Origin of the sequence: Porticoccus sp. W117, from assembly GCF_030341905.1 — a bacterium.
Taxonomy (GTDB): Bacteria; Pseudomonadota; Gammaproteobacteria; order Pseudomonadales; family Porticoccaceae; genus SCSIO-12696.
This window is the reverse complement of record NZ_JATAAF010000005.1, coordinates 115,344-172,379: the sequence shown is the minus strand read 5'-3', so window position 1 is coordinate 172,379 and position 57,036 is coordinate 115,344. Positions and strand designations below refer to the sequence as shown.

The following is a 57,036-nucleotide window of genomic DNA, read 5'->3' as shown; positions in this document are numbered from 1 at the left end:
AAACACCTGAGACCAGCAAAACTCAATCAACTTTCAGCAAATACCAGCAGCCGCTGACCGCTAAAATTCTTAGCACTGACCACTCCCTGCCCGATATTTGCCTTACCTTTTACAAAACCAACAAAGCCACTCCGTATGAACCTGACCGACCTGAAAACCAAACCCATTGGTGAACTCCTGAAAATTGCCGAAAGCATCGGCCTGGACAACCTGGCCCGCTCCCGCAAACAGGACATTATCTTTACCATCCTTAAACGCCACGCCAAATCTGGCGAAGACATTTACGGCGAAGGGGTGCTGGAAATCCTTCCAGACGGCTTTGGTTTTCTGCGTTCTGCAGACGGTTCTTACCTGGCGGGGCCGGACGACATCTATGTGTCTCCCAGTCAAATTCGCCGCTTTAACCTGCGCACTGGCGACTCTCTGGCGGGCAAAATTCGCCCTCCCAAAGATGGCGAACGCTACTTCGCCATGCTCAAGTTAGACACCATCAACTTCGACAAGCCGGAAAACGCCCGCAACAAGATTCTGTTTGAAAACCTCACGCCGCTGTTTCCGGACGAGCGCCTGAAGCTGGAAGCGGGTAATGGCAGTACCGAAGACTTAACCGGCCGTATCATCGACCTGGTTTCCCCCATCGGCAAAGGCCAGCGCGGCCTGATTGTGGCACCGCCCAAAGCCGGTAAAACCATCATGATGCAGAACATCGCCCAGTCGATTATCCGCAACAACCCGGAAGCGCACATTATGGTGCTGCTGATCGATGAACGTCCGGAAGAAGTAACCGAGATGGAGCGCACCGTGCGCGGCGAAGTGGTGGCCTCCACCTTCGACGAGCCACCTTCCCGTCACGTGCAAGTGGCCGAGATGGTCATCGAAAAAGCCAAACGCCTGGTGGAACACAAAAAAGACGTGGTGATTTTGCTGGACTCCATCACCCGTCTGGCCCGCGCCTACAACACCGTGCAACCTTCCTCCGGCAAAGTACTCACCGGTGGTGTTGATGCCCATGCCCTGGAAAAACCCAAGCGCTTCTTCGGCGCCGCCCGCAACATCGAACAGGGCGGCTCACTGACCATTATCGCTACTGCGTTGGTAGATACCGGCTCCAAAATGGACGAAGTGATCTACGAAGAATTTAAAGGCACCGGCAACCAGGAATTGCACCTGGATCGCAAGATCGCCGAAAAGCGCGTATTCCCGGCCATTAACGTGCGTCGCTCCGGCACCCGCCGTGAGGATCTGCTGATGAAGGAAGACGAACTGCAACGGGTATGGATACTGCGCAAACTGCTCCACGATATGGAAGATATTGCCGGTACGGAATTTTTGATCGATCGTTTAAAAGGCTTTAAAACCAACGACGAATTCTTCCTGGCGATGAAGAAAAAATAATACGCCCCTACCGTCATCCTATACGCCCCGCCTCTGTCATCCTGAGGAGCGTAGCGACGTGAGGATCTCACAACTCGCTTCGCCATCATTTAGTGTGGTGGCGACCAGCAGCCGGTGGTGCTTTCCCAGACACACCGTAAATACCTCCCTGTAGGCTCCTCTGCGGCATCCATGCCGCAGAAGGTCTGGAAAAGCACCACCGGCCGCTGATCTTCATATCAACCTGATGTGCACTACTGCCCAACTTCCCAAACCATGGGGTACAGAGGTTTTCAGACCTTTGGCCGCAGGGATAGCGGCCAAGGAGCGTACAGGGATGTATTCACAGCGTGTCTGGAAACCTCTGTACCTCATGGTGACACGCACCAAAGCAACAAAATCCAGACATAAAAAAACCGGCTCATCACAAGCCGGTTTTTTTATGCCTTCAGGGTATTGCCGATCAAACGCCAACCACTGTCACGTTAGCTGCCTGCAAACCCTTTTCCCCCTGCACCAGCTCAAAGCTGACTTCCTGGCCATCGTAAAGAGTCCGGCGTCCGGTACCGTTAATTTCCCGGAAGTGCACAAAAATATCCGCACTGCCCTCTTTCTCGATAAATCCATACCCCTTGGCATCGTTAAACCATTTGACGATGCCAGTTACTATCTCGGACATAATTACCTCTCTTTATTATTATCCACGCAAACTACCCATGCGCGCCGCTACTTTAGAATTGATGAGGCAGATTTTCAAGTCTCCTAATACCCTGTTTGTGCTACAGTCAGCGGCCTGTGAAACCGAGTTAGAGCACCTGTAAATGCCCTGCAAAGATTTGCGCGACTTTATCGACATGCTGGAGAAGCGCGGCGAGCTCAAGCGCATCACCAACCCCGTCGATCCCAATCTGGAAATGACCGAAATCGCCGACCGCACTCTGCGCGCTGGCGGCCCGGCACTGCTGTTTGAAAACCCGGTGGGTTATGACATACCCGTACTCGCCAACTTGTTCGGCACACCAGACCGAGTAGCTATGGGCATGGGCCAGGAGAACGTCACCGCATTGCGAGACGTAGGCAAACTGCTGGCGTTCTTAAAAGAACCAGAACCACCAAAGGGCTTTAAAGAACTCTGGGAAAAGCGTGGCACCTTTAAACAGGTGCTCAATATGCCCGCTAAAGTGGTCAGTAAAGCGCCCTGCCAAAAAGTAGTACTGGAAGGTGACGACGTCGATTTAGACAATATCCCCATTCAAACCTGCTGGCCTGGCGATGCAGGGCCACTGGTAACCTGGCCATTGGTGGTGACTCGCGGGCCGGAGAAGGAACGCCAGAACCTAGGCATCTACCGGATGCAGAAAATCGGTAAAAACAAACTGATTATGCGCTGGCTGGCCCACCGGGGCGGCGCTCTGGATTTTCGCGACTGGCAGCAAAAACACCCCGGCGAACCCTTTCCGGTCTCCATCGCATTGGGGGCTGACCCGGCCACCATTTTAGGCGCAGTCACACCGGTGCCGGACAGCCTTTCCGAATACGCTTTTGCCGGGTTGTTAAGAGGCGAAAAAACGGAAGTGGTGAAAAGCATCGGCAACGACCTGCAAGTGCCCGCCAGTGCCGAGTTTATTCTGGAAGGCCATCTGCACCCAGGAGAAATAGCCGACGAAGGCCCATTCGGCGACCACACCGGCTACTACAACGAAGTGGAGCGCTTTCCGGTATTTACCGTAGAGCGTATTACCCACCGAAGAGACCCTATCTACCACAGCACCTACACCGGACGACCGCCGGATGAACCCGCCATTTTGGGTGTGGCGCTGAACGAAGTATTTGTACCCATCCTGCAAAAACAATTCCCTGAAATTCAGGATTTTTACCTGCCCCCAGAAGGCTGCTCTTACCGCTTTGCGGTGGTCACCATCAAAAAACAATACTCCGGCCACGCCAAGCGAGTGATGATGGGCGTGTGGTCTTTTCTGCGTCAGTTTATGTACACCAAATTTGTTGTTGTCACCGACGACGACGTTAACGCCCGTGACTGGAACGACGTCATCTGGGCCATGACCACCCGTATGGATCCCAGCCGCGACACGGTAATGATCGACAACACGCCTATCGATTATTTGGATTTCGCTTCGCCGGTTTCCGGTCTGGGCTCAAAAATCGGCTTCGATGCCACCAATAAATGGCCCGGCGAAACCGACCGGGAATGGGGAGAGCCCATTGCCATGAGTGATGAGGTAAAACAGCGCGTGGATGAAATTTGGGACAGCTTGAACATTGACTAATCTATTCAATGACATTCCGGAAAACTTGCCCGAAGAAATTTTTAGCGAACTACTCTCAGGAAAAAACTTTCGTGTAGAACGAATTGTCTCTGACGGCCATCACTCGGAAAAGGACTTTTGGTACGACCAAGATGAACACGAATGGGTTTTGGTGATCCAGGGGGAAGCGGTCATTGAATTTGAAAGCCGTCGACAAACTTTAAAGCCCGGCGATTACTTGAACATTCCCGCTCACAGCAAACATCGAGTAGCAGCAACCAGCACTCAAGAGAAAACTATTTGGCTAGCCATTTTTTATCGCTAACTATTTACTCTGGATATGTTTCGAAAGTTGGCAAGCCATCCTCGCAAGACCACTCTACCCGAGAACCATAAAATATCCGCGCATCGACCTTCTCTGGCAGTGCTGTATCCAGAGTTCCTGCAGGCACCACAATAAAACCATGGTCGGGAAACTTGCGCGGCAATGGCGATCCGCAACAATTGCAAAAATCATTTCGAAAGCGCTCTGCATCAGGCACCCGATAACTATTGATATTCCCCTCACCAGAAAGCCAGCTTAAATCGCCACCGGAAATACGAACATTACTGGCGTGACCTGTACCACTACTTTTCCGACAACGCTGGCAGTGGCAGTGGTAAAACGCCAATTGCTCGCCTTCAATTCGGTAGCTGACTTGGCCGCACAAACAACTGCCTTGATATGTAGACATAAACACCTCTAAAGCAAATCGGATACAACCGGGATGATCGATAACACCAGAAGAGCTGCCATTGATACATTAAAGATCATTTGCTGCTTAGGCTTTTTCAGAAAACGCTTTAAAGCCGTACCAAAAAACAACCACACCGCCACACAGGGAAACGCCACCAGAAAAAACACCAACGCCACCAACAGTACTTGCCAAAGCATTGGCTCAGTTGCCAGCGTATAAGCAGCCACTGCGCTGGCTGCCATCATCCAGGCTTTAGGGTTTACCCATTGAAAAAGTGCTGCCTGCAAAAAGGTAAATGGCTTTGAACCCGCATTGCCTGAAGCAGCTGCCTTGGTGGTGGCTATTTTCCAGGATAGATAAAGCAGATAAATAATCCCGGCAATTTTGATCGCCTGATGCACAACCGGATAACGTTCAAAAACCACCCCCAGACCCAAACCGACCAGAACCACCATCACTGGAAAGCCAATACAGATTCCCAAAAAATGGGGCACACTTTTGCGAACACCGTAGTTCATTCCAGATGTCATAATCATGATGTTATTCGGCCCAGGTGTCACTGTTGACGAAAAGGCAAATACGAACAGGGCAATGATTAATTCCATTTTTCACTCAATTAAAATAATTCTTCAACACCGCCAGCCGTTTTGTACTCATGGTTTAACAACCACTGTTTGCGCTCCAAGCCGCCAGCATAGCCCGTGAGCTTTCCACTACTGCCAATAATGCGATGGCAGGGGACAATAATAGAGATAGGGTTCTGACCATTGGCGGCGCCCACAGCGCGGCTGGCGGTGGGCTTGCCAATAGTCTTGGCAATATCTCCATAGCTGGTGGTGTCACCAAACTCAACGCTCAACAGTTGGCGCCATACCTGGCGCTGAAAGTCGGTGCCCTGAGGGTTTAACGGCAAATCAAATACCTGTCGTTTGCCTGCAAAATATTCTTGCAGCTGCTTTACGGTTACGGCCAAAACATCGCTTTTGGGCTTACCGGTTAGCGGCTGATCGCGAAAACGCAGTTCCGTTAAACCTTCTTGATCGGCGCTGATACGAATATTGCCAATGGGAGATTCGATAATTGCTGTTTCCATAACTTTCGTCCTATTAATCTTCTTGATTTGGCAACGCAAGTCGCTGCCACATCTGCAGGCTGGCGTAACTGCGCCAGGGCGCCCAACTTTCTGGATTGGGCTCACCCTCAAGCATTGCCAGCCCCTTACGCACCCCCAAATCCGAACCCAACCATATATCCGGGTCGCCCAGGCGCATGGTGGCGTAATCCACCGTCCAGGGGCCAATACCTTTTATAGCCAGCCATTCCTGTGGTGACATTTCCGGGTTTTGGGCCAATGCCGAGGCAAAACGTTTCAACGTATCCCGGCGACTGCCGGGCATGGCGAGAAAATCCAGTATGGAATCAGCCACGGCCTGAGGCAACGGAAACATTCGTTCGCCACCAGGCAGGGTACCACCAAGATTATTCACCAATGCTGCCACCAGTTTTCTTGCCGCCGCCACACTTACCTGCTGCCCCAAAATGGCACGTACCCCCGCCTCAAATGCTGTCGCCATTCCCGGCAGGGGGATACCGGGCAAATAACCTTTAGACATTGCAGCGCAGCGGCACAGGTGCCGGTCGATAGCGGCACGATCTGCATCCAGATCGAGCAGGCGACGTATGGTGGCCACCGCCGCAGGTAAATCGGTTTCATCCTGCAACCACAGGGTGACATCAAAACCATTCTTTTCAGCGTTGTGCCGAGCGACAAACAAACCGCTGGCATTGGGTAAGTGAAGCGTGCGCTGGTAACTGTCGGGAGAGACTTCTTCCAATCCCTCGATGGCTCTCTGGCTTAAAAAACGTTGCAACCATGGCCAGTTATAAGGCGGTCGATAGCTGAGAAACAGCTGCGTTTTCTCGGTGGTTTCACCCACAGATTTGCCTGTGCGACGCACCTGCCCTGGCGCCAATGTGATCAGCTCTTTAAAGGCGGCATTAAAGCGCCGCACGCTGCCAAAACCGACGCTGGCAGCAATATCAGCGATGGGCAAACGGGTTTGGTGCAACAACTGTTTGGCCAGCATCAGGCGGCGAAAATTGCGGTAAGCCTGGGGTGACATTCCCAGCTCATCACGAAACAGCTGGCGCAGGTGGCGCTCACCCACCCCCAGGCGTTGGCAAAACTGCGCCAGCGATTGTTGCTGCCAGTGGCCGGCGTCAATCAGCTTTATCGCTCGCGTCAGTGTGGTGTGAGTGCCCTGCCAAGCCGGTGAGCCGGGGGCAGACTCCGGCCGACAACGCAGGCAGGGGCGATAGCCCTGTTGGCTGGCAGCCAATGCAGAAGGGAAGTAATCCACATTGGCTTCTTTTGGCGGAGAAGCCGGGCACACCGGGCGGCAATAGATGCCCGTGGTTTTTACGGCGATAAAAAACAGGCCGTCAAAACGGCTGTCCCGTGCCAATCGGGCCCGACGGCATGCATCGGGTTGCAAGTGAAAGCTGTTGCTCATGAAATGCAGTGTACGCCAACCTCACCGCAAAAATGGCCGTTTTCGGCAGTGTATAGCTTTACAGACTGGAAAACTCCAATGCGATAGCGGGCACAGTGACAACAGCGGCAAGTAACGCCAGTAGAACAAGGTTTCTCATATTGGCCTTCCTATAGAAGCTAAGGCATATAACTTACCGAACCCAACCTCATTTAAAACAGTTAATAATCTTTATGGAGGCAATAGTACCGAAGTGCGGAACCCGCGGAGGTTATTGGTGACAGCTCCATCAAGCTACTATTACAATGTCCGTCCATACAGAGCTAAAGTTTTTTGCGCACCGTCCGAAACTGACTGCGCAATTGTCTAAAACAGATAGCCATTGTTTTAGAACAAAACAAATAACAAACATAACGGTAGAACACTTTGCTCGGATGGAAAAACAAGGGGCGCCAATCGGCGACCAACGTGGGGGTTGAAATCCGGCCAGACGGCATTGCCGTCGCCCAAACTGGCGCTTCCCCTCAAGGAGACACCCAATTACTCGCCTGTGAATTTCTCCGTTGCGATGCGGATGCGGATCGCGCTGCGTTGTTGCGCGACAGTATCAGTTCCCTGGGTCTGAAAGGCGCCCGCTGCCACGCCGTATTGCCAGCAGACAGTTATCAGCTGCAATTAACCGAGGCACCACAGGTACCCGCTAACGAACTGCGCGATGCGGTGCGCTGGAAGATCCAGGATCAGCTTTCCATGCCGGTGGAAGAAGCGGTTATCGATGCCTTCCCCCTGCCTCAAAACACCGGCCGCAGCGACAGCGTATACGCGGTGGCCGCAGCCCGAGAACAAGTGGACGCCATCGCACAACTGGTGAGCGACGCCGGGTTAAAGCTGAAATCCGTCGATATTAACGAGCTGGCGTTGCGCAATCTGGCGAGCACCATCAACACCGGCGTACGCAGTATCGCCATCGCCCTGCTGTCGCCGGGCAAGGCCTGCGTTAACGTCTATGGCAACGACGCCCTGTATCTGTCACGGCAGTTTGATATCCCCTGGAAAGGCGGCTTGATGGATGACCTGCCCAGCGATTCCCTGGCTCTGGAATTACAGCGTTCCCTGGATTACTTCGAGCGCCAGATGCGCCAGCCACCACCGAAACAGATATACCTCTGTGGCGAGCACGTCAGCAGCGACAAGATCGACGATGACCTGAAAAACAGCCTGTCCACACCGCTGGCGGTACTCGATTTGGCGGACACCCTGCCCTTGCCCGCGGGCACTGAATGTGACCAACTGCCCTTGTGTGTGGCCGCTATTGGTGCCTCCCTGCGAAGCGAGGTGGCGGCATGAGCTACCAGCAAATTAACCTCTATCGCGGCGAGCAGCGCTCTGGCAAGGGCCTGGGGTTCAACCTCACCACCGTAGTTATTGCCGCTGGCATCCTGGCGCTGTTGCTGGTTGGTTTGGGGCTCAGCAAAAAAAGTGCTAACGCCAAACTGGCGCAGCAGCTGCAGAGCAGCCAGCAACAATTGCAGCAGTTACAAGAACAAAACAACAACCTGCAACAACAGCTGCTTGGCTCCGGGGAAGCAGGTCAGGAGCAGCAACTACAGCAGGCTCAACAGGAATTGTCACGACTGCAACAAGTGCGCGGGCTGATGCAGCAACAGCAGTCGTCCCGTCGATTCAGCTTTGCAGAGCAGCTTTCCGGTTTGGCTCAAAATCATGTCAGCGGCCTTTCCCTACAACAGATTCACCTGCTCAATGGCGGCCATTACCTGGCCCTGGGTGGCGAAACTCAACCGGCAGAAACGGTGCTGCAATATCTGCAAAAACTGCAGCAAGACGAGCGTTTTGAAAGCGCCCGCTTCGGCTCCCTGCAGCTGGAACGAGACAAGCAGCGCAGCGGCCTGGTGCAATTTCAACTCGGCGATATGCCCGAAGAGGTGGCGCCGTGAACGAACTGTCTGCCAAATTCGATGCCCTGCAACAGCGTGAGAAAATCCTCATTACCGCAATTATTATCGCGCTGGTGTATGCACTTGTTGAGTTCACACTGCTCAAGCCCGCCGATGACGAGCACAGCAAACTAACCGGGCAGCTAGACGCCAACAGCAAGTCCCTGGCCAACAACCAGGAACAACTGGCTCAGCTGCAGGCCAGCGCCGCGGGCAGCAATGGTAGCCAAGGCCCGCAATTGCAAGTGCTGCAACAGCAAATCGATGCACTGCGTGCTGAATTGGCCACCTTGGCTGGAGGCCTGGCAGATGCCCAACAATTGCCACGCATTCTCGAAGACGTGCTGGTAAAAACCGGCAAACTGTCACTGCTCAAATTACAGGCACTGCCGGTGGAGGAACTGCAACTGTCTGCCACCGACGGCAGCGGTGACCTGGTCAGTGCCGGGGTTTACAAACACGCGGTGTCACTGCAATTGCAGGGCCGTTATTTCGAGGTGGTGGACTATCTACAAGCCTTGGAACAGCTCCCTTGGGGGCTGCGCTGGGAGCACCTTAACTACCGCGCCGACAGCTACCCCAATGCCAAAGTGACTTTACAGGTTTATACCCTGACTACTGAGGAGGGCCTGTTTGGTGAGCAATAAGGCCATAAAGCAGTCATTGCGAGCGCAGCGAAGCAATCCAGAGTCTTTCACCGCGATAAAGCCTCTGGATCGCTTCGCTACGCTCGCGATGACAACATTCAAAGCCTGCGTCCTTGCCCTGACCTGCACCTCACTGCAAGCGGCAGATCGCGACCCGACACAGCCCATTGCCTACAAGCCACCGGCGGTGAGCAAACAACAGCATGGCGGCCTGAAACTGGACTCCCTGCTGATCGGCAAACAACGCCGTCACGCCACCATCAATGGCGTGCAAGTAAAAGAGGGCGATCGCATTGCCGGTGCCCGCATTGCTGCCATCACTTCTCAGGGCGTCACCATTGAGCGCGGCGGCAAAAAACAGCTGTTAACGCTGCACAGCGCCACCGTCAAAAACAAGCACACAAAACGCAGCCGCAACGGCGGCACTGAATGAGGCAAACCATGCTGAGACCCAATTGTCTGCCACTTACCTTTGCACTTGCGGCGCTGATGGCCGGTTGTGCGCCCAGCGTGCAGAAACCCTTGCCCGCGGAGACCCAGCTGGAACGCATCGCCGCTGAACTGCAAGCACCGCAGACTCCTGAAGAAGTCCCCAGCGCGGTCAGCGACCTGTTGCTCGGCAGTGACAGCACTGCCGTCAGCGCCTCGCAGGAGCGTTTTGATATCGCCGCCAACGACGTGCCTGCCGGGCGATTTTTCCTCAGCCTGATGGACGGCACCGACATCAATATCGTTACCGGCGACAACCTCAAGGGCAGCATCAGCCTGAACCTCAACGACGTCACCATTGAAGACGTGCTGGAAATCTGCCGGGAAATTTATGGCTACGACTATAAAATCAGCGGCAACACCTACCTGATTTCCCCGCGGGAGCTGAGCACCCAGATATTCCATATCAACTATCTGGACATCAAACGGGTGGGCCTGTCAGACACCACTGTTAGCGTCGGTCGCCTGGAAAGCGGCAGCAACAGCGGCAATAACCGCAATGGCGGCAACCGTAACAACGGCGGCGGCCAGGGCGACAGCGGCCTGCTCAGCCTGTTGTTGGCAGACCAGCAAGGTAACAGTCAAGGCGGTGCCAGTGGCAGCAGCCAGGGCGCCCGTATCCAGACACTCACCCGTTCCGATTTTTGGAGCGAACTGAAAGCCTTTATCACCTCTATGGTGGGCGGCGAAGTGGACGGCCGCCAGGTGATGATTTCGCCCCAGGCAGGCATGGTGGTCGTGAAAGCACTGCCCAATGAGCTGCACGATGTGCGCGAATTTCTGGAACGCTCGGAGCTGAGCGTACAGCGCCAGGTACAGCTGGAAGCCAAAATTATCGAGGTGCGCCTCAACGACGATTACAACGCCGGCATCAACTGGAACCAGATTGGCGGCAGCCTCTCTTACAGCTACAACAACAGCCGCACCAACCCGACTACCAGCGCCTTTAACTCGGTGTTCAATATCACCGACATCAACAGCTTTATCGATTTGCTGGGGGAGCAGGGCTCGGTGCAGGTGTTGTCCAGCCCCAAACAATCCACCGTCAACAACCAGAAGGCCGTACTGCGGGTGGGCTCTGACGAATACTTTGTCACCGGTATTTCCAGCGATACCACCACCAGTGCCTCGGCGGTTGTGAACACCCCGGATATCGAAATCACGCCGTTCTTCAGCGGCATAGCGTTGGACGTAACGCCGCAAATTTCAGCTGATGGCGACATTATCATGCACGTTCACCCGGTAATTACCGAAGTTCGCGACCTGGTAAAACCCATACAGCTGGGCGACCAGACCTTTAGCTTCCCCACCGCGTTCCGGGATATTCGCGAATCCGACACCATTGTGCGTGCCAAAAATGGCGAAGTGGTGGTACTGGGCGGCCTGATGCAGGAAGTGGAAGATTACGAGAAACGCCGCTATGCCGGTGCCGGTGATGTACCGGTGATCGGCGGCCTGTTTCGTGGCAAAACCGTCAAGGTGCGCAAATCGGAACTGGTGATTCTGATCAAACCCACCATTATCGACAGGGACACCACCCGCCGCGAAGTACAACGCAGCCGCGACCGCATTCGCGAACTGGGTAACGAGCAACGCAGGTTATTGAGAATTGATTGAGGACTGCCACATGCCGTCATCAAACACACCGTCATTGCGAGGGAGCGTAGCGACCGCGGCAATCTCATCCAGTTTGGCAGTGATTTTCTGGAGATTGCCGCGTCGCCTGCGGCTCCTCGCAATGACGAAGGAACAGAGGCACAGCCATGTATGAACGCTACTTCCAACTGCGCGAAAAGCCGTTCTCGCTGACCCCAGACACCCAGTTCTTTTTTAACCGCCAGAGCCATCGCGGTGTGCTCAACACTCTCACCGTCGCCCTGCAGCAGCGCGAGGGTTTTATCAAGGTCGTTGGCGAGGTGGGCACCGGCAAAACCCTGTTGTGTCGCAAATTGCTCGCGGGTCTGGGCGAAGGGTACCAGGCCGCCTACATTCCCAACCCCTACCTGACTCCAGAGGAACTGCGCTTTTTGCTGGCGGAGGAAATCGGCGCCGATGTCAACGCAGACATGCCAGGCCCGCAGGTACTTTCCAACATTACCCGTCGCCTGGTTGATCTGGCTGCCGATGACAAACAAGTGGTTATGGTGATCGACGAAGCTCAGGCCATGCCCAGGGACACCATTGAAGCACTGCGTCTGCTCAGCAATCTGGAAACGGAAAAGCGCAAGCTGTTGCAAGTGGTGTTGTTTGGCCAGCCAGAACTGGACAGCCTGCTCAACCGCAAAGACCTGCGTCAGCTGAAGCAACGCATTATCTTCTCGGAATACCTGACCCCGTTCGACAAAAAGGGCGTTCGCCACTACATCAACCACCGCCTCACCTCCGCCGGTCATCCGGGGGCCAAATTGTTTACCCGCTCCGCTATCGGCCTGCTCTACCGCGCCTCCGGCGGCGTGCCTCGGCCTATTAATGTGCTGGCCCACAAAGCGATGATTGCCTGCTACGGCCGCGGCGACCGCCGCATCACCAGCTACCACATTGCCCGCGCCATTCAGGACACCCCGGAAAGCAAACGCATTGGCAAACTGCTGGCCCTGCGCTGGCACCTGCTGTGGCCGCTGGTGGGAGCACTGTCGCTGGCGGGGACGTTGGTTTATGCGCAGGGGGGGGCTATTTGATGCTGGTTGCCAGCCGAGTACACCCAGCGCTGACTATAGGGTCGCACGTCGCACGTCGCACGTCGCACGCTAAAACCATCAGTCCAGTGCCACACCAAATCTTCAGACCACTAAATAGCTCATGTAGTTATGTGACGGCTCAACTCCTGCCGAGCAAGCGTGCGACGTGCGACGTCAGACGTGCGACCACCTCCCACAGGGAGGCCACATGAGCTTAGTCAATAATATGTTACGCGATCTGGAAGATCGCCAGGACACCAGTGGACAACCCGCCGGTGTCTCCCCTGCACTAACCCAGCGCAGTGAATCGGCCAGCCGTGGCAGTAAGTTATCGCTCACTATTGGCATCTGCCTGTTTGCCTCGGCGGCTACTCTGCTCTCTTGGCACAACAACTGGTGGCAACAACCGGTGGCAGTCGAAGCTATTGACACTGATCCCATTGCTAAAGTGCCTGCGCCGCAACCAGCTGCCCAGCCAGTACCTGTAACACCGGCAGCACCCATCGAAGTGAAGCCGGAAGCACAGTCTCAACCTGTGGTGGGAGTAGAACCTGAGCCGCAAGTTGCCATAGTGGACACACCTGAAGACATTGTAGAAACCGAATCGCTAGCCGCTGATCCTGAACCACTGGTTGCCGCCGAGCCTGTTGTAGAAACAAAAGTAGAAACAGAACAAGAACCACAACCAACAACAGAGATAGCCGCAAGCTCGGCCACACAGCAACGCCAGGCGGTACAAGAGGAAGCACGAAAATTACTGGCCCAGGGGCAGCTGACCGCTGCCAGCGAACGGCTTGAAGCAATCCGCCCCAGTATTGACCAACACCCAGATCACTACGCTCTGCTGGCGGGCATTTACCACAAACAGGGGCAACCCCAGAAAGCGGTAGAGCTATACGGCCAGCTGGTGGAAATTGAGCGGGACAATGCCATTTACTGGCTGGGTCTGGCGGTGGCGCTGGACGCAATACAGGATCGCAATGCCCTGGGTGCATTCCAGACCACCCGGCAATTAAATAACAACCCAGATGTGGCCGCTTATGTGGAGCGGCGTATTAGCCAGTTAAAAAACCCTGGCTAACGCATTTGAATATAGTGTCATCCCCGCGAAAGCGGGGATCCATTTCGCGAAAGTATTCGAAATGGTGGATTCCCGCCTGCGCGGGAATGACGTGTATTACAGTTAAGAAGGCAAACCAATGACTCAGCCCGCCACTAAACAACAGCGCTTGCGCCTCGGCGATCTGCTGGTGGAAAAACAGCTGATCACCGAGTCCCAGCTGATGGACGCTCTGAAAGCGCAAAAAAGCAGCGGTTTGAAACTGGGCAAGCAGCTGATCGAGTTGGGGCTGGTGCAGGAAAACGACCTGCTGAGCATTCTCTCCCAGCAACTCAACATTCCCTTTATCGACCTGGCCAGTTATCAATTCGACTCTGCAGTGGTCAATCTACTGCCCGAATCCCAGGCCCGCCGCCACCGGGTCGTAGTTCTGGAAGACAAAGGCGACAGCCTGCTTTTGGGCATGGCCGACCCCACAGATATTTTCTGCCTGGACGACCTCGCCAAGGTGCTCAACAAGCCCCTGGAGCCAGCGGTAGTGCGGGAATCGCAACTGCTGGATATTGTCGATGTGGCCTACTGCCAGCAGGCGGAAATTGCCAACCTTGCTGAGCAGCTGCACGAAGAACTGGAAGAATCCGCCGTCGACCTGGCGGACATTGCTACCGACGTCACCGACAGTGATGCGCCGGTGGTGAAAATGCTGCAAAAAATCTTCGAGGATGCGTTGCGCACCAAAGCCTCTGATATCCATATCGAGCCGGACGAAACCGTATTGCGCATTCGCCAGCGTATCGACGGCGTGCTCAGCGAGCAGGTGATGAATGAAAAGAGCATCGCCGGCGCCTTGGTAGTGCGCCTCAAGCTGATGTCGGAACTGGATATTTCCGAAAAGCGCCTACCCCAGGATGGCCGCTTTAACCTCAAAGTCAGTGGCCGCAGTATCGACGTGCGTCTGTCCACCATGCCGGTGCAGTGGGGGGAATCTGTGGTCATGCGGCTGCTGGATCACAGCCAGGGTATTCTCGGCCTGGAAAAAGTCGGCATGCCGCAACGTATGATCAATCGGGTACGCCACTTGCTGCATCGCCCCAACGGTCTGGTGCTGGTCACCGGCCCAACCGGCAGCGGTAAAACCACCACCCTCTATGGCGGTCTTACCGAGCTGAACACGCCGGATCGCAAAATCATCACCGTGGAAGATCCGGTGGAATACCGTCTGCCGCGCATCAGCCAGGTACAGATCAACCACAAAATTGACCTCAGCTTTGCCAAGGTGCTGAAAGCCACCCTGCGGCAAGACCCGGATGTGCTGCTGGTGGGTGAGATACGCGATCGGGAGTCCGCCGAAATCGCCCTGCGCGCCGCCATGACCGGCCACCTGGTGCTGTCTACACTGCACACCAACGACGCCATCACCTCCGCCCTGCGGTTAACAGATATGGGGGTGGATCCCTACCTGGTGTCCGCTGCGCTAAAAGGTGTACTGGCACAACGGCTGGTGCGCAAAGTGTGCGAAAGTTGCGCCGAACCCTACGAGCCCGACGCCAACGAGCTGCAGTTAATAAAAAGCCTCAGCCGCCAGCGTGAATTGGACAACCTCAACCTGCGCAAAGGTCGCGGCTGCGTCCACTGCTTTAACACCGGTTACCGGGGGCGTATCGGGGTATTCGAATTACTGGAAATCGACCGAGATATGGCGGACGCCTTACGGGAAAACGACATCCGCGCCTTTAACCAGGCAGTGCACGACCACCGTTCCTTCCGCCCCCTGAATGTCAGTGCCCTGGGCTACGCCGCCGAAGGCGTCACCACCCTCAGTGAAGTGATGCGGGTATCGGCAGAGGTGGATGACACCGGCCAGGATGACGACGAATGAATGCTCGCCGTCTAATTGGTGGATTACGCTGCGCTAATCCACCCTACGCAAAAACCGCACCCTTCGTAGGGCGGATTAGCCGCAGGCGTAATCCGCCAACAGGGGATACGCCTTGAACACTTTCAAATACAAAGGGCGCGACCGCAACGGCGCCAGCGTTACCGGTCAGCTGCAAGGCGCCAGCGCCGATGCCATCGCCAGCCAGCTGAGTCGCCGAGGTATCACCCCCACGGCCATTGATATGGCCGCCAGCAATCTGGCGCAAAAGGAAATTCAACTGCCCACCTGGCTGCGCAACGAAAAAGTCAGCACCGAAGATCTGATTATGTTTGCCCGCCAGATGTACACCATCACCAAAGCGGGTATTCCTCTGATCGTCAGTATTCGCGGGCTCACCGACACAGTGCACAACCGCCTGCTGAAAGACGCCCTGCACGATATTATCGAACGGCTGGAAACCGGCACAGAACTGTCGGCGGCCATGAGCCAACACCCCAAAGTATTTAACGACCTGATTATCAACCTGGTGAGAGTGGGGGAAGATTCCGGCCGAGTGGATGAAGCCTTTTTGCAACTGAGCGAATACCTGGAACGGGATCAGGAGACAGCCCGCGGTGTAAAGACCGCGCTGCGTTATCCATCATTTGTCATGTTGGCGTTAATCATTGCCATAGCCGTGGTCAACACCATGGTCATCCCAAAATTCGCCGATATGTTTGCCAGCTTCGGAGCCGAGCTGCCCCTGCCCACACGTATCCTGATTGGTATTTCAGACTTTTTTGTCACCTTCTGGCCGTACCTGCTGGTGCTATCCGTGGGAGGATTTCTGTGGGTTCGCCGCTACCTGGCCAGCGAACAAGGCGCTCTGAATTGGGGCATGCGCAAACTCAAACTGCCGGTGGTGGGAGATATTATCAACCGTGCCACCATGTCCCGTTACGCCCGCACTTTTGCCATGATGCTGCGCTCCGGTGTACCACTGCCAAAAGCCCTTGAGTTGTCAGCGCGGGCCCTGGAAAACCCCTACCTGGCCAGCAAAGTGCGTGATATCCGCGCCAGTATCGAACGCGGTGACAATCTCTACCGCACCCACCTGGCCAGCGGCATGTTTACCCCACTGGTGTTGCAAATGATCTCCGTAGGCGAAGCCAGTGGCCAGGTGGACACCTTACTGGGGGAAGTGGCGGAATACTACGAACGGGAAGTGGAATACGACCTGAAAAACCTCAGCGATCGCCTGGAACCCATTGTGCTGGTCATTATGGCGGCCTTTGTCCTGATTTTGGCATTGGGCATCTTCCTGCCCATGTGGGACATGTTCAGTATTCAGCAAAAGTAGCCGATAAAGATACGGGGTAGTAAACAGCGGTTGTTTAAAGGAATAGACAACTTCACAAATCAAGGAGTTACAGTTGCTTTTTCAAGCAAAAGTGGATAAAACCCTGCACAGATCCTGCGGGGATTTATTCAAATAATTTATAACAACGTTCCTTATTGGGAGAACAATTATGAAACGTCAAGCGGGTTTTACCCTGATCGAACTGATCGCGGTAATTGTGATTTTGGGGATTTTGGCGGCCGTGGCTGTGCCGAGATTTATTGACCTCTCCGCTGCCGCAGAGCAGGCAGCTCTGGAAAACGTGGCGGGATCAATCAGCTCCGCAGCTTCCCTTAACTACGCCGCCGAAATTGCTCGCGAGGCAGGCCTCAGCACAACGGCAACTCCACCAGTAGATGTACTCAACTGCCTTGACGCTACCATTGGGCCCTTGCTGCAAGGCGGTTTACCCGGCGGCTATTCATCAGCAGCAGCGAGCAGTGGCACAACTACCACAACCGCCGACGGTGTTCAGTTAACCTGCACGCTGAGCGCCAATGGTTCCAGCGTGGATTACACCATACTGTCAGCCAACGTACCCTAAACACGGCGTAGCATTTGTGTGAATGGCAAAGTTCGCGGCTTTACGTTTACAGAACTGGCGGTCGTTATTGTTGTACTCGGCATTGTGGCCGCCGTTGCTTCCGCACGCTTTTCCAGTACCGCTCTAGCTGAAGTACAAGCAACCCGCGACAATATTGTCGCGGGTTTGTTTTATACACAGCAGATAGCCATTGCCCGTGGCAATAGTTCCACTGTTCAATTTGTAGCAAGTGGCAACAGTGTCTCCGTCGAAGAAGATGGCGCCACTCTGGATGCCAGCAACTACCCACTGACCCTGCCCAGTGGCATCACCCTTACCCCCAGCACCACTCTGGTGTTCGACAAACTGGGGCGTACAACAGCCACCACCTTTACCCTGAGCGATGGTTTCGGCACCAGCGCCACCATTACTGTGGAGGCGACGGGTTATGCGCACTAGGTGTTTAACGTCCAACCGACAAAACGGCTTCACCCTGATTGAAATGGTGGTCTTTCTGGTGGTGATTTCCGTGGGATTGGGCGCGTTGATTGCCGTCTATAACCAGTCGCTGATTAACAGCGTCGACCCGGTAGTGCGGGTCAAAATGCTGGAAATTGCTCAGTCGCAACTGGATGAAATAACGGCACGCAAATACGATGAAAACACCCCCACTGGCGGGGTGCCCGCCTGCGGCAGTGCAGAGCCCGGCGCCCAGGCCTGCAGCTTTGGCCTGGACAGCGGCGAGAACCTGGCCAATGCCGCCAGCCTCGATGATGTGGACGACTTCCACAACTACAGCGCCACGGTATCCGGCTACACCAGTGCCGTTGCTGTCACTCTGGCAGGCCCAGAATTGGGAATTGCCAACGGCAATGCCAAACGCATTACCGTAACCGTCACGGCACCCACTGGTGATGCACTCACCCTGTCCAGCTATCGGGTGAATTTCTGATGGGATGCGAGACGAGAGAGGAGAGACGAGAGACGGGCAGCTCCGCAATTGGTGAGTGCTCACCGTCTCCCATCTCACGTCTAACATCTCACGCCCAACAGGGCTTTACCCTCATCGAACTGATCACCGTCATCGTGCTATTGGCCATTATCGCCTCCATCGGCAGCAGCTTTGTGGTGTCCAGCACCGAGAGTTACCAGCAGGTACAAAGCCGCGCCAAGTTAGTGAACAAAAGCCGTCAGGCCATGGAGCGCATGACCCGCCAGCTGCGTGGCGCGGTGCCCAACAGCATGCAACTGTTTGCCGCCAACACCTGTATCAAATTCCTGCCTATGGCGAGCGGTGGTTTTTATCTGAACCCGGTGCCCGATAACGCCAATGGCGCCGCGGCCAGCAACAGTATTGCCAGCGCCCCCTACCGGGTGGATTTTGGCAGCGCCCGTTACGCGGTCATTGGTGCTCTCATTAACACGGATATTTATGGCGGTGGTGCCAGCGCCACCCTGACAAGCCCGCTTGCGGAAGGCACTTCGCAAGGTGGCGGAGGTATTGCTCTCTCTTCCAACCAGATATGGACACGCAACTCCATCGAGCGACGTTTTTTCCTGGCAGACAACCCTCAGGCGTTTTGCGTGGTAGGCAATGCGCTGCATTTTTTACAAGGCAACAGCTTGGGGTGGACGCCTTCCGGCACCGGCACGTTGATGGCCCAGCAAGTCACCGGCAACTTCGCATTGCAGGCTGGCACCGAATCCCGCAGCACCATTGTGGATATCGACCTCAACTTCACCGAGGGTGGCGAAACCGTCAATCTTCAGCAGCAGGTAACCATTCGCAATGTGCCTTAGTACGGGAGACGGAAGACGAAAGATGAGAGATTGGGTGGGTGTGGTTGCTTTTGCAACCGTTGCCTGCAGGTTGGCTGGCAACGAGCCCCCAAGGACGGGTTTACGGCGTGTTGCAAACGCAACCACGCCAGCCACCATGCGCCAATCTGGTTATCTAATGCCATTGGCGGCATTTATTCTGGTGGCCATGGCGATTATGGCGGCGACGCTGATGCGTACTTCCGGGCAGACCGGCATTTCTGTTGCGCAAGAGGCCATAACTCTGCAAGCGTTTTATGCTGCCGAGAGTGGCGCCCAGTTGGGGATGAGTACGCTTTACTACGACAGTGCCAGTGCGCTGACCCAGGCCGCCATCAACGGCCGCTGCGACGCTATGAATCTGACGCCAACGTTTAATGCCAGCGGTTTATCCAACTGCAACGCTGCTATCAGTTGCACCCGAAGTGCTGGCGGCACAGCCAGCTTTTACACCATTACCAGCGTGGGCAACTGCGGCAGTGGCGAAATAACCGCCCTGCGCACGGTGGAAGTTTCAGCCTTTTTTGAATAAATAGCTTGAGTAATGCAATGACCTGTTCAAGACTGCTTATCGGCTTTTTATTTGCCATCTCTCTATCGGCACTGGCGGCGCCGGGAGACATTCTGTTTCAGGAAGCCTTTAACAGCGAATCCGACCTGAGTGCCGACTGGGTAGAAACCGAGAACCAGGCATTCGCGATCCTGGTAAACAACAATACTGCCCAATCCCCATCCACTTCGGTACGCATTGGTCGCCGTGGCGGCAACATCACGTCCATTGTCGGGCGTATCAATGCCGATGTTCCCGCAGCCACCCTGACTTTCTGGATCCGACGTGGCGCGGATTCCTTCTCTGAAGACCCGGACGGCGGCGAAAACCTGGTGGCGGAATACCGCAACAGCTCGGGTAATTGGATTGCTCTGGAAACCTTTGCAGGTGCTGGTACACCTGGCGAAATTTTTAACCGCTCATTCGATCTACCGAACGACGCCCTGTACAGCAACCTGCAACTGCGCTTTCGCCACGTTGGCGCCAACGCCTGCAGCTGTGACTACTGGCATATTGACGACGTGGTTGTCACTGAAGGCACCGCTCCCGGTTCGCAGACATGCGAAACCTTCCGTGACAACTTCAATACACGCTCCTACAGCAACAACGATGGCTCGGTAAACTGGAGCGGCGATTGGCAGGAACAGGATAGCAGTGGCGGCGGCGCCACTTCAGGACTGATACAAGTCCAAGGCGACAGCTTGCGCCTGCAAGGCAACAACACCATCGCCAATACCTTTGCGGTTCGCGAAGCGGACACCAGCGCATACACTACCGCCACCCTGAACTTCGATTTTCAGGCAATCGGTGGCCTGGAAACGGAAGATGCGGTGCTGATAGAGGTCTCCAGTGATGGCGGTAGTAACTTCACCGAGCTGGAGCGTATCCAGGGTATTAGCGGCTCCGCATCCGGCTCTCGTAACTACAACATCACAAACGCCATTGCCGCCAACACCCAGGTGCGTATCCGCATTGCCCCAGACAATAATACCGACAACTGCTGCTACGGCGGTGGCGGTGAAACCTTTATTGTCGACAATCTGGAAATCGAGGCTTGCAGACCAGCGGCTCTACCGCAGCCAACCCATGAGTGGCGCTTTGATGAAGCCAGCTGGACCAGCACTGCCGGGGTTGTGGATGACAATATTGGCAGTAACAACGGCACTGTCCTGAACGACACCGGAGCCAACAGCAACACCACACTGGCCAGCACCGCTCAGGTAAATCCAGCCATCGCAACCGATGCCAGTGGCAACGGCACCTGTGGCTATGGGGTATTTGACGGCAGCAACGATTACATAGAAGTAAACAATACGATTACCGGCGATTTCACCATCACAGCATGGATCAACACTTCACAAGTCTTTCAGAATACGCAACTGACCTATCTGGGAACCGGGATTATCTGGTCCGATGTGAGCGGGTCTCAGAACGATTTTATCGTGGGGGCAACTCGCCAAGGCAACACTAATCGCCTGTCATTTTTCACCGGCATTCCGGATACCTCCATAAACGGCACCAGCAATATCAATACCGGCGACTGGGTACATATCGCCGTCACCCGGAGGCAAATTGGCGGGCAGATGACCGCTTACGTCAACGGCACCCAGGAGGCACAGGCCAATGGCGGTTCAGGTTTACTAAATGCCAATCCGAGAATCCACATCGGTGGCAATACAGGTGATGATCGATTCTTCAATGGTCTGATCGATGAAGTACGTCTGTACAACACCGTGCTGACGCAAACTCAAATCCAACAGGTGATGACCGAAACCCACAGCTGCCCGGTTTCTGGCCCAGATCACTACAGCATTACCGCCGCCAACGGTGTCGCCTGTGCGCCGATCAGCGTCACCGTTGCCGCCCACGATAGCAGTCATGGCCTGGTAGATGCGCAAGGAGCCTCTGTCACACTGACCACCAGCACCGGCCGTGGCACCTGGTCTGGTACCGGTGTAGTAGACGCCACACCCGGCGACGGCATCGCCACTTTGACGTTTGCCGCTGGCGCCAGTTCTGCCAACGTCAACCTCAGCTATTCTGACATCAATGTTGCCGACAGCACCCCAACCAGCGACACCTTTACCGTAACCGTCAGCGATGGCTCGGTAGACAATGCCCCCCACCGGCCCGACAGCACCGTCAGCCTGGCGGGTTTCCAATTCGGTACCGGCAATTTCAATACCGGCATTCCCAACCAAGTTGCCGGTGTCGCCAGCAGCGGCCTGCGCTTGCGAGCGGTGCGCACCAACCCCGCTGGCAACTGTGTGGCCCTGTATCCTAACGAAACCCGAAATATCGGCTTCGCAGCCACTTATCGAAACCCGACAACTGGCGCCGGCGTTAGCCCCACCATAAACAGCACCGCCATCAACAGCGTCGCCAACGGCTCAGCGCTCACCAGTTACACCAATGTCAGCCTGTCCTTTGACACCAATGCCATCGCCAATATCACCTTTAACTACAACGACGTCGGCCAGCTGCAACTTCACGCCCAAGACAGCAGTGGCGCCAATCTGGCCACGACCAGAGGCAGCAGTGGCGACTTTGTGGTGCGCCCCCATCACTTTGATATAGCCGTGGCCTCCAACCCCGGCACAACCACCAATGGCAATGGCTTTGTGGCAGCGGGTGCGGCCTTTAGCGGCACCGTCACTGCCCGCGCCAATGGCGGTGCACTGACACCCAACTACGGCCGGGAAACCAGCCCGGAAAATGTCAGCCTGGCAATTGATACTCTGGTAATGCCTGTGGGCGGCAGTAGCGCTGGCTTTAGTGGCGGCGGTTTTAGCAGAACCGCCAACGGTACCTTTACCAGCAGCAGCCTGCGCTGGAATGAAGTGGGCACAATTACCCTGGTGGCCGATGTGGCCGACGGCAACTACCTGGGCGCTGGCTCGGCCAGCAGCCCCACTGCATCCGGCAATGTGGGTCGCTTTTATCCCGCAAACTTTGCTCTCAGTTCCGCCAATACCAATAACGGCTGCGGTGGCTTTACTTATATGGGGCAACCGAATATTTCCGTCAGCTACAACCTGGCAGCGCGCAACACAGCAGGCACCACCACAACCAACTACAGCGCCGACAGCGACAGCAATGCCGCCACATTGAACTACCCGGTTGCCACCATTGGCCATCGGGCTTTGCAGGGAGCTACCGACTTATCAAGCCGCCTGAGTATCCCCGACAGCCAGTGGGTAAATGGGGTTTACGCCTTGAGCACCACCTCTGCTGCCATCAACCGCCAGACATCTACAGCCCCCGACGGCCCATACACCAGCGTGCAACTGAGCCTTACCGAAGACGACCCCAATGCGGCAATCTCCGGCAGTAGCGATGTGGGCTCACCCTTGAATATGCGTTTTGGCCGCGCCCATTTGGAAAGCGCCCACGGGCCAGAAAGTACTGCGCTAACTGTGCCATTTGGCACTGAATACTGGGATGGCAATCGCTTTGTAGCCAGTACCACCGACAGTTGCACCACCATCGCCTTCAACCAGATGCAGTTCAATAACAGCGCCGTTACCAACCCCCAGGGCGTGGACTTTATCGGCGGTGCGGGCGCTGATAGCACCGGCATTTTTATCTATAGCCCTATCCCCGCAACTAACGCGTCCACCGCTATCGGCAGCTTTGGGCTCACCTTCTCACCACCAGGCGCCGGCAACACCGGCAGCTTTCCGATCAATATCAATTTGAACAACTACCCCTGGCTGCGCTCCGACTGGAACCAGGATGGTAATTTCAACAACGACACCAACCTGCCGGAATCCACTGTCAGCTTTGGTTCCTACCGGGGCCATGACAGAGTGATTTACTGGCGAGAAAGATTTGATTAATTAGCAAATGACACAGAAAAAGGTGTGGCAACGAATTCAAAATAATCGTCATGCCCGCGAAGGCGGGCACCCATAGACCACCGTACTTTCTGACTTTAGTGCCATATTCTCAATGGATCTCCGCCTGCGCGGAGATGACTTGGGAGTTTATCCCTAACAGCAGTGCGCTTTCGCAGGAATGGCAGGCTTGGGAGTTTTACCGGACAGTAATTTTGGGGTTCTCGCAATCGCAAGGAGCACCTCACTCCGGCGCTACTACATCAAAGCCCAGTTGATAGCGGTCATCCCCGCGCTGGCTTTGGCGATAAAACACGCGCCAGTTGCCATCTTTTGACGGCACATCCACAAACTGGCCAACTTCCAGAGTGCTTTTATCGCCATTGAAGTTCACTACAGCACGGCGATAGGGGTCTATGCTGACCACCGAAACAACATTGTGCCGCGCTCCCACACTGACACTCTCCCCAGCCTTCAGCCACACATCCGCGCCTTTGGCTGCGCCCTGAGCAGCCAGGGCATCGGCGCGCAGTGATTCAATTTGTGCGAGGCTTTTGCGCAGTTCGTCACCCAATTTTTCGCTGCTTTGCTGCTGTTCTTTGAGCAAGGATTTGAGTTCCTTTTCCAGTTGCGAGCGTTCCCCGCTGTCGCTGGTTGAACGCAGCTTCGTCAGTTTGTCTTCAATGCTTTTAAAATTGGTTTGCTGCTCCGCCATCATCGAATCCAGCGTGGGGCCGAAATAGCCGGTGGATTCCATAGCCCCTTGAACGAACATTTCCACCACCGCGCCAAACACCATACCGAATAGCGCGCCGCCCAGGCGCCGCCATCTTCAAGCGCATGGAGGATTTATTGCGCTTCTGCTCGCTGTCTTGATTTGGTTGTTCGGCTGTCTCCAACTCTGTAGTTGATTCTTCTGCCATCGTTTTTCTCCACCCAAAAGAAAGGGCAGCTCAGTGGCTGCCCTTAAAAGTATAGTCAAGTGGTGCTGAAGCGTTACGCCATATCCCCATACGGATTGTTTTTGTCAAACACCACCGGTTGGGCAAAGCCTGGCATCACCATTTTCTCAGAGGTAATTTCAATATCCGCCTCGTTAATAATGCCCTCGCCAAAACGGTAGATGGGCTCTAGCTCGCAGCGGTCAGCCTGCTGTTCATACTCGGCAGCGGCTGTGCGGGTTTGTTCGCGGCGAGCCTCGTATTCCGCCCACTGCTCAGCATGGCGTTTTTGCAACATTTGCTCAGTCACCTGGGGCGACATCACCACGCCGGTGGCGTTGTTGCCGCCAAAGCCCTTGGCGTTGATAAAGGCCACATCCAGATTGCCCGCGCCCACATCCATATCCTGCAATGGGATGGTCAGGTGGTCGTCGTAGACATCGTCTGCCACTTTGTCGGTGGTTTTAACACCGGGAATCAAGCCGTAGCGGAACACACCCAAGGTGCTGATCATCTGGTCGCCGCTGGCGGGCGCCATGGAATGACCCACGTAAGCCTTCACCGCGGCCACCGGCCAATTTTCGATGCCAAAGGCTTCCGCCACTTCGTGGAATATGTGTGATTCAGTCACCCGGTTTTGCGGCGTACTGGAACCGTGGGCCTGGATAAAGCTGCGCTCGCGAATGGATTCCTCACCAAGAATGGCGTTGGCCGCTGCCACCGCCTTGGCCACAGATACGTAGTTGCCCGCTCCTGGGCTGGAAATGGATTTCTTGACGCCGTCGGCGTTAACGAATACATCCGGTACGGCGCCGTGAATATCGGCGCCCAATTCAACCGCCAGAGCGTCGTCCATCAAAATAATGTACTGGGCGGATTCACCAGCGGTAAAGCCGCAGTTATCGCCAAAGGGGCGGCTGGTTTTGCGTGGGTCGGGCTTGTCGGTGCCATCAATTTTCGCCAGCCCTTCTTCGGTGGCCAGGGCGCCCATCATGGTAAAACCTTCCAGCACTTCCGGGTTCATGGGGGATTCGGAGTTGCCCACTACCGCCACCCGACGGCGACCGGCGCGAATATCGTCTACCGCCGAACGCAGGTTGTAGAGGAAGCTAGCGCAGGCTCCAGCCACGGATTCGGTGTGGCCAACGCTACCCAGCACATAGGCATTGAGGAAATCCGCCGGCATGCTGTTCAGCGCCATGGGAATCTGTTTGGAGCTGGGGCGGCCACCTTTAAAGCGGTTGGAGATCACACCACCCCAACCTTCATCGTGCAGTTGCCCCAGAGCGCTACTGGCGTACACGCCGATTTCATCCGGGTGCACCGCGTTACACACGGTATCCCACTCAATACCCATAGAACGCACGGTGTCCGAGGCGCCGTAAATAGCCAGTTGCAGGCCACGGGGCTGGTAGCGGGAGTTGTACAGTTTGGCGGGCTCAAAGCCGGTGGGCAAAATGCCGGCAGACTTCACCGGAATCGCACGGGTGTTCGGTACCAGGCCTTCGGCGGTGCCGCTGATCTCCACCTGCACCTTGCCATCTTCAATATCGGTGACATTCCAATCTTCCGGCAATACCGGCGGCAGGCTGCGGCGCTTGGTGATGAACTTGAGCGCTTCGCCGGTGGCTTCCAGACGCATCAGGTTGTTACAGGGCACGTTGTCCGGGTCAAAGTGGTTGTCTTCGATGCGACGAATCAGGGTGCCGTCCAGCACCTGCTGGCGATACTCCACCGCCACTTCCGCTTCGCTCATGGTGCCGCCTTCGGCGTCCACGTAGTGATCGTTTTCCCAACTCACCAGATTCATCAGGCAGGCCAAGCCGGCGATGGTTTTCTGCTGCTCAGTTTCGCACAGGGAATCCAGCACCGTGCGCTTGTAGCCCTGGTGGAATGAACTGCGGCCCGCGGCGTTGATGCCGCCAAAAGCTACGATTACCGGTAACGCTGTCATAACAAACCCCATAGTCTGATCAGCTGACCATTTTGCCCCCAGCTCAGGTTGAATAAAAGGGCGATTCGGACATATATTGGGACGATCTGGACATATATTGGGTTTGCCTGACCATATCGAGAGCTTATGCCTGCCAAAGAGCCATTTAAAGTCGCCGTTTTGCTGTTCGACAATTCCCTGGCCACCAGCGCCACCATGCCCATGGAGATGCTGCGCACCGCCCAGGCTGCGGCCCAGCAGCTCACCCACAACGCCCGCCCCATTGAATTGCGTTGCCTGAGTGTAGAGGGCAAGGCAGCGCGCTCCGCCGCCGGATTTACCCTGCAGGCGGATGGCCCACTGGATGATCAGCCGTACAATCTGGTGCACATACCCGGTCTGTGGCGCAACCCCCGCCCGGCACTGCGCAAATACGCCGCCGCCCTGCCCTGGTTGCGCACTCAGGTAGAGCGCGGCGCGCTGGTGTCGGCGGTGGGTACCGGAGTGTGTTTTCTGGCGGAAGCCGGGTTGCTGGACGACAAACCCGCCACCACCCACTGGCATTACTTTGATCGCTTTCAGCAGGATTACCCGGCGGTGCAGCTAAAACGCCAGTACTTCATTACCCAGGCGGGCAACCTGTACTGTGCCGCCAGTGTCAATGCGCTGGGGGAGTTGACGGTTCATATGATTCACCGCCTCTATGGCAGTGAAGTGGCCACCCATGTGGCGCGTCATTTCTTCCACGAAATCCGCAACCTCAATGAACCGGTTGGCTACCTGGCAGGCCAGGTGGAATACCATCCAGACGAACAGGTGGCTCAGGCGCAAATCTGGCTGCAGGACAATTTCGGCCGCAGCGTGCGCATGGCTGAGTTGGCGGGGCAGTTGGGCATGAGCGTGCGCACTTTCAACCGCCGCTTTAAAGCTGCGCTGGGGAAAACCCCACTGGCCTACCTGCAGGAAATCCGCCTGGAAAACGCCCGCGAGCTGCTGCAAAAAGCCAACCTGTCGGTGGCAGAAGTAGCCGCCAGGGTGGGCTATCAAGACACCGGCGCCTTCAGCAAACTGTTCACCGCCCACTACCACACCTCCCCCTCCCGCTACCGGGAAGTAGTACGGGCGAAATTGTTCAGGCCGGAGAAGACCTTGAAATACTGAACGCTGCGGGCTTCGGGCTACGAGCAGGTCGAGCGAGATTTTGTTTTTCTGTAGGTCGGCCTTCTTTGAGATAGAGAGTAGCCCGACAACATACTACCAACCTATACGCTTTACTTGTCGGCCTGAAGGCCGACCTACAGGGTGCTGCACAATAAATGCGCTCGATCTGCCCGTAGCTCGCGGCCCGCCGCTTTGTTATTTACATTTTTATTTCAAAAATGTGACACCCCGCCCACTTATCAATATACTCGCGCACAACCTAAGGAGCCTGTTATGACCAACCCCTTTGCCAGCCTGTTCGGCAAATCGCCGATCAAGCCCTTGCAGGAACACATGACTGCAGTGGTGGATTGCGCCCAGTATCTGGCCGCCTTTTTCGATGCTGCCATCGCCAATGACTGGAAAGCTGCCGCCAACCTGCACGAAGAGATCGGCAACGCCGAACACCGTGCCGACGAACTGAAAAAGCAATTGCGCCTGCATTTGCCGAAAAGCCTGTTTATGCCCATGTCTCGTTCCGACCTGCTGGAATTGCTGTCGGTGCAAGACAGAGTGGCCAACGCCGCCAAAGACATTTCCGGCATTATGTTGGGCCGCCAGATGACCATTCCCGAGCCGTTGCAAGGGAAAACCAAAGAACTTGTGGCCGCTGCCATCGCCGTGGCCGCGCAGGCTCTGAAAGCCATCAAAGAACTGGATGAGCTACTGGAAACCGGCTTTAGTGGTGGCGAAATCGACATTATCGAGCAGATGATCGAACGCCTGGACGAGCTGGAAGACACCACCGACGGACTGGAACGGGAGCTGCGCCACAAGCTGTTCGTTCTGGAAAGCGAATTGCCACCGGTGGAGGTGATGTTCCTCTACCAAATCATCGGCGGCATTGGCGCCATGGCTGACCAGGCCGAGCGCGTCGGCGGCCGCCTGCAATTGCTACTTGCCCGCTAACACCCACCTGATCAACAGAATAAACAAGGGGTTTCGCTGTGGAAATTCTTACTGAATACAATACGATTTTGTTGGTTTTGGTGTGCGCCTTCGGCTTTTTTATGGCCTGGGGCGTGGGCGCCAACGACGTGGCCAACGCCATGGGGACCTCGGTGGGTTCCAAAGCGCTGACCATCAAGCAGGCGATTATTATCGCCATGATCTTCGAATTCGCCGGCGCTTATCTGGCCGGTGGCGAAGTCACCAAAACCATCCGCAAAGGCTTGATCGATGCCGACGTGCTGGCGGGTAGTCCGGAGCTGCTGGTGTTCGGCATGATGTCAGCATTGCTGGCTGCCGGCACCTGGCTGCTGGTGGCCACCATGCGCGGCTGGCCGGTATCCACCACCCACTCCATTATCGGCGCCATTGTTGGTTTTGCCGCTGTGGGCATCTCTGTAGACGCGGTGAAATGGGGTAAGGTGGGCAGCGTAGTGGCAAGCTGGGTAGTGGCCCCAGTACTGGCGGGCACCATCTCCTTTATTCTGTTCCGCAGCGTGCAAAAGCTGATTCTTACCCAGGAAAACCCCTTCGCTCGCGCCAAGAAATACATCCCCATCTACATGTTTGGCGTCGGCTTTTTGATGGCCATGGTGACCATCCTTAAAGGTCTCAAGCACGTATTCAAAAGCGAGGGCATCAGCTTCAGCTTTGGCGAAGCCGCCCTGTTGGCGACTGGTGTCGGCATTATCGTTGCCATTATCGGCAAGTTGCTGCTCAACCGGGTACACCGTGACGAACCGGCAGAGAAGGAAAACCGCTTTGCCAGCGTAGAAAAAGTATTCGCGGTGCTGATGATCTTTACCGCCTGCGCCATGGCCTTTGCCCACGGTTCCAACGACGTGGCCAACGCCGTGGGCCCATTGGCAGCGGTAGTTTCGGTATTGAACAGCGGCGTGGTGGAAGCCAAAGCCGTTATGCCGCCGTGGATTTTGCTGCTGGGCGCCAGCGGCATCGTGGTGGGCCTGGCCACTCTGGGCTTTAAGGTGATGGCCACCATCGGCAAGAAGATTACCGAACTTACCCCCAGCCGTGGTTTTGCCGCCGAACTGGGCGCTGCGGGTACGGTGGTAGTAGCCTCCGGCACCGGCTTGCCAGTATCCACCACTCAGGTTCTGGTGGGCGCGGTATTGGGCGTCGGTCTGGCGCGAGGCATTGGCGCCCTCAACCTGCGCGCCATCGGTACCATCTTTATGTCCTGGATTGTTACCTTGCCAGCCGGTGCTGGCCTGGCGATTCTGTTCTTCTTCCTGTTTAAGGGGATATTTTCTTAACCAATACCCGTCGTTCCCGCGTAGGCGGGAACCCAGATGGATCCCCGCCTACGCGGGGATGACGACTTTTGAGTCCTTCGCTATGCTCAAGATGACAACAGGACTTCCATCATGCCCCCACTTCCCTGCTCCATCCACGATCATCTGGAATTGGCCTGCATCGCCGCGGCGGAGTTGCGAATCGAACTGCGTGACGGCAGCGCAATAACCGCCACGCCCATCACCACCGAAACCCGCAGCAACAAGACCGAGTGGCTGAAGTGCAAAAACGGGGAAGAGGTACCTCTGGATCAGATCAAAGCCTTTGAACCCACCGCACAAACCTCATTGTTTGCACGAGTAGAAGCACCCTGAAAAGATAACGGATCAGGAGCCTTCGGCACCGGTCTGCGGCGGACAGGGTATTTGCTCCATGTGCTCGATCACTACCGGTTCCACTGGCACGTCTCGCATACCCAATGGATGGCTATCGGTTTCTACCACGGCAATGGCGTCTACCACCTCCATACCAGATATCACCTCGCCAAAAACCGTGTAACCCCAACCATCTTCGGTGCCCTTGTGATCCAGATAGGTGTTGTCCACCAGGTTGATAAAAAACTGTGCGTTGGCGGAATGGGGGTCGCGCTTGCGCGCCATGGCCAGAGTGCCGCGTTTATTGGACAGCCCATTGTCGGACTCATTGGCGATATTAGGCCGAGGTTGTTTCAGGCTCATATCCGGGTTGTGGCCGCCGCCCTGAATCATAAAGTCGCTGATCACCCGGTGAAAAAGCGTGTTGTTGTAGTGCCCGGCGTTGACGTAGTCGAGCACATTTTGCGCTGACAGCGGCGCTTTCTCCGCGTTTATCAGCAAGCCAATATCACCACTGCTGGTAGCCATGGTCAGGCAAAAATTGTTGCCACCGTGTTCCACCAGAGGTTTGTGCTCAGCGGTACAGGCCGACAGCACCAGTGCGGCGGCTACCGGTATCAAGAGTTTCATTTATGGCTTACCCTGTTGCGAGGTTTCTGATGACCGCACTCGATACTCATCCCGATCAGGGGCTTCGTTGTAAACCCCCTCATCCAGCATGCCGTTACGCTTGGCGACGATGGTACTCACCGCACAGTCGCCACCAATATTGACGCAGGTGCGCATCATATCCAGCAGCCGGTCCACCCCCAGAATCATGCCGATGGCTTCCGCGGGCAGTTCCAGTTGTTGCAGCACAATGGCAAGCATAATCAGCCCTGCCGAGGGCACAGCAGCGGTGCCCACTGAGGCCAGTGTGGCGGTAATAATCACCGTCAGGTAAGCGGCAAAACTCAGCTCCACGCCGTACACCTGGGCGATAAACACCGTCGCCACCCCTTGCATAATGGCGGTGCCATCCATATTGATGGTGGCGCCCAGGGGAATGGTGAACGACGCCACCCGGTTATCCACACCCAAGCGTCGTTTTACAACGCTCATGGTCACCGGCATTGTGGCAGCGCTGGAGGACGTACTGAAGGCGGTGATCATGGCAGGGCGCACGTTCTTGATAAAAGTCAGCACATTGAGCCCGGTAAACACTTTTAGCAGCCCTGGGTAGGCGATGCAGAAATGCAGCACCAGCGCCAGAGACACCGCCACCACGTACAGCCCCACTTTGACGAATTCCGACCAGCCAAACAGGCTGAACTGCTTGGCCAGCAAGGCGAACACCCCGTAGGGTGCCAGGTGGATGATGATGGTGATCATTTTTAGCACCACCTCATTGATGTCCTGAAACACCTGCAACACTCGCTCACCCGTGGCACCAACCATGGGCATGGCCACACCCAGCAAAATACAGAACACGATCACCTGCAGCATTTTGCCATCGGCCATGGCCTGCACCGGATTGGTGGGGAACATGCCGACAATCACCTCTTTCAGGCTGGGAGCATTCTTGGTTTCCCAAGCCTCAAAGCCGCTGCGATCCACCCCCAGCCCGGGGTTAATAATGTTGGCCACCAACAAGGCAATGGCCACAGCAATCGCGGTGGTGATCAAATACAGGCCCAGCGTGCCACCGGCCAATTTCCCCATACGGGCGCTGGCGCCCATGGCGGCGGCACCACAGGTAAGAGAAAAGAACACCACCGGGATCACTGCCATTTTCAGGCAAGCAATAAAAATGGTTCCCGCCGGGTCGAACACCCCATCCACCAGCCAGAATTCCCCGGCACTTTCTATCCACCCGGCGCTGACCGCAGCGTTAATGGCGACGCCGACAACCATGCCCGCAATCATGCCGATAAAAATTCGCGTGGTGAGTTTCATGGGGTTACCTTTATTGTTGTAGAAACCGTCATTGTTCAGGTTTTGCTAAAAACTCCGGCAATGGCGTTAGATCACCCTGCTGTTGCCAACCATTTTCAGCCGCCAGTTTGGCCAACTCGGCAATACGCTCATCACTGAGCGGATGGGTAGCGAGAAAGGTCGCCCAGGCTTCTCCGTCGCCATGTGCCTGCGCCAGCACTTCAAACAGCTGTTCGCTGCCCCCGGTATGCCCGTAGGTGGCATGCAGTGCCAGCAAGCCGTTTTCATCGGCGGCGTGCTCTTGGTCGCGACTGAACTTGAGCAGTGTCAGATTACTGCCAAGCCCCACCACCCAACTGCTGAGCTGGCTGTCGGAAAAACCACTGATGGCCGCCAGTGCGGTAGTCACCACCACACCACGCCCCAACGCCATCAACGGGTCGCGGTGGCGCACATGGGCAATTTCGTGAGCCATCACCATCGCCAGAGCATTTTCGTTGGGGAGTTTTTCCAGCAGGCCGCGATACATCAGCACATGACCACCCAGAGTGGCGGCGGCGTTAACGATGTTGTCGTCCACGTAGTGAACGGTGATGCTCATGCCATCTGGCAAAGGGGCGTTGGCCACCAGCTTATCCGCCAGTTCTTGCAGGTATTGCTGAGTCTGTTGATGACGCGAGGACGGTTCAGACGCGGGCAGTTGACTGATAACCTGCTGCGCCAATTGTTGTTCCACCGAAAAAGGCACAAACTTCACCAGCCACCCGGCCAGCAAGCTCAACACCAGAACCACCGCCAAAGTGATTGCCCCCACCGTGGCCAGCATCCAGGCAAATTCTTTCAGCGGATGCTGTTTCGACACATTAATGCCTTCCGGCACTTGGGGGTTTTGGTATTCCAATGTTTGGCAATGTTCCTGTGCTGTATGTGTAGGGTGGATTAGCGCAGCGTAATCCACCGCTGGCATGGTTATCTGGTGGATTACGCTGCGCTAATCCACCCTACGGTTTAACTTCGAACAGCCATGGGCTGGCCCAAACTCGGGCTGGCTGCGGTGGCTTTTTGAGGCACTAAGGCGGTGCCATAGGCGAACACCTCTACGCTGCCCACCTGCTGCTGCTCGCCTTTGGAGATGGAAGCGGTTTCTAACTTGACGTTAAAAATTATCTCCGCATCCAGCTGTCGGGCCTGCTCTTTCATTCGCAGAATGGCTTCGCGCCGAGCCCGCTCTACTAAAGTTTCGTAAGCGCTGACCCGGCCACCCAGCAGTGCCCGCAACCCCGCCAGCACCTGCTTGAAGTAGTCCACCGACACCACCACATTGCCCGACACCAAGCGGGCATTGGCCACTTCCATATCCGCTGGAGGGGTTTTGGCGCTAAACGTCAGCGTGCCTGCGTATTGTTGCTCGCGTTTGATAATGGAGCGAAAGTGGCGGCGCTCCGCCAACCGGCCAAACACATAACCGAGAATCAACAGAGTGACAAAGCCGATCAGGTTTTCCATGTTCAGCTCCCGCTGTTTGCGTCTTCCACAACCACCGCCGTGCCGTACACAAACAGCTCGGCGGCACCGGCGGCCACCGACGACGTAGAGTAACGCACATTGATCACTGCATTGGCACCGATGGCACTGGCCTGGGCCTCCATGCGCTGGGTGGCTTCCTCGCGAGATTCGGTGAGCAAGTCCGTATAGCTTTTTAGCTCACCGCCAAACACATTCTTGAAGCCAGCAAGAATGTCTTTGCCCACGTGCTTGGCGCGCACCGTATTGCCTTGCACCATACCCAGGTGCTTGACGATGGTTTTGCCAGGCACGGTTTCGATATTGGTGATAATCAAAGTTCGCTCTCCTGCGTTGTTAATGCCCTGATGATGCAACCTTACAAGAGCCCACGCAACTGTATCCAGCCAGCGACAAGGCCGTTAAAATGCCGCTTTAACTGTGGAATACCCCCGTGCCTACATCCCGATTTTCCAACAAACTGTTCCATCGGGAACCCGCCTGGCGCAGCTATCGGCGGGTACCTCGGCACAGCATTCCGCAGTCACTGCGACACTGGCTATTGGATCAGGGCTCGCTCACTGAACGTTTGATCGCCGCCAGTGGTAACCGCTTTCACGTACAGGTACTGAACCAGCGCTGGCAGCTGCCCCGGCTGTCGGAATGTCGTCTGTTGGGCTTACCCAGCCGCCACCATGCGCTGGTGCGCGAGGTAATTCTTCATGGCGCCGGTCAGCCCTGGGTATACGCCCGCAGCGTATTGCCCATGGCCACCCTCACCGGCCGCCTGCGCGCCATGCGCCAACTGGATAACCGCCCCCTGGGAGCACTGCTATTTAGCGACCCCACCATGGAACGCAGCCCGATGGAAATCGCCTGCTTGACCACCGACAACACAGTTGTGCCCACGCAGTTGGGAGAACTGCATCATCCGCTATGGGGGCGGCGCTCAGTGTTTCAGCTAGATAAAAAGCCGCTGATGGTGAGTGAAATATTTTTGCCAGCGTTCCCTGGGTATAAGCCAGACTATGGATATGGAGTTGAGTATCAGACAAAGTTCGAAAACGAATAGCGACGACAGGCCCTAAGCTCCCGGCATCAACAGATCGTCGCTCACCTCTTTGCCTCTGGGTAAGGTGCTGTGGGCCACGGTCACGTCTTCTGAATTAAACGACTCAATATGATCCTTGTTCACCACATAGGAACGGTGTAAGCGCACAAATTGCGACGGCAGTGATTGTAGAGCTGATTTAATGGTGCCGTAAGCCACCAGCTTTTCGCCACCGTCCAGATAATAGGTGGTGTAGTTTCCCATACCCTCTATAAAGACGATACGCGCCGGATCTACCAGGTGAGTGCGGCGATTGGCTTTTATCTCGATTTTCCGAGGCAATGTTTGCTCAACCTGCTGTTGCATAACAAACAACAGCTTGAGCAGGCGAATGGCCCCGACCACCACCACCGTCGTGTTAATTAGCAGAATATTGCGCAACCATTCGGAGAACTGAAAAAACGCGGTGGCTTGGCCCAGGTACAACCGGTCGTAAAAAAAGTAATCACAAAACCGGTAGAGCAAACCGGAAGCGGCAAGCAACAGCAAGTACGTTGCAAAGAAGTGGCCAAAGCGCTTCTGCAGCAAGTAGCGGGGGAACAACACATAAATCAACGCGTACGCCGCCAATATGCGAACCGGCAGCAACACGAACTCTAAATAAAACGAACCAAAGTAACCTTTCTCAGGGTTCGCCCATATCAAGCTGAACGACAGGTAGTACAGCAACCAAAACAACACATGGGTAGCAACCCGTGAGCCAAACACATAACCCTGGGCATCAAACCAGTGGCTCAAGCGCTGCCCGAAACCTGCCGCACTTGTCATAGCGCCACCGCAATTGGCATAAAAAAACCTGGATTTCGCATAAAAGCCCCCTGTGACGCAGGGTTCAAGGTTATAACAAGCCCATTGGAGCCTCAACCAACCCTCTACCTTGGAGAATGAAAATGCCGTTGAAAATCACCGTTTTCATCACTGCCCTGCTGTTAATTCAACCGACATTTAGCCAGCCATCTACTGTCGACGAACTGCCTCGACGAGCCAAATGGCAAGCTACCCTACAACTGCAGGACAGCGCTGGTTTATTGGTTAGCAAACTGGAAGCTAGCTCGCCTTTGAAACAAGCTGGACTGCAAGTAGGCGACCGTATTGTCGCCATTGATGCCAAGGCCATTACCAGCAACCCTCAACGAAACGATATAACCGACGCCTTGGTGGCTGACCGCAATTATCGAATTACCTATCGGCGTGGAGTTGATGCTCACACAGCGGACGTGCGCTTTGCGCCAGTACCTCTGGAAAGCTATCCCAACTTGACGGTCACTTACTCCCAGATCACCAGCAATTACGGCATTCGCCAACGCACTATCATCACCCGGCCAAACAACAAAAAAGGCCGCCAACCAGCCATTTTTGTGGTGCAGGGGCTCAGTTGCTCCAGTATTGAAAATACCCCGGGGCGCAAATCCAACTTTATACGCTCACTCACCAACCTGGCTAAACAGTCGGGCATGGTGATGTTGAGAGTCGAAAAACCTGGGCTGGGTGACAGCGAAGGTGATTGCTCGCAGACCGATTTCTACACTGAACTGGACGGTTACGAAACTGCCTTGCAACAACTGCTGTCGCTGCCCTATATAGACCCCAAGCGAGTGATTGTGTACGGCAGCAGTATGGGCAGTGCGCTGGCACCCTACCTAGCCAATAAATACCAGTTAAACGGCATTATCTCTGACGGCACCTTTTACCGCTCCTGGTTTGAACACATGCTGGAAATCGAGCGACGCATCAAACAGATGCAAGACGTCAGCGAAGCAGACATCAACCAACAAATGGTGGACGCCTATATACCGCTTTACTACGGTATGTTGGTGGAAAAGAAAAGCTACGCACAGGTGATTGACGAAAATCCCCTATTGTCTCAGTACAACTACCACTTGCCAGAGCATATGTACGGCCGCCCAGTGAGCTACTACCATCAGCTCCAGGATTTTAATGTGCCTGCAGAGTGGGAAAAGCTGATCGCCCCTGCACGCATTCGCTGGGGCACCCTCGACTGGATTATGTCGGAAGCAGACAACCATATGATAGTGGACACGTTGAAACGCAACGGCCACCGAAATTTCAAATTCTACAAACACCCCAACATGGATCACTGGGACACCTTGCATAAAACCGCTAAAGATTCCTTTACTGGTAAAGCAGGTACGTGGAATGACGACATTAGCCAAGTGCTGGTCAATTGGGCGAAGGAGTTAAATGGGAAGTAACTATAAGTTTTGAATTACTATGCTTGAGCAATGAGTTAATGGACTACCTGCAACTCATTTCTCAATTTTTTCTGCTTAAATCCCAAGTGCTCGTGACGCCATTTTTCAGCTAATTCACGATTAATTACATACCAACAGATATAGCCTAAAATTTCTAACTCCTGAAAATGCTTTTTGCGGGATTCATCCCAGCGATGGTCAATTGATGTCAGTGCTTTTATGATAGCGGCCAATCCAAACCTGCTCTGCCTCATGACCCAAACCCTCAAACAACGCCTGCCCCACTTTATGCGCCTGATGCGCTTTGACAAACCCATTGGCACCCTGCTGCTGCTGTGGCCCACGCTGTGGGCGTTGTGGCTGGCAGCGGGGGGCTTGCCCGACTGGGATGTTCTGGTGATTTTTGTGCTCGGCGTTACCCTGATGCGGGCGGCGGGCTGTGTGATTAACGACTATGCGGATCGACATATCGACGGCCACGTGCAGCGCACGGAACAGCGCCCCATTCCCAGCGGCGATGTGGCACCACGGGAAGCCCTGCTGCTGTTTACCGGGCTGGCGCTGGTGGCCTTTTTGTTGGTGTTGTTTACCAATGGTTTGACGGTGCTGTTGTCCCTGGGCGGTGTTTTGCTGGCCGCCAGTTACCCTTTTATGAAGCGTTATACCTATTTGCCTCAGGTGGTATTGGGCGCGGCCTTTGCCTGGGCAATTCCCATGGCGTTTGCGGCGCAAACCGGTGAATTGAACCCGGCGCTGTGGGCGCTGTACGCCGGCGTGGTGTTGTGGACGGTGGCCTACGATACCTTCTACGCCATGGTGGATCGCGATGACGACTTAAAGCTGGGTGTTAAATCCACCGCCATTCTGTTTGGCGACCAGGATCGCGCCATGATTCTGGCGCTGCAAATTCTCTGCCTGCTGGCGCTTTTGCTCACCGGCAAGAACTTTGACTTGGGCCTGTGGTACTACACCGGAGTGGCGGTGGCGACACTGTTGTTTTTGCATCAACAGCGGCTGACCAGAAATCGCGACCGTGATGCCTGCTTCAAAGCGTTTCTGAATAACAACTGGGTGGGTGTCGCGGTGTTTGTTGGTTTGGTGCTGGATTATCAGTTGTAAATTTAGCCAGTTGTAAACTCAACTTTCGGCCCCATATTGTTAAATCAAGTACAACCATAGCAATGCGACAGTACAAAGAGATTGCCGCGTCGCTTTTCCCTGTAAGAAAGGCTCCTCGCAATGACGGGACAAAGGTTCCGCCTCAAACTCTCCACACAAGGCTTATTTATGTCTATTAAAGAAAACTCCGTCGTTTCCATTCACTACACCCTCACCGACAATGACGGCGTGGAGCTGGACTCATCCAAGGGCGGCGACCCGCTGGTGTATCTGCACGGTGCCGGCAACATTATTCCCGGCCTGGAAAACGCCCTGCTGGGCAAAGCCACTGGTGACAGTCTGAAGGTGGAAGTGGCACCGGCTGAGGCTTACGGTGAGTATCAGGACGGACTGGTGCAGTCCGTACCCCGCAACCTGTTTGGCGATGATCAGGAGATACAGGTAGGCATGCGCTTCCAGGCACAGACCGACAATGGCCCCATGTCGGTGGTGATTACCGATGTCAGTGACGAGACCGTCAGTGTCGACGCCAACCACCCGCTGGCGGGCAAAACCCTGCACTTTGATGTTGACGTTGCCGAACTGCGCGACGCCACCGAGGAAGAACTTGCCCACGGCCATCCCCATGTGGGCGGTAGCTGCGGGCATTGATTTCAGGGCGACGAACAGCCCCTAATAAAAAGCCCCGGCAGCTTGGCTGCCGGGGCTTTTTATTTGCATTGCTGTCTTAGGATGCCGGATTAACCCGAAACAATTCCACTTCAAAAACCAACACTGCATTTGGGCCGATGGGGCCGGGGCGCGGGTTGGGGCCATAGGCCAGCTCTGAGGGAATGTAGAACTCGTATTTGCCGCCCTCTTTCATCAACTGCAGACCCTCTGTCCAACCGGGAATAACGCGGTTGAGAGGAAATGAAATTTTCTGGTCGCGCTGCACCGAGCTATCAAACACCGTGCCATCAATCAGAGTGCCATGATAGTGCACTTCCACGGTATCGGAGGCATTGGGACTGGCGCCTTCACCTGCGGTGATCACCTTGTACTGCAAACCGCTCTCTGTAGTTACCACACCATCTTTCTGGCTATTCTCCGCCAAAAAAGCCTGCCCGGCTTCGAGATTGGTCTGGGCTACTTCCCTGGCCAAGGTTTCCCTGCGCACAACCACATAGTTGCCCGCGGTGCTTGCTACCAGGGCGGCAACAGTTTCATCACTTACCTGTGCCGGCGTAGAAGCGAGGGCATCCCGCGCACCCTGAGCCAGGGCTTCCGCATGGGGAGTCACGCCCTCACGCTGCAATTGCTTGGTCAGCTCATAACCCAACAGGTAGCTGGCTTTGTTGTCTTTGCTTTCCAGAGTAAGAGGCTCCGACTTTTTCTCCTGGCCGCAGCCAGCGAGAACACCAGCCACCAGCACAGCGCTGGCAATAGGTAGAATTTTGTTCATTGGTTACTCCTTTTCAGCACTTTGTTCATTATTGTCGGCAGAGGCCACTTTCAATAGCTCCACGTCGAACTGCAGCACGGCATTGGGGGGAATATTGCCGGTGCCGCCAGGGCCGTAAGCCAGCTCGGAGGGGATAGACAGCTGCCACTTGTCGCCTTCTTTCATCAGCTGCAGGGCTTCGGTCCAACCGGGAATTACCTGGTTCACCTGGAAGCTGGCGGGTACGCCACGCTTGATGGAACTGTCGAATTCGGTGCCGTCCAGCAAGGTGCCACGATAGTGCACTTCCACGGTATCAGCCGCGCCGGGAGTGGCGCCCTCGCCAGAAGCCAACACCTTGTATTGCAGGCCGCTGTCGGTGGTAATAACACCGTCTTTACCGGCATTTTCTGCCAGGAAGGCCTGACCGGTCACCAGATTTTCCTCTGCCTGCTGGTTAAATTGCGCTTCTGCTTGAGCCTGCAGTTGCTGCTGTTGCTCCATCATTTCCTGCTGGCGGGCCAGCTGGTCGTTTTGGAAGGTCTGCAGCACTGCCTGAATTTCTTCTTTGCTGAGCCGTTCCTTTTTGGCGGCTACATCCAGAATACCCAGAGCTACAGCTTTTGCATCCAGATGAACACCGCGAGCGCTCCAGTCTACAGCGACATCGTGGCCAATCAGATAGCTGACTTTCTGTTGCTGGGTAGTCAGTTCAACATCCGCTTTTTCGGCAGCGGGCGGCTGTTCCTGATTACACCCCACCAATGCCAACAGCAGCGCGCCGGCGGCCACTGATCCAGTTTGTTTTATCAACGTCATTCCCTCCAATTACACATTCAAGACAAATCGCAAAGCGCCGCATTCTATACCAATAGCCTGAAAAACTCTCAACCGGCAGCACGCACTGCGCAGTCGATCACTGTTGCTGGCGTGAGGCTGGCACCAAGCTGGCTTATGTAGAGATTGAGATTGGCTGCGATGGCTGTGGCATCAGCTGGCCGATCACTTTCGGGCTGCTGTTGCCACCACTGCCACAGCTGACTCTGGATATGGTGCTCGGCCTTGAGTTCCGCATCCAAAAGCAGTTGTTTGGCATCGCCGTGCTGCATTAACGGCAATTGGCGGCGCAGTTGCCGCAACGGCTGCACAACCTGCTCGTCCCAACTGGCAATAGCGTTTTCAGCGTCGCTCAGCTGATCAATAGTCAGGCAGCAACCACGACTGCCAGCAAAGCAACACAGCAACAACAGGTTTACGTTGGCGTTATGGTCATCCTGCATCTGCAGGCACCATGGCTCTATCTCCTTATACAGGGCCAGAGAGTAGTGCCACAGCAGGTTGCGAGTATCAGACACGGCGATACAGCAAATCCCAAACGCCGTGACCCAGGCGTTCGCCGCGTTTTTCAAACTTGGTGATCGGGCGATAATCCGGGCGCGGCGAATACTGTCCAGCACCGGCGTTATTGCTGAATTCCTCCGCCGCCTCCATCACGTCCAACATGTGTTCCGCGTAGTTCTGCCAGTCGGTGGCCATATGAAAAACACCGCCGGGTGCCAGCTTGCCAGCAATCTGTTGGGCAAACGCCGGCTGTAATATCCGCCGCTTGTGGTGCTTTTTTTTGTGCCAGGGATCGGGGAAGTAAAGCTGCACCCGCGCCAGGCTGGCATCGGCAATGCAGTCTTCCAGCACATCGTTGGCGTCTGCCAGGTAGCAGCGCAGGTTGCGTAGGTTTTGCTTGCCAGCGTTGTTGATCAAGCGACCCACACCCGGTGGGTGCACGTCAATACCAATAAAGTCCTTGTCCGGTTCCGCCGCCGCCATGGCCAGCAGGGAATCGCCCATACCAAAGCCGATTTCCAGTACCAGCGGCGCACTGCGGCCAAATACCGCGTGAGGGTCGAGCGCCCCGTCGTGCAGGCTCAGGCCGTATTCTGGCCACCACTGCTCAAAGGCATTGCGCTGACCTTCGGTCATGCGACCGCCGCGCACCACAAAGCTGCGGATCGACTTCTTTTTAAACTCGGGTTTGATTTCCATCAGGGTCTGTTTTTCCTGAAAGCGGCCACCAGCAAAAGTACCCAGGCGGCGAGAAATGCCAAACCGCCAATCGGTGTAATCGCGCCGAGCCATTTGATTCCTGTGAATGCCAGCAGATAAAGCGAACCGCAGAACACCACAATGCCCGCTGTAAATACCCAGCCCGCGGCAGCCACCATGCGCCGACACAGCGTGTGGCCCATAGCCGCCAGGGCCAGTAGCGCCAAGGTGTGAAACATTTGGTATTGAACAGCGGTGTGCCAGATGTCCAGTTGATAGGCCGTAAAGCTCTGCTTGAGGCCGTGGGAGCCAAAAGCCCCCAGAGCCACGGCGGTAAAGCCACTCGCCGCAGCGATCGCCAACCATTTTCTTTGCATTTGAAAACCTTAAACCTGAATACGTGACTTCAGAGTGAGTGCAGAGTGTAAGATATTGGTTTCACAGTGGAATTGAAAAATCTTAGCTTCACCCGTAGGTTAAGTGGGCATTTTTTAAACCGCTGTGGAATCAAGAGCTTGCGCTATGCGCCGCTCTGGAGTCACGAATTCAGGTTAAAAATAACAAAGCCGCAATAAATATTGCGGCTTTATCGTTCAATCACAGACTGGTGTCAGGCTTCCATAGAAGCCCGCACTTTTTTCATGGCGTTCTTTTCCAGCTGGCGAATGCGTTCGGCAGAAACGCCGTATTTGTCCGCCAATTCGTGCAGAGTGGCTTTTTCTTCACTGAGCCAGCGCTGCTGCAGAATGTCCTGGCTGCGTTCGTCCAGCTCGCTCATGGCACTGGCCATACGGCTGTAGCTGTCGGCCTGGCTGTCTTCCTGTTCCAGCTGCATCGCCGGGTCGGAGCGCTTGTCTTCCAGGTAGTACACCGGCGCCTGGTAGGCGTTATCGTCGTCATCGCTGTCCGGAGCGTCGAAACCAGTGTCGTGAGCGGAGAGACGTTTCTCCATCTCGTACACCTGATCCACTTCCACGCCCAGATCACTAGCCACGGCCTTGGCTTCGTCGTGACTGAGCCAGGCAAGGCGCTTTTTCTGACCGCGCAGGTTGAAGAACAGCTTGCGCTGGGCCTTGGTGGTGGCCACTTTGACGATGCGCCAGTTGCGCAGCACGTATTCGTGAATTTCCGCCTTGATCCAGTGCACCGCAAACGACACCAAACGCACGCCCTTTTCCGGGTTGAAGCGTTTGACCGCCTTCATCAGACCGACGTTGCCTTCCTGAATCAGATCCGCCATGTTGAGGCCGTAGCCGTTGTAGCTGCGGGCGATGTGCACCACAAAACGCAGGTGGGACATTACCAGGCGGCGGGCGGCGTCGAGATTTTCCTGATAGTACAGTTGCTCTGCGAGGGATTTTTCATCCTCGGCGGAGAGTACCGCAATGGAATTAACGCCCTGAATATAGGCGCCAATATTGGCCCCAGGGGACATCCACTCGGTGGATTGCAATGCTGTACTGGTATTGGTCGTCATAGTGTTACCGCTGTATCTCTTGTACCCATGGCCCGGAGGCAGTGGGGCTGGCTAGTTTACCATTTCCCCATTGGTTGGCAACCGCCCCCAATAGTTCCTTCAAGACTCTGTTTTATATTATCTTTTTTATAAATACATTGAGCTTTATCAAACTTTACAAAGCAATCTAGTTGGGCTCTATGTCACCCAGATGACGCCCCACTGCCAACCAGGCGCCAACCAGCCCAAGGCCGCCGCCACCCACCAGCAGGGCCGCCAGTTCCGTCGGCCCAAGAATGACGACCTGAAAGCCACTTTCGTACAAAGCGCTGAGATGCGCCACAGAAGCCCCTAGCCACAACAGGCCAGCGCACACCAGCAACCAGCCCAGCAAGCCGCCAGCCAGGCCGTACCACAAGCCGGTATAAAGGAATGGCCGCCGCACGTAACCGTTGGTACCGCCCACCAGCTTGACCACCACAATTTCGTCGCGGCGATTTTCCACCGCCAGGCGAATGGTATTGCCAATCACCAGCAACACCCCCAAGGCGAGGGCGATGCCCAGGGCAAAAGCCACCTGGCGGCCCATCTCCAAAATGGCATGCAGGCGCTGAACCCACTGCATGTCGAGGCGTACGCTGTCCACCAATGGCAGCTGCTGCAGTTCGTCAGCCGTAGCGGATAGTTGCTCCGGGCTCACAGCAGCTTGATCAAATTCCAATACCAGCACATGGGGCAGGGGGTTTTCGTCCAGCTGGGAAAGCGCACTGCCAAGCCCTGAGTGAGATTGAAATTCCTGCAGGGCGTCTTCCGCCGACACCAGCTGGGTACGAGTGACCAGAGGGCGGGTTTTCAGTTGTAGTTGCAATTTGTTGGCGGCGCTGATGCTGCTGCCATGTTCAAGATACAGGCTCATCTGGGCGCTGCTTTCAATGCCATCACTCACCTGTTGAAGGTTGTTGACCACCGCATAAAGCGCGGCGGGCAATGCCAGGGCAATGGCAATCACCAAGGTCGTCATGGTGGCCTGCAGGGGCATCTCACGCATTTTGCGCCAGGCGCTGATGGCACTGTCCCGATGGTGATTCAACCACCCCTGCAAACGGGCACCGATTCCGGTGCGGCTTTCACGGGCGCCGCGATGGCGTTGGCCAGCGTTGTCGTTACTGGTAGACATAGCCGCCCTCAATGGCACTGTCACCCACCAACTGGCCCTGACTGAGAATCAGGCGCCGCAACCCAAGCTGGGAAATCAGGGCAATGTCGTGGGTGGCAATCAGCATGGTGACCCCCACTTCGTTAAAACGGCGCAACAGCGCCATGATTTCCGCAGACAGCTCCGGGTCCAGGTTACCGGTGGGCTCGTCCGCCAGCAGTATGCGTGGCTTGTGCACCAGGGCACGGGCAATGCCCACCCGTTGCTGTTCGCCACCAGACAGGCTAATCGGATTGGCGCGTTCTTTATCCAACAGACCCACACCGTCGAGTACCGCCCGTACCCGCTTGCCAATATCGCGAACAGGGAAACCGGACACCTGCAGCGGCAGCGCCACATTGGCGTACACACTGCGATCGAACAGCAATTGGTGGTTTTGGAATACCACGCCAACATTGCGGCGGTAGTAGGGCACTTGACTGCGATGCAACCGGCCAAGGTTTTTGCCATTGATCAACAGCTGGCCACGGGTGGGTCGCTCCATGGCCATAATCAGTTTCAGCAGAGTGCTTTTGCCCGCCCCGGAATGGCCGGTAAGGAAGGCCATCTCACCGGCTTGCAGCTCGAAGCTGACGCCATTGAGCGCCTCCTTGCCGCCGGGGTAGCGTTTGCCCACTGAATCAAATTTGATCATCGTCGCTCAGGCCACTGGCCAACAGGGCAGAGACAAATTCCTCCGCCACAAACGGCTGTAGATCGTCGGCGCCTTCACCGACACCGATAAAACGAATCGGCACGCCGAAGCGGCGGCTCAAAGCAAAGGCAACGCCCCCCTTGGCAGTGCCATCCAGTTTGGTAAGCGCCACGCCAGTGACAGAAACCGCATCGTTAAACTGCTGCATTTGCGACAGGGCATTCTGGCCAGTACCCGCATCCAACACCAGCAACACTTCATGGGGAGCACTGTCATCCAGCTTGGCGATCACCCGCTGCACTTTTTTCAGCTCTTCCATCAGGTTGCTTTTGTTGTGCAGTCGCCCGGCGGTATCGGCGATCACCACATCGGTGCCTTTGGCGCGAGCGGATTCAATGGCGTCAAAAATCACCGACGCACTGTCGGCACCGGTGTGTTGGGCAACCACTGGTACGGCGTTGCGCTCACCCCAGGCCTGCAATTGCTCAACAGCGGCGGCCCGGAAGGTGTCTCCCGCCGCCAGCATCACCGACTTGCCTTCGCTTTGCAGGCGCTTGGCCAGTTTGCCAATGGTAGTGGTTTTGCCGACACCGTTAACGCCCACCACCAGCAGGATAAAGGGGCCGTCGCCGCTGGCGTCGCAAACTAATGGCAGTTCACAGGGAGTCAGCACATCTTGCAGCATGGACTGCAACGCCGTCTGCAGGGCGGCGCCATCTTTGAGCTCGCTGCGCTTTAGCTGGTCGGTGAGATTGGCAATGATTTCCGAAGTGGTTTCCACCCCCACATCCGCCATCAGCAGCAGGGTTTCCAGTTCGTCCAGCAGATCTTCGTCAATGGTTTTACGGCCCAGAAAGAGGCTGCCAAAACCAGCGCCGGTACGCGCCAGAGCGCGACGCATGCGCTCGCGAAAAGAGGTTTTCGGTTTTTCGATTGTGGTTTCTGTGGACGCTGCCGGGCTGTTGTCCTGTTCGTCAGGTTTGCGGCGAAACAGGCCGAAAAGACCACCCTTCGAGGGGTTTTCCGCAGGGTTGTTTTGGTGATTGTCAGACATCAAATAACTACTTAGTAACTACGGTACTGGGGGTTGGATAAAGTCGTGTATCCTACCACCTCTTTGTGCCAGAAGAAGTACCCATGTCAACAAAACGCCCCCCGTCGAAACGCCCCAGCGGTGGCAATCAGTTGCGCATTATTGGCGGCCAGTGGCGCGGTCGAAAGTTGAGTTTCCCCGATTTAGAAGGGCTGAGGCCAACCGGTGACCGGGTGCGGGAAACCCTGTTCAACTGGCTCAGTTTTGAACTTCCGGGAGCCCACTGCCTGGATTTGTTTGCCGGCTCTGGCGCACTGGGGCTGGAAGCGCTGTCCCGCGGTGCCGCTCATACCGTGTTGGTTGAGAAAAACCCCTCTGCTGCCCGCCAATTGAAGAACCACTGCCAAGTGTTGGATGCCAGCGCCGACGTTGAAGAAGCGGACGCGCTTTGCTGGCTACAGTCCAACAACAAGACCTTTGATGTGGTATTTCTCGACCCGCCTTTCGGCAAAGGGCTGTTGGAACCCTGTTGCGCACTTCTGGCCGAACAAAACCGGCTAAAACCCGATGCACTTATATATATGGAATGCGCTATTGAGGAATCACCAATGGTTCCCGCCCAATGGCAGCTGCACCGGGAAAAGCAAAGTGGCCAGGTGAACTATCGCCTGTATCGCTGCAGCTAGCCTGGTTGGGTGGTGCTTGCTGTAACACGCCGTAAACCCTTCCCTGAGTGCTTGAGGTCAGCATCTGACCGCCATGGATGGCGGAAATGCAGATTTTGCAGGAGCAAAAATCTGCCCTGCTGACCACAGTTACAGCAAGCACCACCCAACCAGACACCACGGATCTTGTGTCGACATCAATTTGCGACTTTCGTATCAGTTGTCTACTATCGATATCCCCATTGTGGCTCTAATAACTATGAAAAAAATCATCTACCCCGGCACCTTCGATCCGATCACCAATGGCCACGTGGATTTGGTGGAGCGGGCCACCCGACTGTTTGACCGCATCGTAGTGGCCATTGCCAGCAGTGAAAGCAAGGGGCCACTGTTTACTCTGGAAGAACGCATTGATCTCGCCCAGCAGGCATTGGCCCATTTGGGCGACAAGGTAGAAGTGAAAGGCTTTAATTGTCTGATGGTGGATTTTCTGCATCAGTGCGGTGCCCAGGCGGTGTTGCGTGGGTTGCGCGCAGTATCCGATTTCGAGTACGAATTCCAACTGGCCAATATGAATCGCGCCCTGTCAGCCAATGCCGAGAGCATTTTCCTGACCCCGGCGGAAAAACATTCTTACATTTCCTCATCCCTGGTACGGGAGATTGGCTCCCTCGGCGGTGATATCAGCGCTTTTGTTCACCCGGTAGTCGCCGCCGCCTTAAAGAAAAAATTTAACCTTTGACTGCTGTCATCCTGAACTTTCCCATGTCATCCTGAGCGCAGCGAAGGATCTCATACTTTGGCCAAACAAAGAGATTCTTCGCTGCGCTCAGAATGACAAGAAAGCACCATAGGTCACTGTATGGAAACCATCAAGCAAGCCAGTGTGCGCCCCAGCAAAAGCCTGGAGCTGCTGTCGCAGCGTGAGATCACCGAGCTACTTAACACCAATGCCGAGGTACTGAACCAGTTTCGCCAATGTGCCTTGGCGGTGCTGAACACCGGCAGCGAAATTGATGATGCCGCCGAAATGCTGGCGGCTTACCGTGACTTCAATATCAGCGTTGAACCCACTTCCCGCGGCCTGAAATTGCGGGTGGCCAATGCACCCGCTTCGGCCTTTGTGGACGGCAAGATGATTCGCGGCATTCAGGAACATCTGTTTGCTGCCTTGCGAGACATTGTCTTCACTCACACCAAACTGCTGTCCCGGCAGCCTCCCGAAAACGCCGAAGCAATCACTGATATTGTGTTTCGCATTGCCCGCAACGCCGACGCCCTGCCTTCCAACACGGCACCCAACCTGACGGTGTGCTGGGGCGGCCACGCCATCAGCCGGGAGGAGTACGACTATTCCAAGCTGGTGGGCTACCAACTGGGCCTGCGAGGGATAAATATTGCCACCGGCTGTGGTCTCGGCGCCATGAAAGGGCCGATGAAGGGCGCCACCATCGGCCACGCCAAACAACAGATAGCCAACGGCCGCTATATTGGTATTTCCGAACCCGGCATTATTGCCTCGGAATCCCCCAACCCCATCGTCAATGAATTGATGATTCTGCCGGATATCGAGAAGCGCCTGGAAGCCTTTGTGCGCCTGGCCCACGCCATTGTGGTATTCCCTGGCGGAGCGGGCACCACGGAAGAAATTCTCTACCTGATCGCCATTCGCCTGCACCCGGATAACCGCGATATCCCGCTGCCTTTTATTCTTACCGGGCCGGAATGCAGCCGCGCCTATTTCGACAGCCTGGACCGGTTTGTGCGCAACACTCTTGGAGAGCAGGCCAGCCGCTGCTACCAGATCATCATTGACGACCCACAGAAGGTGGCGCGCGCAGTAAAGCGAGGCGTAGAGCAGGTACACCGCTACCGCCGCAAGCACCAGCTGGCCTACTACTTTGACTGGCAGACTCATATTCACTGGCAGTTGCAGGAACCGTTTGAGCCCAGCCATGCCAATATGGCGGCTTTGAATTTGAATTCCAGCCAGCCCACGGAACAACTGGCGGCAGAACTGCGCCGGGCGTTTTCCGGAATCGTGGCAGGCAATGTGAAGGCCTACGGCATCGAGCAAATCGAACGCCACGGCCCCTACCAGCTCAACGGCGACCCGGCCATTATGGAAGAAATGAGCAAACTGCTAAGGGAGTTCGTCCAGCAACGGCGCATGAAACTGAGTGGTGAATACAAACCCTGTTACGAGATTCGCTAACTGGAAAGAGCTACAAATCGATAAGCTTCAGGATACGGGCGCGAATATCCTCGCGCTCATTCACCATATGGTGCATCGCACCCTCCACAATATGAACACCCGCCTGTGGAAACTGCTGCTGAATGCGCTTGATATTGTAGGGACCATCAACAGTGGTATCGCAATCCCCCTGAACAACAGTAATCGGCCAGCGGCACGGGGCAGGCCCAGCAAAATCCCGCCCCCACCGTACCATGGCACGCACCCAGCTGAGGGGGATATGCCGCTGTTGCAACGGCTCCCCTTTTTCCAAAAAGCGCAAAAAGTCCCGATCGTGGGAATTCACCGCAAACTCACGGGGTGCACTGGATACTAACCAGCGCAGCAGCCAGAACTTGAGCAATTTGCGCCGCCATTGCCAGGGCCGAACCAGGGGAGCCAGAAGATAAGTTCGCTCAAAAGCAGGTGTACTCCGCCCCTCTGAATGCAATTGCTGTAATAGCCCCAACAACACAGCCCCACCGGTACTCTGGCCTACACCGTGAAACGGCTTGGGGAAATGCTGGCATTTATCTAGCAAACATTCCAATACTTGTTGGTAACTGCGAAAGTGATCAATCGCCAATGGCTCACCATCTGACAGGCCGTGACCCGGCAGGTCAAATGCCACTACCGCCTGACCGCAAGACAACAAATGTTCTATCAGGTGGCCATACAGACCCACATGATCGAAGTAACCGTGCACCAGAAAGGTGGTGCCACGGCAGCGATCTGGAACCCAGTAGTAGGAACATATAACGCGGTTGTCCACCTCAAATTGGCCTACCCGTAAAGCCGTCTGGGGGTCGTTCAGAGCTGGAAAGTTATATTGACACAAGAATTGCTGCAGCAGTGGCTGCGTTGGCGCCGAATCAGTGGTCAAATGATAGGCAAGCTGTGGCAACTGGCTGCGAATTGCCTCAAAATCCGTACTTTCAAGTTGAATACTGCGCATAATCGCTTGCTCGCCTCTGCCCCTTTTTGTGGTAGATTGCGTTCATCGACAGGGTAGAGACTCCCACCCCTAAACACCAGATGAAATATTCCAATAAGCGCCGCATAGAGCGCCTCATCAAAAAGCACGGCCCCACTCTGGTGAACTTCCTGAGCAAGCGGCTGAAAAACCGCGAGGATGCCGAGGACATCGCTCAGAGCACTTTCCTGCGTCTGTACACCATGGATAACCCTGAACGGGTGGACAACCCGCGCGCCTTTCTGTTCCAGGTGGCCGCCAATATGTCGGTAGACCAGCTGCGCCGCCAGGCGAGAATGAACAATTATTTGGACAAAGAGCACGCCAAAGTAGAAAGCGAGCCATCCGCCAGCAGCGATTCACCCGATCAGCTCCTGGAAGCCCAACAGAAAAGCGCCGACATCTACCACGTCATTGAATCCATGCCCAGCAATGTACGCCAGGCGTTTATGCTGAGCCGCACCCGCAATCTGCCCTATGGCGAAATAGCCAAGCTGATGGGCGTTTCGGTCAGCAGCGTGGAAAAATACATCCTCGAAGCCCTCAAGCAGTGCCGGCAAGCCTTGCTTACTGATAAAATAGGTGGCCCAGAATGAGTGACGGGTCACACTTTTGTCACATTTTTTGCAAGTATTCCTGCGGATTCACAAGTCTGAAACGTCTATACCGTAGGATCACAGCAATAAAAACGCTATTTGGAAACTAATAAACGGCCATGTCTGAGCTAGCCCAACCACAATCCAGAGACGATTTGTTCGACCAAGCCTGTGCTTGGGTGGTTCGGCTGCGTGCGGAAAAGCTGGCGAATTCTGAGCTTGAGCAGTTTGCCGACTGGGTATCCAAAAGCGCAAATCACCGCGCTGCGTTCGATCAGGTAGCGGAAATGTGGGGCGATCTGGGTGTTGCCAGTAAATTACCACTGGAACAGCCCGCCACAGAAAGCAGCTCAACCGAATGCTCCAAGCCCTCCTGGCTGCAGCAGTGGTTCAGCTGGCGCGCCGCAGGTGCATTTGCTGCCACCGCAGCCATTGTTGTTGCCTTGGTAATCACCTTGGTGCCCTCTCAGCAATTGGACAGGTACCACACGGCTATCGGTGAGAGCCTGGCCATCACCCTTGATGACGGCTCCCAGGTGGAACTCAACACCAACTCCACCCTGGAAGTCAGCTACAGCGATGAACAGCGCTGGTTGCACCTGATTGACGGCGAAGCCTACTTCTCTGTGGCCAAAGACAAACAACGCCCGTTTGTAGTGGAATTGGACGGCGCCCAGGCTCAAGCTGTGGGCACCGCTTTTAATATCTACAAAACCACCGATGAAGCCGCCGAAATTACCGTTACCGAGGGCACGGTTCAGGTCACTCACCAGGCCCAGCCCAGTCTGCCGAAATTTGTCGAAGTAGGTCAGGCAATCAGCTTCGACAGCAAAGATGGCTTGCGCAACCTTCGCGCCATCGACAGCGACCTAGTGACCGCCTGGCGCCAAAGCCAGATTGTGTTCGACAACACCCCGCTCAGCGATGTAGTGACCACTCTCAATCGCTACAGCAAAACCCCGATTGAACTCGCGGCTACAGACTCTGCACAGCTTCCGATTTCTGGCACATTCTCTACGGAGCGTCCCTTGGAAACCGCCCAGGCAGTTGCCGAAGCACTGGCATTGACCGCGACACTCAACAACGATCGCCTGAGATTGCACAAATCTTCTGACTCTTAGGCCACATCCTGTCCTCCCGATCCGCTTCAGATCGTTCTATACTAGGGACTTTGAATCTTTTGATGCGGCGCATGGTACGGACACTCCATGCCGCTTTAGGCGTATATGTTGAAATTTGGCAGCAGCCAAGCGAAAAGACGTTGGCGGCGGTGTCTGGCGACACTGCCGCTATTGGCGTGCCATATCAGTTATGCCGACATCCACAGTACCCTATCCCTTGACGTCCCGGAGCAGCCCCTTTCCGAAACCCTGATCGAATTGGGGCGCAAGTCCAAAGTCTCTATTGTTTTCTCCCATCGCATGGTCAGGGATCTGCGCAACAGCAAGCTGCAGGGGGAGTTGCCCCTGTTGCAGGCATTGGAGAGCGCGCTGACTAACATGCCCCTGAAGTACAGGGTGATCTCCCCTAAAGCGGTTGCTATTGTTAAAGCGACCCAGCCGGAGAACAGTGAAGCCAGCGACGGTATCGTTCAGGATCGTATGGAAGAGGTGATTGTACGCGGCACCCCCATCACTGGCTCCCGCCTGCGCCGCAACGAAACCATGGGATTTGCACCGGTGGAAGTGCTCAGCAACAGGGAATTAACCCTGAGTGGCGCTCAATCGCTGTCTGATCAATTGAAATTTGTACCCATCATCTCCGGCAACTCCACCAGCACCGCTGTCAGCAACGGCGGCGATGGCACTGCCACGGTTACTTTGCGAGGCCTACCCGCCAGCAATACCCTGGTACTGCTAAACGGCCAGCGAGTTGCCAGCAATGGCTTTGGCGGCGATGCCGTCGACCTGAACACCATTCCCGCTGCCGCCGTAGAGCGCATCGAAATCCTCAAGGATGGCGCCTCTGCGGTCTACGGCTCCGACGCCATTGCCGGGGTGGTGAATGTGATTCTGCGCCGCAAGTTTGACGGCTTACAGCTGGAAACCTACTACGGGCAAACCGGCGCCGGCGACAACGAAACCGCCACTACCAGCCTGGTGTGGGGCGCCAGCGGAGAGCAGGGCTCTTTTGTGATCGCCGCCAGCCATTTTGATCAATCCGGCTTTAACAGCCGCGACCGGGATTTCTCACGCAGTGCCGATGGCCGCGACCGAGGCGGCATCGACAATCGCTCCACCGCCACTCCCAGCGCTCGTTTTGAGTTCAATGACAATACCCTTATTCTCAACGAGGGTGCCACTGGCGACAACAACGGCGATTTTCGGGCGGCCACCGACGAAGACCTGTTTGACTTCCCGGCTTTTACCTCATCGCTGACCCCTTCGCGACGCAGTTCCGTGTATGCCAACAGCGAATACCGCATCAACAAGCAGCTCACTGTTGATTTGGCCGCCAGTTACACGTTGACCGAGTCCACCATTGCGTTTGCCCCCAGCCCCCTGTTTACCGCCTTTGAACTGGTGCCCGTCACAATTGCTGCAGACGCCACTTTCAATCCCTTCGATGAGGAAATCACCGACCTGCGCCGCCGCATGCTGGAGCTGGGGAGGCGCGACCAAACCAATGAAAATCAAGCCTCACGACTGACCTTTGGCATCAATGGCAACAACGACCACTGGCGCTGGTCACTGCACTACAACTGGAGCCAAACCCGGGCAAGGGAGCAGGTTACCGGGCTGGTGAACCTGGCGAATCTGCAGCGAGGCGTGGGACCAGCCTCAGAATGCACGGAAGATTGTGTCGCGATTAATCTGTTTGCCCCCGCTGGCTCATTGAACCAACAGCAGGCAGATTTTATTGGCGCCGACATCAATTCCCTTGGCAATACACAACTGCGCAACCTCACCTTCGATCTTAGCCGCGATCTGTGGTCACTGCCCGCCGGAGACCTGGGATTGGCCATGGGCCTGGAAATACGCCACGAATCCATCAGCACCACCCCAGACCCGCTGGCCAGACAGGGGCTGCTGGCAGGCGGCATCAACTTTGCCGACTCACTGGGCAGCCGCAATGTCGGGGAAGCCTACATGGAGTGGCTGGTGCCTCTACTGGCAGGCAACAACGGCAGCACCCAACTCGACCTGAGCGTCGCCCTGCGCCACTCGGATTACAGCGATTTTGGCTCCAGCACCAACCCAAAAATCGCCATTCGCTACCAACCAGCCCCTGAGTGGCACCTGCGCGCCAGCTATTCCGAGGGGTTTAGAGCGCCATCGCTGATTGAGTTATATAAAGGTGTCAGTCAGGATCAACCCATACTTCAAGATCCCTGCTCAAACGCGGAAAACGTCGGCGTACTGGTTGGCTGCAGTCAACAATCAGATCCAAACCGCAATCAATTCCTGGCGTTACTGGGCGGAAATCAACAGCTATCCCCTGAAACCTCCCGCAATGCCTCGCTCGGCATCAGCTGGGAGCCGGAAAGTAGTGCAGACCTGTCGCTAACTCTGGACCTGTTCGATATATCGCAGAACGATATTATCGATGCCAATGCGCAATTTTTCCTAACAGCCAACGCGGAATCCGGACTCTTTCCCGACCGGGTAATTCGCGACAGCAATGGTGAGATTGTGCGCATTATCAGCACCCAGGCGAATCTGGGCATGCGCCGCATAACAGGTGCTGACCTGAGCGCCTACTGGCACTACTACTGGGATTGGTTGGGTGTGTTGTCCAGCAACATCAGTGCCACCTACCTGCAAAAATACCTCTCTCAGGTATCCCCTCTGGCTCCTGTGGACGATTTGGCAGGCAGCTTTGAGGACGCCGCCGCCGACGGCAACGGCTCCCTACCGAAATGGAAGGTTCATGTTAATTTCTATCTGCAGCGCAGTAATTGGGAAGCGGCTTATTCGATAAATTTTGTTGACTCGTTAATTGAGCAAATACCCAATAACAACAATTTTCGGGATTCTTCATCCTGGCTGACCCATGACCTGCAATACACATATCTGCACCAGGACAAGACCCGCTTCGCGGTTGGCATAGACAACATCCTCGATACCTCCCCACCATTTTTGGCCTCTGCCTTTAACGACAACTTTGACAGCCGCAACTACGATGGCATTGGGCGCTTCTGGTATGCCCGAGTCACCCACAACTTTTAGTTGCAATATTTATCTTATTGGTAAGATTTTTATCTACCACAAGACAAATAAAAGAAACAAAACACCCAAAAACCGGCCTCAGTAGTTATATTTTTCTTATTTCGATTTATTTTCCCTCATTGAGGAACTTTTATTCTCTTTTTGTTGAGGCATTACCTTTTTTGTTCGTCTCCAGACTGAAGTGCCCAAAACAGGGCATAAGTATTCAGTAATGAAAATCGAGGGGATCAAAAATGCTTAAAAAACCATTAACACTTGCCATCAGCTCGGCCATTGGCCTGTACGCTCTTGGTGCACCGGCAGCCTTCGCTGCAGATGAAGAGTCCAACATTGATGAAGAGGTAGTGGTTACCGGTTCGCGTATCGCCCGTGGCAACCTGACCTCCGCGACACCAGTCACTGTACTGGATGCGGAAACTCTGAAAATTTCTGCCAACACCAATATCGCTGACACACTGTTTGAATTGCCATCTACCGGTATCCCCGGTGTTGCTCAAACCACTTCAAACTTCAACGTATTTGCCAGTGGTATTGCTACTGTTGACCTGCGCAACCTGGGCACAACCCGCACCTTGGTACTGGTCAATGGCCGCCGTCATGTTTCCGGCGATATCGACAACCCGTCTGTTGTTGACTTGAACTCCATTCCCGCTGCTTTTATTGAGCGCATCGAAGTGATCACTGGTGGTGCTTCTGCTGTATACGGTTCCGAAGCAATGGCTGGTGTAATCAACATTATTACCAAGAAAGATTTCGAAGGCATGGAAATTGATACCCAGTACGGTATCAGCAATGAAGGGGATGGCCAGGACTTCAATGTATCCATCACTGGTGGTTCCTCCTTTGCAGACGGCAAAGGTCACGCCATGGTACACCTTGGCCTGCAAGAGCTGAGCTCTGTTGACTCGATTGACCGCCCACTGTCTGCCACAGACAACTTTTTTGGCGATTTCCAGTCATTTAGTTCGTTTGCTCCCCAAGGCAGCATCAACGCCCCAATTGGAACCAATCCGGATGGCTCAACTCAATTCGGGTTTGTTACTCAGGATGCCAATGGCGACTGGGTTAAGCCTTTCGTTTCCGCTGAAGACGGCTTTAACCGCGCAGCTTTCCGTAAAATCCAACTGCCTTTGACGCGCAAAAACATCAACGTCAACTTGAACTACGAAATTTCAGAAAATACCAAGTTCTTTGTTGAAACTTCGTACACCCAAACAGATACCAGCAACAACCTGGAACCAACAATTGCCGGTCAATTCCTGTCTGTAGGTGCCAACCCGCTGACCATCCCAGGTGACAACCCGTTCATTCCGGATGAAATTCGCCAGGCTTATACGGACGCAGGTTCACCCCTGACTGCCGATGATGATATCGTTTGGCGTAAGCGTTTCTTCGAGCTTGGCCCCCGCCAAACCAGCCCTTCCCGTGACACTATCCGCGCCGCATTTGGCCTGGAAGGTGAGCTGGAAAGCGGCTCTCGCTGGGATGTTTATTATCAATTTGGTCAAACCAATGCCAGCCTGAATCGCACCGGTGATTTCAACACCTTGTTCTTCTCACAAGGTCTGGATGCCGAGCCCGATCCCGACAACCCCGGGCAATTCCGCTGTAAGGATGCTCTGGCTCGCAGTTTGGGTTGTGTAGCCATCGATGTATTTGGTGTTGGCTCTATCAGTGATGCAGCTGTTGACTATGTCCGCGTACCCGCATCTTCCAACGCCCGCTTGCAACAACAAGTGGTTGGCGGCAACCTGACCGGCGATCTGTTTGAGTGGGGCGGCGGCATGATCAAGTACGCCACCGGCTTTGAATATCGCAAAGAGCAGTACGACCGTACAGTTGACGCCTTGGCAGCAGCGGGACTTAGCTCATCTAACGCATCCGCACCCGTATCTGGCAACTACGATGTATGGGAAATCTACGGCGAAGTGGATGTACCCATTATTCAGGACGCCCCCGGTGCCGACTACCTCGGCTTTGACGCAGCCTACCGTTACGGAGACTACAGTACCGTTGGTGGCGTATCTCAGTGGAAAACTGGCCTGAAATGGACGCCATTCAGTGACTTGACTGTACGTGTTACCCAATCACAAGCTGTTCGTGCCCCCAATGTGGCCGAATTGTTTGACCCCGGCAGTGAAACCTTCGAGAGCTTTACAGACCCCTGTATCAATGGTGGCGCCGGAGCTCCGGGAAATACTGCTGCCAACTGTGCTTCACTGGGCATTCCCAGCAACTTTGACCCCGGTGTGAACGGCTCCTCCGCAGGTGGTTTCCAAAGCGGTAACCCACGCCTGACAGAAGAGACTTCTGACTCTACTACCATCGGCTTTGTCTACGTCCCAAGCTGGGCTGAAGGTATGTCATTAACTGTGGATTACTTCGATATTGAAATTGAAGATGCC

Annotated in this window: 57 protein-coding genes (1 of these 57 cut by a window edge); 33 read left to right on the top strand and 24 right to left on the bottom strand. The window is 55.3% G+C overall.

Features of this window, described 5'->3' with window-relative positions; genetic code table 11:
* Positions 1 to 135: 135 nt before the first annotated feature.
* Positions 136 to 1,395: a transcription termination factor Rho gene (rho, locus tag QSV34_RS06020; RefSeq protein WP_289152855.1), complete on the top strand. Its 1,260-nt coding sequence runs from the start codon at positions 136 to 138 to the stop codon at positions 1,393 to 1,395.
* 442 nt (positions 1,396 to 1,837) lie between these two features.
* Here rho and QSV34_RS06015 read toward each other — a convergent pair whose 3' ends face one another.
* Complete coding sequence (locus QSV34_RS06015; protein ID WP_289152853.1) at positions 1,838 to 2,053, bottom strand: cold-shock protein; 216 nt, start codon at positions 2,051 to 2,053, stop codon at positions 1,838 to 1,840.
* 142 nt (positions 2,054 to 2,195) lie between these two features.
* Between QSV34_RS06015 and ubiD the strand changes: the two genes are divergently transcribed.
* Together ubiD and QSV34_RS06005 are read left to right on the top strand one after the other, a co-directional pair.
* Positions 2,196 to 3,662 carry a 4-hydroxy-3-polyprenylbenzoate decarboxylase gene (ubiD, locus tag QSV34_RS06010; protein WP_289152851.1) on the top strand — a complete coding sequence of 489 codons (1,467 nt, stop codon included), beginning with the start codon at positions 2,196 to 2,198 and terminating at the stop codon, positions 3,660 to 3,662.
* Between the two features lie 25 nt (positions 3,663 to 3,687).
* The gene (locus QSV34_RS06005) at positions 3,688 to 3,966 is read left to right on the top strand and encodes a cupin domain-containing protein (protein WP_289152849.1); all 279 of its coding nucleotides are present in this window, start codon (positions 3,688 to 3,690) and stop codon (positions 3,964 to 3,966) included.
* 4 nt (positions 3,967 to 3,970) lie between these two features.
* On the opposite strand, the gene QSV34_RS06000 is transcribed toward QSV34_RS06005, so the two are convergent.
* Genes QSV34_RS06000 through QSV34_RS05985 form a run of 4 tightly spaced genes read right to left on the bottom strand, consistent with a single transcriptional unit; the run spans position 3,971 to position 6,891 of the window.
* Positions 3,971 to 4,375, bottom strand: a complete 405-nt coding sequence (locus QSV34_RS06000; RefSeq protein ID WP_289152847.1) for a GFA family protein — start codon at positions 4,373 to 4,375, stop codon at positions 3,971 to 3,973.
* An 8-nt stretch (positions 4,376 to 4,383) separates the two neighbouring features.
* Entirely contained in the window at positions 4,384 to 4,983 is a 600-nt protein-coding gene (locus QSV34_RS05995; RefSeq protein ID WP_289152846.1) for a LysE family translocator, read from the bottom strand.
* Between the two features lie 11 nt (positions 4,984 to 4,994).
* A complete protein-coding gene (locus QSV34_RS05990; protein WP_289152844.1) occupies positions 4,995 to 5,471 on the bottom strand; it encodes a methylated-DNA--[protein]-cysteine S-methyltransferase in 477 nt (158 codons plus the stop codon).
* Positions 5,472 to 5,484: 13 nt separating this feature from the next.
* Positions 5,485 to 6,891, bottom strand: a complete 1,407-nt coding sequence (locus QSV34_RS05985) for a DNA-3-methyladenine glycosylase 2 family protein (protein WP_289152843.1) — start codon at positions 6,889 to 6,891, stop codon at positions 5,485 to 5,487.
* Positions 6,892 to 7,338: 447 nt separating this feature from the next.
* Between QSV34_RS05985 and QSV34_RS05980 the strand changes: the two genes are divergently transcribed.
* The 15 genes from QSV34_RS05980 to QSV34_RS05910 all read left to right on the top strand — a co-directional run bounded on the left by QSV34_RS05980 (position 7,339) and on the right by QSV34_RS05910 (position 23,686).
* On the top strand, positions 7,339 to 8,217 hold the full coding sequence (locus QSV34_RS05980) for a type IV pilus biogenesis protein PilM (protein WP_289152841.1): 879 nt from the start codon (positions 7,339 to 7,341) through the stop codon (positions 8,215 to 8,217).
* A complete protein-coding gene (locus QSV34_RS05975; RefSeq protein ID WP_289152839.1) occupies positions 8,214 to 8,825 on the top strand; it encodes a hypothetical protein in 612 nt (203 codons plus the stop codon). The genes QSV34_RS05980 and QSV34_RS05975 overlap by 4 nt, the downstream gene beginning before the upstream one ends.
* Positions 8,822 to 9,472 carry a type II secretion system protein GspM gene (locus QSV34_RS05970; RefSeq protein ID WP_289152837.1) on the top strand — a complete coding sequence of 217 codons (651 nt, stop codon included), beginning with the start codon at positions 8,822 to 8,824 and terminating at the stop codon, positions 9,470 to 9,472. The genes QSV34_RS05975 and QSV34_RS05970 overlap by 4 nt, the downstream gene beginning before the upstream one ends.
* Entirely contained in the window at positions 9,462 to 9,905 is a 444-nt protein-coding gene (locus QSV34_RS05965) for a hypothetical protein (RefSeq protein ID WP_289152835.1), read from the top strand. The genes QSV34_RS05970 and QSV34_RS05965 overlap by 11 nt, the downstream gene beginning before the upstream one ends.
* Positions 9,906 to 9,913: 8 nt before the next feature.
* Positions 9,914 to 11,578: a secretin GspD/PilQ domain-containing protein gene (locus tag QSV34_RS05960; RefSeq protein ID WP_289152833.1), complete on the top strand. Its 1,665-nt coding sequence runs from the start codon at positions 9,914 to 9,916 to the stop codon at positions 11,576 to 11,578.
* 146 nt (positions 11,579 to 11,724) lie between these two features.
* The gene (locus tag QSV34_RS05955) at positions 11,725 to 12,639 is read left to right on the top strand and encodes an ExeA family protein (RefSeq protein ID WP_289152831.1); all 915 of its coding nucleotides are present in this window, start codon (positions 11,725 to 11,727) and stop codon (positions 12,637 to 12,639) included.
* Positions 12,640 to 12,847: 208 nt separating this feature from the next.
* Positions 12,848 to 13,720, top strand: a complete 873-nt coding sequence (locus tag QSV34_RS05950) for a tetratricopeptide repeat protein (protein WP_289152829.1) — start codon at positions 12,848 to 12,850, stop codon at positions 13,718 to 13,720.
* A 118-nt stretch (positions 13,721 to 13,838) separates the two neighbouring features.
* Positions 13,839 to 15,578 (top strand): GspE/PulE family protein, encoded by a 1,740-nt coding sequence (locus QSV34_RS05945; protein ID WP_289152828.1) that lies wholly within the window; start codon positions 13,839 to 13,841, stop codon positions 15,576 to 15,578.
* A gap of 112 nt (positions 15,579 to 15,690) precedes the next feature.
* Positions 15,691 to 16,917, top strand: coding sequence for a type II secretion system F family protein (locus tag QSV34_RS05940; RefSeq protein ID WP_289152827.1), 1,227 nt, complete (start codon positions 15,691 to 15,693; stop codon positions 16,915 to 16,917).
* A 169-nt stretch (positions 16,918 to 17,086) separates the two neighbouring features.
* Entirely contained in the window at positions 17,087 to 17,500 is a 414-nt protein-coding gene (locus QSV34_RS05935; protein WP_289152826.1) for a type II secretion system protein, read from the top strand.
* A gap of 18 nt (positions 17,501 to 17,518) precedes the next feature.
* Positions 17,519 to 17,938 (top strand): type II secretion system protein, encoded by a 420-nt coding sequence (locus QSV34_RS05930; protein WP_289152825.1) that lies wholly within the window; start codon positions 17,519 to 17,521, stop codon positions 17,936 to 17,938.
* Positions 17,928 to 18,431: a prepilin-type N-terminal cleavage/methylation domain-containing protein gene (locus QSV34_RS05925; protein WP_289152824.1), complete on the top strand. Its 504-nt coding sequence runs from the start codon at positions 17,928 to 17,930 to the stop codon at positions 18,429 to 18,431. Before QSV34_RS05930 ends, QSV34_RS05925 begins: the two co-directional genes overlap by 11 nt.
* The gene (locus QSV34_RS05920; protein WP_353738354.1) at positions 18,431 to 19,279 is read left to right on the top strand and encodes a PulJ/GspJ family protein; all 849 of its coding nucleotides are present in this window, start codon (positions 18,431 to 18,433) and stop codon (positions 19,277 to 19,279) included. Before QSV34_RS05925 ends, QSV34_RS05920 begins: the two co-directional genes overlap by 1 nt.
* Positions 19,280 to 19,415: 136 nt before the next feature.
* On the top strand, positions 19,416 to 19,829 hold the full coding sequence (locus QSV34_RS05915; RefSeq protein WP_289152820.1) for an MSHA biogenesis protein MshP: 414 nt from the start codon (positions 19,416 to 19,418) through the stop codon (positions 19,827 to 19,829).
* Between the two features lie 17 nt (positions 19,830 to 19,846).
* A complete protein-coding gene (locus QSV34_RS05910) occupies positions 19,847 to 23,686 on the top strand; it encodes a LamG domain-containing protein (RefSeq protein ID WP_289152818.1) in 3,840 nt (1,279 codons plus the stop codon).
* Between the two features lie 241 nt (positions 23,687 to 23,927).
* On the opposite strand, the gene QSV34_RS05905 is transcribed toward QSV34_RS05910, so the two are convergent.
* Together QSV34_RS05905 and QSV34_RS05900 are read right to left on the bottom strand one after the other, a co-directional pair.
* Complete coding sequence (locus QSV34_RS05905) at positions 23,928 to 24,458, bottom strand: OmpH family outer membrane protein (protein WP_289152816.1); 531 nt, start codon at positions 24,456 to 24,458, stop codon at positions 23,928 to 23,930.
* A gap of 221 nt (positions 24,459 to 24,679) precedes the next feature.
* On the bottom strand, positions 24,680 to 26,578 hold the full coding sequence (locus tag QSV34_RS05900; protein ID WP_289152814.1) for a beta-ketoacyl synthase: 1,899 nt from the start codon (positions 26,576 to 26,578) through the stop codon (positions 24,680 to 24,682).
* Between the two features lie 126 nt (positions 26,579 to 26,704).
* Between QSV34_RS05900 and QSV34_RS05895 the strand changes: the two genes are divergently transcribed.
* The 4 genes from QSV34_RS05895 (at position 26,705) to QSV34_RS05880 (ending at position 30,333) form a co-directional block, all read left to right on the top strand.
* Positions 26,705 to 27,718, top strand: coding sequence for a GlxA family transcriptional regulator (locus QSV34_RS05895; RefSeq protein WP_289152812.1), 1,014 nt, complete (start codon positions 26,705 to 26,707; stop codon positions 27,716 to 27,718).
* A 273-nt stretch (positions 27,719 to 27,991) separates the two neighbouring features.
* Positions 27,992 to 28,666: a TIGR00153 family protein gene (locus QSV34_RS05890; RefSeq protein WP_289152810.1), complete on the top strand. Its 675-nt coding sequence runs from the start codon at positions 27,992 to 27,994 to the stop codon at positions 28,664 to 28,666.
* Between the two features lie 38 nt (positions 28,667 to 28,704).
* The gene (locus tag QSV34_RS05885) at positions 28,705 to 29,979 is read left to right on the top strand and encodes an inorganic phosphate transporter (RefSeq protein ID WP_289152808.1); all 1,275 of its coding nucleotides are present in this window, start codon (positions 28,705 to 28,707) and stop codon (positions 29,977 to 29,979) included.
* 111 nt (positions 29,980 to 30,090) lie between these two features.
* Positions 30,091 to 30,333, top strand: coding sequence for a Rho-binding antiterminator (locus QSV34_RS05880; RefSeq protein ID WP_289152806.1), 243 nt, complete (start codon positions 30,091 to 30,093; stop codon positions 30,331 to 30,333).
* A 12-nt stretch (positions 30,334 to 30,345) separates the two neighbouring features.
* Here the strand turns inward: QSV34_RS05880 and QSV34_RS05875 are convergent, their stop codons facing one another.
* From QSV34_RS05875 to QSV34_RS05855, 5 genes are all read right to left on the bottom strand, one after another.
* Complete coding sequence (locus tag QSV34_RS05875; RefSeq protein ID WP_289152876.1) at positions 30,346 to 30,861, bottom strand: peptidylprolyl isomerase; 516 nt, start codon at positions 30,859 to 30,861, stop codon at positions 30,346 to 30,348.
* 102 nt (positions 30,862 to 30,963) lie between these two features.
* Complete coding sequence (locus tag QSV34_RS05870; protein ID WP_289152804.1) at positions 30,964 to 32,268, bottom strand: dicarboxylate/amino acid:cation symporter; 1,305 nt, start codon at positions 32,266 to 32,268, stop codon at positions 30,964 to 30,966.
* 28 nt (positions 32,269 to 32,296) lie between these two features.
* Complete coding sequence (locus QSV34_RS05865) at positions 32,297 to 33,148, bottom strand: M48 family metallopeptidase (protein ID WP_289152802.1); 852 nt, start codon at positions 33,146 to 33,148, stop codon at positions 32,297 to 32,299.
* Between the two features lie 107 nt (positions 33,149 to 33,255).
* Complete coding sequence (locus QSV34_RS05860; RefSeq protein ID WP_289152800.1) at positions 33,256 to 33,753, bottom strand: YbjQ family protein; 498 nt, start codon at positions 33,751 to 33,753, stop codon at positions 33,256 to 33,258.
* Positions 33,754 to 33,755: 2 nt separating this feature from the next.
* Positions 33,756 to 34,088 carry a YbjQ family protein gene (locus QSV34_RS05855; protein WP_289152798.1) on the bottom strand — a complete coding sequence of 111 codons (333 nt, stop codon included), beginning with the start codon at positions 34,086 to 34,088 and terminating at the stop codon, positions 33,756 to 33,758.
* Positions 34,089 to 34,204: 116 nt separating this feature from the next.
* Here QSV34_RS05855 and QSV34_RS05850 point away from each other — a divergent pair, with 116 nt between their 5' ends.
* Positions 34,205 to 34,822 carry a chorismate--pyruvate lyase family protein gene (locus tag QSV34_RS05850; protein WP_289152796.1) on the top strand — a complete coding sequence of 206 codons (618 nt, stop codon included), beginning with the start codon at positions 34,205 to 34,207 and terminating at the stop codon, positions 34,820 to 34,822.
* A gap of 12 nt (positions 34,823 to 34,834) precedes the next feature.
* Here QSV34_RS05850 and QSV34_RS05845 read toward each other — a convergent pair whose 3' ends face one another.
* On the bottom strand, positions 34,835 to 35,629 hold the full coding sequence (locus QSV34_RS05845; protein ID WP_289152794.1) for a LytR/AlgR family response regulator transcription factor: 795 nt from the start codon (positions 35,627 to 35,629) through the stop codon (positions 34,835 to 34,837).
* A 122-nt stretch (positions 35,630 to 35,751) separates the two neighbouring features.
* Here QSV34_RS05845 and QSV34_RS05840 point away from each other — a divergent pair, with 122 nt between their 5' ends.
* Positions 35,752 to 37,074, top strand: a complete 1,323-nt coding sequence (locus QSV34_RS05840; RefSeq protein WP_289152792.1) for a PDZ domain-containing protein — start codon at positions 35,752 to 35,754, stop codon at positions 37,072 to 37,074.
* 35 nt (positions 37,075 to 37,109) lie between these two features.
* Here the strand turns inward: QSV34_RS05840 and QSV34_RS05835 are convergent, their stop codons facing one another.
* Positions 37,110 to 37,307: a hypothetical protein gene (locus QSV34_RS05835; protein ID WP_289152790.1), complete on the bottom strand. Its 198-nt coding sequence runs from the start codon at positions 37,305 to 37,307 to the stop codon at positions 37,110 to 37,112.
* A 19-nt stretch (positions 37,308 to 37,326) separates the two neighbouring features.
* Between QSV34_RS05835 and ubiA the strand changes: the two genes are divergently transcribed.
* Both ubiA and QSV34_RS05825 read left to right on the top strand, forming a co-directional pair.
* Positions 37,327 to 38,193 (top strand): 4-hydroxybenzoate octaprenyltransferase, encoded by an 867-nt coding sequence (gene ubiA / locus QSV34_RS05830; RefSeq protein ID WP_289152788.1) that lies wholly within the window; start codon positions 37,327 to 37,329, stop codon positions 38,191 to 38,193.
* Between the two features lie 168 nt (positions 38,194 to 38,361).
* Entirely contained in the window at positions 38,362 to 38,844 is a 483-nt protein-coding gene (locus QSV34_RS05825; protein WP_289152786.1) for an FKBP-type peptidyl-prolyl cis-trans isomerase, read from the top strand.
* Positions 38,845 to 38,920: 76 nt separating this feature from the next.
* Here the strand turns inward: QSV34_RS05825 and QSV34_RS05820 are convergent, their stop codons facing one another.
* The 9 genes from QSV34_RS05820 to ftsY form a co-directional block, all read right to left on the bottom strand.
* On the bottom strand, positions 38,921 to 39,637 hold the full coding sequence (locus QSV34_RS05820) for an FKBP-type peptidyl-prolyl cis-trans isomerase (RefSeq protein WP_289152783.1): 717 nt from the start codon (positions 39,635 to 39,637) through the stop codon (positions 38,921 to 38,923).
* 3 nt (positions 39,638 to 39,640) lie between these two features.
* Entirely contained in the window at positions 39,641 to 40,435 is a 795-nt protein-coding gene (gene bamJ, locus QSV34_RS05815) for a BamJ family beta-barrel-assembly machinery protein (RefSeq protein ID WP_289152781.1), read from the bottom strand.
* Between the two features lie 68 nt (positions 40,436 to 40,503).
* Positions 40,504 to 40,971, bottom strand: coding sequence for a TIGR02444 family protein (locus QSV34_RS05810; RefSeq protein WP_289152780.1), 468 nt, complete (start codon positions 40,969 to 40,971; stop codon positions 40,504 to 40,506).
* Positions 40,964 to 41,650: a tRNA (guanosine(46)-N7)-methyltransferase TrmB gene (trmB, locus tag QSV34_RS05805; protein WP_289152874.1), complete on the bottom strand. Its 687-nt coding sequence runs from the start codon at positions 41,648 to 41,650 to the stop codon at positions 40,964 to 40,966. The genes QSV34_RS05810 and trmB overlap by 8 nt, the downstream gene beginning before the upstream one ends.
* A gap of 5 nt (positions 41,651 to 41,655) precedes the next feature.
* Positions 41,656 to 42,033: a DUF423 domain-containing protein gene (locus QSV34_RS05800; protein ID WP_289152779.1), complete on the bottom strand. Its 378-nt coding sequence runs from the start codon at positions 42,031 to 42,033 to the stop codon at positions 41,656 to 41,658.
* Between the two features lie 233 nt (positions 42,034 to 42,266).
* Complete coding sequence (gene rpoH, locus QSV34_RS05795; protein WP_289152777.1) at positions 42,267 to 43,133, bottom strand: RNA polymerase sigma factor RpoH; 867 nt, start codon at positions 43,131 to 43,133, stop codon at positions 42,267 to 42,269.
* 166 nt (positions 43,134 to 43,299) lie between these two features.
* Positions 43,300 to 44,289, bottom strand: a complete 990-nt coding sequence (ftsX, locus tag QSV34_RS05790) for a permease-like cell division protein FtsX (RefSeq protein ID WP_289152775.1) — start codon at positions 44,287 to 44,289, stop codon at positions 43,300 to 43,302.
* Positions 44,276 to 44,962 carry a cell division ATP-binding protein FtsE gene (ftsE, locus tag QSV34_RS05785; RefSeq protein ID WP_289152773.1) on the bottom strand — a complete coding sequence of 229 codons (687 nt, stop codon included), beginning with the start codon at positions 44,960 to 44,962 and terminating at the stop codon, positions 44,276 to 44,278. The genes ftsX and ftsE overlap by 14 nt, the downstream gene beginning before the upstream one ends.
* A complete protein-coding gene (gene ftsY / locus QSV34_RS05780; protein WP_289152771.1) occupies positions 44,949 to 46,016 on the bottom strand; it encodes a signal recognition particle-docking protein FtsY in 1,068 nt (355 codons plus the stop codon). Before ftsY ends, ftsE begins: the two co-directional genes overlap by 14 nt.
* Positions 46,017 to 46,099: 83 nt before the next feature.
* Between ftsY and rsmD the strand changes: the two genes are divergently transcribed.
* The 3 genes from rsmD to ppnN all read left to right on the top strand — a co-directional run bounded on the left by rsmD (position 46,100) and on the right by ppnN (position 48,875).
* Positions 46,100 to 46,681 carry a 16S rRNA (guanine(966)-N(2))-methyltransferase RsmD gene (rsmD, locus tag QSV34_RS05775; protein ID WP_289152770.1) on the top strand — a complete coding sequence of 194 codons (582 nt, stop codon included), beginning with the start codon at positions 46,100 to 46,102 and terminating at the stop codon, positions 46,679 to 46,681.
* Between the two features lie 238 nt (positions 46,682 to 46,919).
* On the top strand, positions 46,920 to 47,402 hold the full coding sequence (coaD, locus tag QSV34_RS05770) for a pantetheine-phosphate adenylyltransferase (protein WP_289152769.1): 483 nt from the start codon (positions 46,920 to 46,922) through the stop codon (positions 47,400 to 47,402).
* 120 nt (positions 47,403 to 47,522) lie between these two features.
* Positions 47,523 to 48,875, top strand: a complete 1,353-nt coding sequence (gene ppnN / locus QSV34_RS05765; protein ID WP_289152768.1) for a nucleotide 5'-monophosphate nucleosidase PpnN — start codon at positions 47,523 to 47,525, stop codon at positions 48,873 to 48,875.
* A 10-nt stretch (positions 48,876 to 48,885) separates the two neighbouring features.
* Here ppnN and QSV34_RS05760 read toward each other — a convergent pair whose 3' ends face one another.
* Positions 48,886 to 49,848, bottom strand: a complete 963-nt coding sequence (locus tag QSV34_RS05760) for an alpha/beta hydrolase (protein WP_289152767.1) — start codon at positions 49,846 to 49,848, stop codon at positions 48,886 to 48,888.
* Between the two features lie 80 nt (positions 49,849 to 49,928).
* On the opposite strand from QSV34_RS05760, the gene QSV34_RS05755 reads away from it, so the two are divergent.
* The 4 genes from QSV34_RS05755 to QSV34_RS05740 all read left to right on the top strand — a co-directional run.
* Complete coding sequence (locus tag QSV34_RS05755; RefSeq protein WP_289152765.1) at positions 49,929 to 50,462, top strand: RNA polymerase sigma factor; 534 nt, start codon at positions 49,929 to 49,931, stop codon at positions 50,460 to 50,462.
* Between the two features lie 119 nt (positions 50,463 to 50,581).
* Positions 50,582 to 51,583, top strand: a complete 1,002-nt coding sequence (locus QSV34_RS05750; protein WP_289152763.1) for a FecR family protein — start codon at positions 50,582 to 50,584, stop codon at positions 51,581 to 51,583.
* Positions 51,584 to 51,688: 105 nt separating this feature from the next.
* Complete coding sequence (locus QSV34_RS05745; RefSeq protein WP_289152761.1) at positions 51,689 to 54,631, top strand: TonB-dependent receptor; 2,943 nt, start codon at positions 51,689 to 51,691, stop codon at positions 54,629 to 54,631.
* Positions 54,632 to 54,864: 233 nt separating this feature from the next.
* A protein-coding gene (locus QSV34_RS05740) for a TonB-dependent receptor plug domain-containing protein (RefSeq protein WP_289152759.1) crosses the window boundary here: on the top strand, positions 54,865 to 57,036 show its 5' portion. 669 nt of this gene lie beyond the right edge of the window; the window shows 2,172 of its 2,841 coding nt (coding positions 1-2,172); the start codon lies at positions 54,865 to 54,867; its stop codon lies beyond the right edge, outside the window.

What these genes read in the sequence shown, in the direction of transcription:
- QSV34_RS05825 (WP_289152786.1), top strand. Translation starts at nt 38,362, where the DNA reads ATGTCTATTAAAGAAAACTCCGTCGTTTCCATTCACTACACCCTCACC.
- rsmD (WP_289152770.1), top strand. Translation starts at nt 46,100, where the DNA reads ATGTCAACAAAACGCCCCCCGTCGAAACGCCCCAGCGGTGGCAATCAG.
- QSV34_RS05860 (WP_289152800.1), bottom strand. Translation starts at nt 33,753, where the DNA reads ATGGAAAACCTGATCGGCTTTGTCACTCTGTTGATTCTCGGTTATGTG.
- coaD (WP_289152769.1), top strand. Translation starts at nt 46,920, where the DNA reads ATGAAAAAAATCATCTACCCCGGCACCTTCGATCCGATCACCAATGGC.
- QSV34_RS05910 (WP_289152818.1), top strand. Translation starts at nt 19,847, where the DNA reads ATGACCTGTTCAAGACTGCTTATCGGCTTTTTATTTGCCATCTCTCTA.
- QSV34_RS05920 (WP_353738354.1), top strand. Translation starts at nt 18,431, where the DNA reads ATGGGATGCGAGACGAGAGAGGAGAGACGAGAGACGGGCAGCTCCGCA.
- QSV34_RS05985 (WP_289152843.1), bottom strand. Translation starts at nt 6,891, where the DNA reads ATGAGCAACAGCTTTCACTTGCAACCCGATGCATGCCGTCGGGCCCGA.
- ftsY (WP_289152771.1), bottom strand. Translation starts at nt 46,016, where the DNA reads ATGTCTGACAATCACCAAAACAACCCTGCGGAAAACCCCTCGAAGGGT.
- QSV34_RS05950 (WP_289152829.1), top strand. Translation starts at nt 12,848, where the DNA reads ATGAGCTTAGTCAATAATATGTTACGCGATCTGGAAGATCGCCAGGAC.
- QSV34_RS06000 (WP_289152847.1), bottom strand. Translation starts at nt 4,375, where the DNA reads ATGTCTACATATCAAGGCAGTTGTTTGTGCGGCCAAGTCAGCTACCGA.
- QSV34_RS05800 (WP_289152779.1), bottom strand. Translation starts at nt 42,033, where the DNA reads ATGCAAAGAAAATGGTTGGCGATCGCTGCGGCGAGTGGCTTTACCGCC.
- QSV34_RS05975 (WP_289152839.1), top strand. Translation starts at nt 8,214, where the DNA reads ATGAGCTACCAGCAAATTAACCTCTATCGCGGCGAGCAGCGCTCTGGC.
- QSV34_RS05845 (WP_289152794.1), bottom strand. Translation starts at nt 35,629, where the DNA reads ATGACAAGTGCGGCAGGTTTCGGGCAGCGCTTGAGCCACTGGTTTGAT.
- QSV34_RS05895 (WP_289152812.1), top strand. Translation starts at nt 26,705, where the DNA reads ATGCCTGCCAAAGAGCCATTTAAAGTCGCCGTTTTGCTGTTCGACAAT.
- ubiA (WP_289152788.1), top strand. Translation starts at nt 37,327, where the DNA reads ATGACCCAAACCCTCAAACAACGCCTGCCCCACTTTATGCGCCTGATG.
- QSV34_RS05880 (WP_289152806.1), top strand. Translation starts at nt 30,091, where the DNA reads ATGCCCCCACTTCCCTGCTCCATCCACGATCATCTGGAATTGGCCTGC.
- QSV34_RS05750 (WP_289152763.1), top strand. Translation starts at nt 50,582, where the DNA reads ATGTCTGAGCTAGCCCAACCACAATCCAGAGACGATTTGTTCGACCAA.
- QSV34_RS05820 (WP_289152783.1), bottom strand. Translation starts at nt 39,637, where the DNA reads ATGAACAAAATTCTACCTATTGCCAGCGCTGTGCTGGTGGCTGGTGTT.
- QSV34_RS05870 (WP_289152804.1), bottom strand. Translation starts at nt 32,268, where the DNA reads ATGAAACTCACCACGCGAATTTTTATCGGCATGATTGCGGGCATGGTT.
- QSV34_RS05905 (WP_289152816.1), bottom strand. Translation starts at nt 24,458, where the DNA reads ATGTTCGTTCAAGGGGCTATGGAATCCACCGGCTATTTCGGCCCCACG.
- QSV34_RS05745 (WP_289152761.1), top strand. Translation starts at nt 51,689, where the DNA reads ATGTTGAAATTTGGCAGCAGCCAAGCGAAAAGACGTTGGCGGCGGTGT.
- ppnN (WP_289152768.1), top strand. Translation starts at nt 47,523, where the DNA reads ATGGAAACCATCAAGCAAGCCAGTGTGCGCCCCAGCAAAAGCCTGGAG.
- rpoH (WP_289152777.1), bottom strand. Translation starts at nt 43,133, where the DNA reads ATGACGACCAATACCAGTACAGCATTGCAATCCACCGAGTGGATGTCC.
- QSV34_RS05900 (WP_289152814.1), bottom strand. Translation starts at nt 26,578, where the DNA reads ATGACAGCGTTACCGGTAATCGTAGCTTTTGGCGGCATCAACGCCGCG.
- QSV34_RS05890 (WP_289152810.1), top strand. Translation starts at nt 27,992, where the DNA reads ATGACCAACCCCTTTGCCAGCCTGTTCGGCAAATCGCCGATCAAGCCC.
- rho (WP_289152855.1), top strand. Translation starts at nt 136, where the DNA reads ATGAACCTGACCGACCTGAAAACCAAACCCATTGGTGAACTCCTGAAA.
- QSV34_RS05935 (WP_289152826.1), top strand. Translation starts at nt 17,087, where the DNA reads ATGAAACGTCAAGCGGGTTTTACCCTGATCGAACTGATCGCGGTAATT.
- QSV34_RS06015 (WP_289152853.1), bottom strand. Translation starts at nt 2,053, where the DNA reads ATGTCCGAGATAGTAACTGGCATCGTCAAATGGTTTAACGATGCCAAG.
- QSV34_RS05955 (WP_289152831.1), top strand. Translation starts at nt 11,725, where the DNA reads ATGTATGAACGCTACTTCCAACTGCGCGAAAAGCCGTTCTCGCTGACC.
- ftsX (WP_289152775.1), bottom strand. Translation starts at nt 44,289, where the DNA reads ATGTCTACCAGTAACGACAACGCTGGCCAACGCCATCGCGGCGCCCGT.
- QSV34_RS05960 (WP_289152833.1), top strand. Translation starts at nt 9,914, where the DNA reads ATGCTGAGACCCAATTGTCTGCCACTTACCTTTGCACTTGCGGCGCTG.
- QSV34_RS05990 (WP_289152844.1), bottom strand. Translation starts at nt 5,471, where the DNA reads ATGGAAACAGCAATTATCGAATCTCCCATTGGCAATATTCGTATCAGC.
- QSV34_RS05925 (WP_289152824.1), top strand. Translation starts at nt 17,928, where the DNA reads ATGCGCACTAGGTGTTTAACGTCCAACCGACAAAACGGCTTCACCCTG.
- bamJ (WP_289152781.1), bottom strand. Translation starts at nt 40,435, where the DNA reads ATGACGTTGATAAAACAAACTGGATCAGTGGCCGCCGGCGCGCTGCTG.
- QSV34_RS05875 (WP_289152876.1), bottom strand. Translation starts at nt 30,861, where the DNA reads ATGGCTACCAGCAGTGGTGATATTGGCTTGCTGATAAACGCGGAGAAA.
- QSV34_RS05995 (WP_289152846.1), bottom strand. Translation starts at nt 4,983, where the DNA reads ATGGAATTAATCATTGCCCTGTTCGTATTTGCCTTTTCGTCAACAGTG.
- QSV34_RS05915 (WP_289152820.1), top strand. Translation starts at nt 19,416, where the DNA reads ATGCGCCAATCTGGTTATCTAATGCCATTGGCGGCATTTATTCTGGTG.
- ubiD (WP_289152851.1), top strand. Translation starts at nt 2,196, where the DNA reads ATGCCCTGCAAAGATTTGCGCGACTTTATCGACATGCTGGAGAAGCGC.
- QSV34_RS05840 (WP_289152792.1), top strand. Translation starts at nt 35,752, where the DNA reads ATGCCGTTGAAAATCACCGTTTTCATCACTGCCCTGCTGTTAATTCAA.
- ftsE (WP_289152773.1), bottom strand. Translation starts at nt 44,962, where the DNA reads ATGATCAAATTTGATTCAGTGGGCAAACGCTACCCCGGCGGCAAGGAG.
- QSV34_RS05760 (WP_289152767.1), bottom strand. Translation starts at nt 49,848, where the DNA reads ATGCGCAGTATTCAACTTGAAAGTACGGATTTTGAGGCAATTCGCAGC.
- QSV34_RS05945 (WP_289152828.1), top strand. Translation starts at nt 13,839, where the DNA reads ATGACTCAGCCCGCCACTAAACAACAGCGCTTGCGCCTCGGCGATCTG.
- QSV34_RS05755 (WP_289152765.1), top strand. Translation starts at nt 49,929, where the DNA reads ATGAAATATTCCAATAAGCGCCGCATAGAGCGCCTCATCAAAAAGCAC.